General features: G+C 72.7%; 51 protein-coding genes and 2 riboswitches (1 of these 53 only partly in view). Of the genes, 23 read left to right on the top strand and 28 right to left on the bottom strand.

Translation table 11 applies throughout. The features are described 5' to 3' along the window. The 3 genes from ACTEI_RS01825 to ACTEI_RS01835 all read left to right on the top strand — a co-directional run. Nucleotides 1-181, top strand: the end of a protein-coding gene (locus ACTEI_RS01825) for an ATP-binding protein (RefSeq protein WP_122976042.1). Its footprint begins 305 nt before the window's first position; the window shows 181 of its 486 coding nt (coding positions 306-486); the start codon falls outside the window, past its left edge; the stop codon is at nt 179-181. A 114-nt stretch (nt 182-295) separates the two neighbouring features. Next, complete coding sequence (locus tag ACTEI_RS01830) at nt 296-1,036, top strand: beta-phosphoglucomutase family hydrolase (RefSeq protein ID WP_122976043.1); 741 nt, start codon at nt 296-298, stop codon at nt 1,034-1,036. A gap of 41 nt (nt 1,037-1,077) precedes the next feature. Further along, nucleotides 1,078-3,444: a glycoside hydrolase family 65 protein gene (locus ACTEI_RS01835; protein WP_122976044.1), complete on the top strand. Its 2,367-nt coding sequence runs from the start codon at nt 1,078-1,080 to the stop codon at nt 3,442-3,444. A gap of 66 nt (nt 3,445-3,510) precedes the next feature. Here the strand turns inward: ACTEI_RS01835 and ACTEI_RS01840 are convergent, their stop codons facing one another. After that, the gene (locus ACTEI_RS01840; protein WP_122976045.1) at nt 3,511-4,632 is read right to left on the bottom strand and encodes a glycoside hydrolase family 12 protein; all 1,122 of its coding nucleotides are present in this window, start codon (nt 4,630-4,632) and stop codon (nt 3,511-3,513) included. Nucleotides 4,633-4,777: 145 nt separating this feature from the next. Further along, nucleotides 4,778-5,812: a coiled-coil domain-containing protein gene (locus ACTEI_RS01845; protein WP_122976046.1), complete on the bottom strand. Its 1,035-nt coding sequence runs from the start codon at nt 5,810-5,812 to the stop codon at nt 4,778-4,780. A gap of 5 nt (nt 5,813-5,817) precedes the next feature. Then, nucleotides 5,818-5,949, bottom strand: a riboswitch (cyclic di-AMP (ydaO/yuaA leader). Nucleotides 5,950-6,157: 208 nt separating this feature from the next. After that, nucleotides 6,158-6,294, top strand: a riboswitch (cyclic di-AMP (ydaO/yuaA leader). Nucleotides 6,295-6,299: 5 nt separating this feature from the next. On the opposite strand from ACTEI_RS01845, the gene ACTEI_RS01850 reads away from it, so the two are divergent. Further along, the gene (locus ACTEI_RS01850; protein ID WP_122976047.1) at nt 6,300-7,343 is read left to right on the top strand and encodes a coiled-coil domain-containing protein; all 1,044 of its coding nucleotides are present in this window, start codon (nt 6,300-6,302) and stop codon (nt 7,341-7,343) included. Nucleotides 7,344-7,398: 55 nt separating this feature from the next. Here ACTEI_RS01850 and ACTEI_RS01855 read toward each other — a convergent pair whose 3' ends face one another. Both ACTEI_RS01855 and ACTEI_RS01860 read right to left on the bottom strand, forming a co-directional pair. Further along, nucleotides 7,399-8,172: an ABC transporter ATP-binding protein gene (locus ACTEI_RS01855; protein ID WP_122976048.1), complete on the bottom strand. Its 774-nt coding sequence runs from the start codon at nt 8,170-8,172 to the stop codon at nt 7,399-7,401. Then, nucleotides 8,165-9,061, bottom strand: a complete 897-nt coding sequence (locus tag ACTEI_RS01860) for an ABC transporter permease (protein WP_122981865.1) — start codon at nt 9,059-9,061, stop codon at nt 8,165-8,167. Before ACTEI_RS01860 ends, ACTEI_RS01855 begins: the two co-directional genes overlap by 8 nt. Nucleotides 9,062-9,248: 187 nt before the next feature. Between ACTEI_RS01860 and ACTEI_RS01865 the strand changes: the two genes are divergently transcribed. The 3 genes from ACTEI_RS01865 (at nt 9,249) to ACTEI_RS01875 (ending at nt 11,036) form a co-directional block, all read left to right on the top strand. Beyond that, nucleotides 9,249-9,857, top strand: coding sequence for a TetR/AcrR family transcriptional regulator (locus tag ACTEI_RS01865; protein ID WP_164465812.1), 609 nt, complete (start codon nt 9,249-9,251; stop codon nt 9,855-9,857). Nucleotides 9,858-9,978: 121 nt separating this feature from the next. Then, the gene (locus ACTEI_RS01870) at nt 9,979-10,338 is read left to right on the top strand and encodes an Atu4866 domain-containing protein (RefSeq protein WP_122976050.1); all 360 of its coding nucleotides are present in this window, start codon (nt 9,979-9,981) and stop codon (nt 10,336-10,338) included. A 149-nt stretch (nt 10,339-10,487) separates the two neighbouring features. Continuing rightward, nucleotides 10,488-11,036, top strand: coding sequence for a hypothetical protein (locus ACTEI_RS01875; RefSeq protein WP_122976051.1), 549 nt, complete (start codon nt 10,488-10,490; stop codon nt 11,034-11,036). A 3-nt stretch (nt 11,037-11,039) separates the two neighbouring features. On the opposite strand, the gene ACTEI_RS01880 is transcribed toward ACTEI_RS01875, so the two are convergent. Further along, nucleotides 11,040-12,710 (bottom strand): MFS transporter, encoded by a 1,671-nt coding sequence (locus ACTEI_RS01880; RefSeq protein WP_122981866.1) that lies wholly within the window; start codon nt 12,708-12,710, stop codon nt 11,040-11,042. A gap of 51 nt (nt 12,711-12,761) precedes the next feature. On the opposite strand from ACTEI_RS01880, the gene ACTEI_RS01885 reads away from it, so the two are divergent. Next, entirely contained in the window at nt 12,762-13,478 is a 717-nt protein-coding gene (locus ACTEI_RS01885) for a TetR/AcrR family transcriptional regulator (protein ID WP_122976052.1), read from the top strand. A gap of 74 nt (nt 13,479-13,552) precedes the next feature. Here ACTEI_RS01885 and ACTEI_RS01890 read toward each other — a convergent pair whose 3' ends face one another. Beyond that, the gene (locus tag ACTEI_RS01890; RefSeq protein WP_122981867.1) at nt 13,553-13,948 is read right to left on the bottom strand and encodes a rhodanese-like domain-containing protein; all 396 of its coding nucleotides are present in this window, start codon (nt 13,946-13,948) and stop codon (nt 13,553-13,555) included. Further along, nucleotides 13,945-14,418: a cysteine dioxygenase gene (locus ACTEI_RS01895; RefSeq protein ID WP_122976053.1), complete on the bottom strand. Its 474-nt coding sequence runs from the start codon at nt 14,416-14,418 to the stop codon at nt 13,945-13,947. Before ACTEI_RS01895 ends, ACTEI_RS01890 begins: the two co-directional genes overlap by 4 nt. Nucleotides 14,419-14,779: 361 nt before the next feature. Between ACTEI_RS01895 and ACTEI_RS01900 the strand changes: the two genes are divergently transcribed. The 3 genes from ACTEI_RS01900 to ACTEI_RS01910 all read left to right on the top strand — a co-directional run bounded on the left by ACTEI_RS01900 (nt 14,780) and on the right by ACTEI_RS01910 (nt 17,235). Beyond that, nucleotides 14,780-15,844 carry a neprosin family prolyl endopeptidase gene (locus ACTEI_RS01900; protein WP_239082548.1) on the top strand — a complete coding sequence of 355 codons (1,065 nt, stop codon included), beginning with the start codon at nt 14,780-14,782 and terminating at the stop codon, nt 15,842-15,844. 147 nt (nt 15,845-15,991) lie between these two features. After that, nucleotides 15,992-16,513 (top strand): sigma-70 family RNA polymerase sigma factor, encoded by a 522-nt coding sequence (locus ACTEI_RS01905; protein ID WP_122976055.1) that lies wholly within the window; start codon nt 15,992-15,994, stop codon nt 16,511-16,513. After that, on the top strand, nt 16,510-17,235 hold the full coding sequence (locus tag ACTEI_RS01910) for a zf-HC2 domain-containing protein (protein ID WP_122976056.1): 726 nt from the start codon (nt 16,510-16,512) through the stop codon (nt 17,233-17,235). Before ACTEI_RS01905 ends, ACTEI_RS01910 begins: the two co-directional genes overlap by 4 nt. A gap of 15 nt (nt 17,236-17,250) precedes the next feature. Here the strand turns inward: ACTEI_RS01910 and ACTEI_RS01915 are convergent, their stop codons facing one another. Both ACTEI_RS01915 and ACTEI_RS01920 read right to left on the bottom strand, forming a co-directional pair. After that, nucleotides 17,251-18,702 carry a DHA2 family efflux MFS transporter permease subunit gene (locus ACTEI_RS01915; RefSeq protein WP_122976057.1) on the bottom strand — a complete coding sequence of 484 codons (1,452 nt, stop codon included), beginning with the start codon at nt 18,700-18,702 and terminating at the stop codon, nt 17,251-17,253. A 35-nt stretch (nt 18,703-18,737) separates the two neighbouring features. Continuing rightward, entirely contained in the window at nt 18,738-19,226 is a 489-nt protein-coding gene (locus ACTEI_RS01920) for a response regulator (RefSeq protein ID WP_122981868.1), read from the bottom strand. Nucleotides 19,227-19,361: 135 nt separating this feature from the next. Between ACTEI_RS01920 and ACTEI_RS01925 the strand changes: the two genes are divergently transcribed. After that, nucleotides 19,362-20,378: an NADPH:quinone reductase gene (locus ACTEI_RS01925; RefSeq protein WP_122976058.1), complete on the top strand. Its 1,017-nt coding sequence runs from the start codon at nt 19,362-19,364 to the stop codon at nt 20,376-20,378. Here the strand turns inward: ACTEI_RS01925 and ACTEI_RS01930 are convergent. From ACTEI_RS01930 to pseB, 6 genes are read right to left on the bottom strand one after another with little or no spacing between them, the layout of a single operon-like run. Further along, on the bottom strand, nt 20,356-21,366 hold the full coding sequence (locus ACTEI_RS01930; protein WP_122976059.1) for a PseG/SpsG family protein: 1,011 nt from the start codon (nt 21,364-21,366) through the stop codon (nt 20,356-20,358). The genes ACTEI_RS01925 and ACTEI_RS01930 overlap by 23 nt on opposite strands. Continuing rightward, nucleotides 21,363-22,058, bottom strand: a complete 696-nt coding sequence (locus tag ACTEI_RS01935) for a cytidylyltransferase domain-containing protein (protein WP_239082554.1) — start codon at nt 22,056-22,058, stop codon at nt 21,363-21,365. The genes ACTEI_RS01930 and ACTEI_RS01935 overlap by 4 nt, the downstream gene beginning before the upstream one ends. 32 nt (nt 22,059-22,090) lie before the next feature. Then, nucleotides 22,091-23,599 carry a class I SAM-dependent methyltransferase gene (locus ACTEI_RS01940; protein WP_122976061.1) on the bottom strand — a complete coding sequence of 503 codons (1,509 nt, stop codon included), beginning with the start codon at nt 23,597-23,599 and terminating at the stop codon, nt 22,091-22,093. Then, a complete protein-coding gene (locus ACTEI_RS01945) occupies nt 23,596-24,435 on the bottom strand; it encodes a hypothetical protein (RefSeq protein ID WP_122976062.1) in 840 nt (279 codons plus the stop codon). Before ACTEI_RS01945 ends, ACTEI_RS01940 begins: the two co-directional genes overlap by 4 nt. Before the next feature lie 3 nt (nt 24,436-24,438). Beyond that, nucleotides 24,439-25,563 (bottom strand): DegT/DnrJ/EryC1/StrS family aminotransferase, encoded by a 1,125-nt coding sequence (locus ACTEI_RS01950; protein ID WP_122976063.1) that lies wholly within the window; start codon nt 25,561-25,563, stop codon nt 24,439-24,441. Next, entirely contained in the window at nt 25,563-26,543 is a 981-nt protein-coding gene (gene pseB, locus ACTEI_RS01955; protein WP_122976064.1) for a UDP-N-acetylglucosamine 4,6-dehydratase (inverting), read from the bottom strand. Before pseB ends, ACTEI_RS01950 begins: the two co-directional genes overlap by 1 nt. Before the next feature lie 189 nt (nt 26,544-26,732). On the opposite strand from pseB, the gene ACTEI_RS01960 reads away from it, so the two are divergent. From ACTEI_RS01960 to ACTEI_RS02000, 9 genes are all read left to right on the top strand, one after another. Next, entirely contained in the window at nt 26,733-26,975 is a 243-nt protein-coding gene (locus ACTEI_RS01960) for an acyl carrier protein (RefSeq protein ID WP_122976065.1), read from the top strand. Further along, on the top strand, nt 26,972-27,703 hold the full coding sequence (locus ACTEI_RS01965; RefSeq protein ID WP_122976066.1) for an SDR family NAD(P)-dependent oxidoreductase: 732 nt from the start codon (nt 26,972-26,974) through the stop codon (nt 27,701-27,703). Before ACTEI_RS01960 ends, ACTEI_RS01965 begins: the two co-directional genes overlap by 4 nt. Further along, nucleotides 27,700-28,923, top strand: a complete 1,224-nt coding sequence (locus ACTEI_RS01970) for an AMP-binding protein (RefSeq protein WP_122976067.1) — start codon at nt 27,700-27,702, stop codon at nt 28,921-28,923. Before ACTEI_RS01965 ends, ACTEI_RS01970 begins: the two co-directional genes overlap by 4 nt. Then, a complete protein-coding gene (locus tag ACTEI_RS01975; RefSeq protein ID WP_122976068.1) occupies nt 28,920-29,954 on the top strand; it encodes a LuxE/PaaK family acyltransferase in 1,035 nt (344 codons plus the stop codon). Before ACTEI_RS01970 ends, ACTEI_RS01975 begins: the two co-directional genes overlap by 4 nt. Continuing rightward, nucleotides 29,951-31,138: an acyl-CoA reductase gene (locus ACTEI_RS01980; RefSeq protein WP_122976069.1), complete on the top strand. Its 1,188-nt coding sequence runs from the start codon at nt 29,951-29,953 to the stop codon at nt 31,136-31,138. Before ACTEI_RS01975 ends, ACTEI_RS01980 begins: the two co-directional genes overlap by 4 nt. A gap of 11 nt (nt 31,139-31,149) precedes the next feature. Continuing rightward, on the top strand, nt 31,150-33,450 hold the full coding sequence (locus ACTEI_RS01985; RefSeq protein ID WP_122976070.1) for a hypothetical protein: 2,301 nt from the start codon (nt 31,150-31,152) through the stop codon (nt 33,448-33,450). A 73-nt stretch (nt 33,451-33,523) separates the two neighbouring features. Next, nucleotides 33,524-34,834, top strand: a complete 1,311-nt coding sequence (locus ACTEI_RS01990; protein ID WP_122976071.1) for a sensor histidine kinase — start codon at nt 33,524-33,526, stop codon at nt 34,832-34,834. Between the two features lie 48 nt (nt 34,835-34,882). Further along, the gene (locus tag ACTEI_RS01995; protein WP_122976072.1) at nt 34,883-35,527 is read left to right on the top strand and encodes a response regulator; all 645 of its coding nucleotides are present in this window, start codon (nt 34,883-34,885) and stop codon (nt 35,525-35,527) included. A 71-nt stretch (nt 35,528-35,598) separates the two neighbouring features. After that, nucleotides 35,599-37,797, top strand: coding sequence for an MMPL family transporter (locus ACTEI_RS02000; RefSeq protein ID WP_122976073.1), 2,199 nt, complete (start codon nt 35,599-35,601; stop codon nt 37,795-37,797). Nucleotides 37,798-37,900: 103 nt separating this feature from the next. Here ACTEI_RS02000 and crcB read toward each other — a convergent pair whose 3' ends face one another. The 9 genes from crcB to ACTEI_RS02045 all read right to left on the bottom strand — a co-directional run bounded on the left by crcB (nt 37,901) and on the right by ACTEI_RS02045 (nt 47,435). Beyond that, the gene (crcB, locus tag ACTEI_RS02005; RefSeq protein ID WP_122976074.1) at nt 37,901-38,257 is read right to left on the bottom strand and encodes a fluoride efflux transporter CrcB; all 357 of its coding nucleotides are present in this window, start codon (nt 38,255-38,257) and stop codon (nt 37,901-37,903) included. Beyond that, on the bottom strand, nt 38,254-38,772 hold the full coding sequence (locus ACTEI_RS02010; protein WP_122981869.1) for a fluoride efflux transporter FluC: 519 nt from the start codon (nt 38,770-38,772) through the stop codon (nt 38,254-38,256). The genes crcB and ACTEI_RS02010 overlap by 4 nt, the downstream gene beginning before the upstream one ends. Nucleotides 38,773-38,969: 197 nt before the next feature. Then, a complete protein-coding gene (locus tag ACTEI_RS02015) occupies nt 38,970-39,962 on the bottom strand; it encodes a hypothetical protein (RefSeq protein WP_122976075.1) in 993 nt (330 codons plus the stop codon). A gap of 22 nt (nt 39,963-39,984) precedes the next feature. Further along, a complete protein-coding gene (locus tag ACTEI_RS02020) occupies nt 39,985-40,986 on the bottom strand; it encodes a hypothetical protein (RefSeq protein WP_122976076.1) in 1,002 nt (333 codons plus the stop codon). Then, nucleotides 40,983-42,551: a hypothetical protein gene (locus ACTEI_RS02025; RefSeq protein ID WP_122976077.1), complete on the bottom strand. Its 1,569-nt coding sequence runs from the start codon at nt 42,549-42,551 to the stop codon at nt 40,983-40,985. The genes ACTEI_RS02020 and ACTEI_RS02025 overlap by 4 nt, the downstream gene beginning before the upstream one ends. 1 nt (nt 42,552) lies before the next feature. Continuing rightward, nucleotides 42,553-43,569 carry a pseudaminic acid synthase gene (pseI, locus tag ACTEI_RS02030; RefSeq protein ID WP_122976078.1) on the bottom strand — a complete coding sequence of 339 codons (1,017 nt, stop codon included), beginning with the start codon at nt 43,567-43,569 and terminating at the stop codon, nt 42,553-42,555. Then, complete coding sequence (locus tag ACTEI_RS02035) at nt 43,566-44,015, bottom strand: GNAT family N-acetyltransferase (RefSeq protein WP_122976079.1); 450 nt, start codon at nt 44,013-44,015, stop codon at nt 43,566-43,568. The genes pseI and ACTEI_RS02035 overlap by 4 nt, the downstream gene beginning before the upstream one ends. Before the next feature lie 4 nt (nt 44,016-44,019). Beyond that, nucleotides 44,020-45,081 carry a glycosyltransferase family 2 protein gene (locus tag ACTEI_RS02040; protein WP_122976080.1) on the bottom strand — a complete coding sequence of 354 codons (1,062 nt, stop codon included), beginning with the start codon at nt 45,079-45,081 and terminating at the stop codon, nt 44,020-44,022. Between the two features lie 95 nt (nt 45,082-45,176). Next, the gene (locus tag ACTEI_RS02045) at nt 45,177-47,435 is read right to left on the bottom strand and encodes a putative bifunctional diguanylate cyclase/phosphodiesterase (protein ID WP_239082549.1); all 2,259 of its coding nucleotides are present in this window, start codon (nt 47,433-47,435) and stop codon (nt 45,177-45,179) included. Between the two features lie 723 nt (nt 47,436-48,158). On the opposite strand from ACTEI_RS02045, the gene ACTEI_RS38855 reads away from it, so the two are divergent. Together ACTEI_RS38855 and ACTEI_RS02055 are read left to right on the top strand one after the other, a co-directional pair. Continuing rightward, nucleotides 48,159-49,964, top strand: a complete 1,806-nt coding sequence (locus ACTEI_RS38855; RefSeq protein ID WP_262384794.1) for an APC family permease — start codon at nt 48,159-48,161, stop codon at nt 49,962-49,964. A 651-nt stretch (nt 49,965-50,615) separates the two neighbouring features. After that, nucleotides 50,616-51,656, top strand: coding sequence for a lysylphosphatidylglycerol synthase transmembrane domain-containing protein (locus ACTEI_RS02055; protein ID WP_122976082.1), 1,041 nt, complete (start codon nt 50,616-50,618; stop codon nt 51,654-51,656). Between the two features lies 1 nt (nt 51,657). Here the strand turns inward: ACTEI_RS02055 and ACTEI_RS02060 are convergent, their stop codons facing one another. The 4 genes from ACTEI_RS02060 to ACTEI_RS02080 form a co-directional block, all read right to left on the bottom strand. Beyond that, complete coding sequence (locus tag ACTEI_RS02060; RefSeq protein ID WP_239082551.1) at nt 51,658-52,329, bottom strand: tetratricopeptide repeat protein; 672 nt, start codon at nt 52,327-52,329, stop codon at nt 51,658-51,660. A 558-nt stretch (nt 52,330-52,887) separates the two neighbouring features. Next, on the bottom strand, nt 52,888-53,913 hold the full coding sequence (locus ACTEI_RS02070) for a tetratricopeptide repeat protein (RefSeq protein ID WP_122976083.1): 1,026 nt from the start codon (nt 53,911-53,913) through the stop codon (nt 52,888-52,890). A 113-nt stretch (nt 53,914-54,026) separates the two neighbouring features. Further along, entirely contained in the window at nt 54,027-54,614 is a 588-nt protein-coding gene (locus ACTEI_RS02075; protein ID WP_122976084.1) for a TMEM165/GDT1 family protein, read from the bottom strand. A 242-nt stretch (nt 54,615-54,856) separates the two neighbouring features. Continuing rightward, complete coding sequence (locus ACTEI_RS02080) at nt 54,857-56,449, bottom strand: alpha/beta hydrolase (RefSeq protein ID WP_122976085.1); 1,593 nt, start codon at nt 56,447-56,449, stop codon at nt 54,857-54,859. Between the last annotated feature and the right edge of the window lie 191 nt (nt 56,450-56,640).

Here is a 56,640-nt window from a genome sequence, read left to right on the forward strand (position 1 = left end):
CGGCCCGGGCATCCCGGACGACTATCTGGACAGCCACCTCCTCCCCGGTACGGAGGAGATCGGTGGTCGCGGTCTGTGGCTGGCGCACCGGTTGTGCGACGAGGTGACCACCGCGACCGGGCCGATCGGCACCTCGATCGGCCTGCGGATGGACCTGGCGCCGTCGGCCGGACGGCGGTGAAATCGCAGCTCGATCGGGGTGAGAACAGCTACTTGAACAACCTGTGAAACGCGCAGGAAATGTGAAGCCGCCCTTCGCCTCTCGTCTTCCGCCGGGTGCGACTACATTGGGCGCGTGCTCGGACTTCCTTCTCAGGTGACCGCCTGCCTTTTTGATCTTGATGGCGTGCTCACGCAGACCGCCCTTGTGCACAGTGCCGCGTGGAAACAAACGTTCGACACGTTCCTGGAGACGTGGGCTGAGCGGCACGGCCACGAGTTCGTGCCGTTCGATTCCGCGGCCGACTATCACCGATATGTCGACGGCCGCCAGCGCGCCGACGGGGTCCGCACATTCCTCGCCTCCCGTGGCATCACCCTGCCCGAGGGCTCGCCCGACGACGGTCCCGACCAGGAGACCGTCAACGGCATCGGCAACCGGAAGAACCTCCTCGTGCTGCAGAAGATCAAGGAAGGCGCGGTCCAGGTCTACCCCGGATCGGTGGAGTACCTGAAGGCCGCGAAGGCGGCCGGCCTGCGCCGCGCCGTCGTGTCGGCGAGCGCCAACTGCAAGGACGTGCTGGAGGCGGCCGGCATCGCCGACCTCCTGGAGGCCCGGGTGGACGGGCTGGTCGCCCGCGAGCTCGGCCTGCCCGGCAAGCCCGCGCCGGACACCTTCCTGCACGGCGCGCACCTCCTCGGCCTCGACCCGGCCGCGTGTGCCGTGTTCGAGGACGCCCAGGCCGGTGTGGCCGCCGGCCGGGCCGGGGGCTTCGGCCTGGTGATCGGGGTGGACCGGGTCGGTCAGGCCGACGCGCTCCGCGAGCACGGCGCCGACGTCGTGGTCACCGACCTCGCCGAACTGCTCGACCAGTAGAACCAGACATAGTTAGACTTTTTGTCCCGAGAGGCACCACCGTGATCCGTGAACGGGCCTATCCCGTCGACCCCTGGCACATCCGGGAGACCCGGCTCGACCTGGACCTGCTGGCCCAGTCCGAGTCGGTGTTCGCGCTCTCGAACGGCCATATCGGGATACGCGGAAACCTGGACGAGGGCGAGCCGCACGGCCTGCCCGGCACGTACCTGAACTCGTTCTACGAGTTGCGGCCGCTGCCGCACGCCGAGGGCGGGTACGGCTTCCCCGAGTCCGGCCAGACCATGGTCAACGTCAGCAACGCCAAACTGATGCGGCTGCTGGTCGACGACGAGCCGTTCGACGTGCGATACGGCGAGCTGCGCTCCCACGAGCGCAGCCTCGACATGCGCGCCGGCACCCTGGAACGGGTGGTGGAGTGGGTCTCCCCGTCCGGTCAGGGAGTGCGGGTGCGCACCGTGCGCCTGGTCTCGTTCACCCAGCGGGCCGTCGTCGCGTTCCTCTACGAGGTGGAGCCGCTGGACGCCTCCGCCCGGCTGATCCTGCAATCCGAGCTGGTGGCCAACGAACAACTGCCGCCGACCAGCAAGGACCCGCGGGTGGCGGCGGTGCTGGACCACCCGCTGCAGGCCGAGGAGATGCTGGAACAGCGTTCCGGCGGCCTGCTGGTGCACCGCACCAAGGCCAGCAACCTGCGGATGGCCGCGGCCATGGAACACCTGGTGGAGACGCCGGGCCGGCACGCGATCACCACCGAGGGGCACGCCGACTGGCTGCGCACCACGGTGGCCTGCCGGCTGGAGCCGGGGCAGAAGCTGCGCGTGGTCAAGCTGGCCGCCTACGGCTGGTCCAGCATGCGCTCCCTGCCCGCCCTGCGCGACCAGGTCGGCGCCGCGCTGGCCAGCGCCCGGCTGGACGGCTGGGAGGGGCTGGTCCAGCAGCAGCGGGAGTTCCTGGACGCGTTCTGGGACCACTCGGACGTCCGGGTCGAGGGCGACCCGGAGGTGCAGCAGGCGGTCCGCTTCGGCCTCTTCCACACGCTGCAGGCCGGCGCCCGGGCGGAGAAGCGCCCGATCGGCTCCAAGGGTCTGACCGGTCCCGGCTACGACGGCCACACGTTCTGGGACGCCGAGACGTTCGTGCTGCCGGCGCTCACCTACACCCAGCCGTCGGCGGCCGCGGACGTGCTGCGCTGGCGGCACTCGACGCTGGATCTGGCCCGGGAGCGGGCGCAGACGCTGGGCCTGCAGGGCGCCGCGTTCCCGTGGCGGACCATCCGCGGCCAGGAGTGCTCCGGGTACTGGCCGGCCGGCACCGCGGGTTTCCACATCGGCGCGGACATCGCCGACGCGGTCCGGCGGTACGTGCAGGCCACCGGCGACTACGACTTCGAGCGCGAGGTCGGCCTGGAGCTGCTGGTGGAGACGGCGCGGCTGTGGCGCTCGCTGGGGCACCACGACCGGCACGGTCGCTTCCACATCGACGGGGTCACCGGGCCGGACGAGTACACCGCCGTGGTGAACGACAACATCTACACCAACCTGATGGCGCAGCAGAACCTGATGACCGCGGTGGAGGCCTGCAAGCGCCACCCGGACCTGGCCCGGCGCTTCGGGGTGGACGACGAGGAGGCGGCCTCCTGGCGGGACGCGGCGGCGGCCGTGCACATCCCGTACGACAAGGAGCTGGGTGTGCACCAGCAGTGCGAGGGCTTCACCCGGTTGCAGGAGTGGGACTTCGAGAACACTCCGCCGGAGGGCTACCCGCTGCTGCTGAACTACCCGTATTTCGACCTGTACCGCAAGCAGGTGGTCAAACAGGCCGACCTGGTGATGGCGATGTACATCCGGGGCGACGCGTTCACCCCGGAGGAGAAGGCGCGCAACTTCGCGTACTACGACGCGCGTACCGTCCGGGACTCCTCGCTGTCCGCCTGCATCCAGGCGGTCCTGGCGGCCGAGACCGGCCACCTCGAACTGGCCCACGACTACCTCGGCGAAGCCGCCCTGATGGACCTGCACGACCTGCACCAGAACGCCCGGGACGGCGTGCACGTGGCGTCCCTGGCCGGATCCTGGATCGCGCTGGTCGCCGGCCTCGGCGGGATGCGTGACTTCAACGGGCAGCTGTCGTTCGCGCCGCGGCTGCCCAGCCGGATCAACAACCTGGACTTCTCGCTGCTCTGGCGGGGTCTGCGGCTGCGGGTGAACGTCACCGCGGACGAGGTCACCTACTCGCTGCGCAACGGCGGCGGCTCGGCCCGGCTCACCCTGCTGCACCACGGCAAGGAGATCGAGGTCACCCAGGTGCGCCCGGTGACCATGCCGATCCCGTCGGCGGGACCGGTCGGCCCGGCGCCGACGCAGCCCGCCGGCCGCGCGCCGGTGCGGCGCGCCACCCCGCACTGATCCGCGCGTACGCGCGACGAGGCGCTCGGCCGGGCATCCCGGCCGAGCGCCTCGTCTGTCCAGGGGTCACGCCCGGGTGCAGGCGCTCCCGTTCAGGGTGAAGGCGCTCGGCGCGGTGAAGCTGCCGCTGTAGGCGCCCTGGAATCCGAACGTCGTGCTGCCGCCGGCCGGGATGCTGCCGTTGTAGCTCACGTTGCGGGCGGTGACGGCTCCGGACGTGCCGCTGAGGGTGGCTCCCCAGACACTGGTGACGGACTGGCCGGAGGGCAGGGCGAACCCGAGGGTCCAGCCGTCGATCGGCGCGGTGCCGGTGTTGGCGACGGTGATGTTGGCGGTGAAGCCGGAGCTCCACACGTTGGTCGCGTAGCTGACCCGGCAGCCGGTGCCGGGCGCCGGGGTGGACGGCGAGGTGGGCGGGGTGCCCGTCCCGCCGCCGTTGACCGCCGCGCTGAAGTTGTTGACGGCCAGCCCGGCGCCGCCGATCCACGGCTCGAAGCCGGCCTGGAGGCTGGTCAGGTACCACGAGTCGGTGATGGCGCCCCGGCTCTTCACGTCGTTGATGAAGTCCAGGACGCTGAAGCTCCAGCTGGTGATCGGGGACGGGGCCACGTAGGAGATCACCGCGTTCGACCCGTTGCTGCCGCGCCACACCTGCCACGTCCGGCCGCCGATCGTGGCGTTGCCCACGACCGAGCCGATCGGCTGGATGGAGCCCTGCCGGTTGAACCAGATCATGATCTCCTGCGCGTTCACGCCGTCGGTGCGCGGCGTGGGGTCGAGCCAGATGTCGTAGGCGGCGTCGTACGTGGCGCCGGAGACGTAGGTCCAGTTGATGCTGCTGGTGGCGCTGGTGATCGAACTGACCCGCAGCGGCAGGTTGGTGCCGGGTGAGCAGCGCGTGTAGTGGCAGCCGTAGTAGACCGCCGGGTACGACACCGGGGCGCCGCTGGTGTTGCCGACGCTCTGCTGGCTGGTGATGGCGAAGCCGGTGCCGGTGACGTTGATGCACTGCTCTGCGGTGCCGCCCCAGCGGTTGTTCATCACGACGTAGCGGCCGCCGATGGTGGTCGCGCCGTACTGCTCGCAGATCCGCGTGTCGGCCTGGGCGGGCTGGGTGACAACCAGCGTGGTCAGCGCCGTGAGGACGACGGCGGCGGCGACGGTGAGGGAACGGAGGGTGCGTCTCATTGGACAGCTCCTTGGGCCGGGAACCCAACGGGAAATGTGGGAGCGCTCCCAGCGGACGTTACAACACATTGACGTACATGAGAAGAAGGCCGGGCGGCGGGTGGTCTTCCCCCGTCGCCCGGCCTTCCCCGGTACGTCTCGTCGGCTACAGCAGCGACACGTGCACGTGGTCGGTGTGGTCGCTCGGACCGTGGTAGGCGTGCCAGTTGCCGGTGGCCGGGAACCAGATCTGCTTGTACCAGATCACGTAGTAGATACCGAGCCGGTCGGCGTTGCGCACCAGGAACGCCGTGAGGTCGTTGCCGTACCTCATCATCTTGTCGTTGTGCGCGGACGAGAACCCGGTCTTCTGCAGTGACCAGTCGCACGCCCGGCCCTTGGGGTGCTCGAACGGGCCGCCGTCGCGGTGACAGCCGACGAACAGGTTGAACCCGGCTTTGCGCACTTCCTTGTACATGTGCAGGGTGCGCTTGGTGATGCAACCGTTCGTGGTCGGGTCGGTTTGGTTGCAGCTCTCCGGGGAGAAGCCGCCGCTGGAGTTGCGCGGCGCCGGCAACGCCCGCGCCGATTTCGCGTCGACGAAACCGTTGGTGATGGTCTTGTTGATGCCGGTGCTGCCGCCGAGCAGCTCAAGCTGGTCCTGGGCCGAGTCGCGCAGCTTCTTCTGCACCGAGAGCTGCTGCTCCTCGTTCCTGACCTCGGCGTCCAGCCGGGCCTTGTCCGAGGTGATCTTCTTGAGCAGGGTGTTGAGCTCGTGCAGCTTCGCGTCGTGCAGCTTGTTGATCTCCTCCAGGGTGACCGCCTTGTCCAGGAAGTCACTGGAGGAGTCGGCCCGGAGCAGGAAGCTCAGCGAACTCAGGTTGCCGATCTGGTACTGCTGGCGGGCGATCTGGTTGACCTCCGGAACCAGTTGGTCCCGCCGCTGCTCCGCGGCCTTGATCTGGGTGGCGAGCGCCTTCTGGTTCTTCTTCGAGGCCGAGACCGCCGCCTTGGCGTTGACGAACCGGCGGTTGGTGGACTCGATCTGCTCGGAGAGGTCGTCGCTCTCGTCGCCCTCGGCGGGGGCCGACGAGCTGCCGCCCGGAGCGGCGTGTGCCGGCGTGACCGGCGCCACAAATATTGTGGTGGCCACGAGCGGCGCCAGGGCAAGCATCAGCCACCGGCGGGGACGTGCGGTCATCAACAATCCTTCCTAGTCACCGCCGACCGGGTTAGCTGACGGGTTCGGGACGGAAGCTATCCCTACCGCATAATGCGGATTCACCCCAACTACCTGGTTCCCCGGCTCGCCTTTCGGCGATTGAGCGGCGGCCTGCCGGCAACTCGGGGGCGGTGCCGTCCTGGCAGGACCGGCGGTCAGTTTACCCGAGATACGGCGCGGCATCAGGACCCCGAAATCCAGCAAATGCGTTACCTGGCAACGACTTTCTGTAATCGCATCACGACTCGTGACCGGCCCGTCGCAATGGGTACGAGAACTGTCGATTCCTCGATCGAGTGGGTATGGTCGGTTCCGGTTCCCACCCGGGGACCGCCGCCTAATCGCACGCATGAGCGAGCCGGGGATCCACATTTCTTCCGGGGTGAATCCGCGTCAGCGGTAGGGATTTCCTTCGTCCCGAACCCGTCAGCTAACCCGGCCGGCGGCCGACGGAAGGAAATTGCCAGTGCAGCATGAGACTGCGCGGCGACGATGGGCGGCCGTACTCGCGCTGCTGGTCGCCGCATGCGGGCTCGCGGGCGCCGCCTCGCCGGCCGCCGCGGTGCCCCGCCCCCTCGCCGCGCCCGGAGAATCCGGCGACGACGGTGAGGGCGGCACCAAGACCCTGCTCGACAAGCTCGACGACGCCTCCAAGGGCTATGTGACGGCCAAGGCCAAGCTGAAGACGTCCAAGGAGCAGCAGACCCGGCTCGCCGCCGAGCTGAAACGGCTCGACGCGGCCCTCGGCCCGCAGCAGCAGGCGCTGAACCAGTACGCCGAGCAGGCGTACACGATGGGCCGGCTGGGGCCGCTGAGCGCGCTGCTGACCGCGGAGAACTCGGCCGGCTTCCTGGACCGCGCGCAACTGCTGACCACCGTGGCGGAGCGGCAGAACCAGGCCGTCGAGGACCTGCGCGCCACCCGGGACAACCAGCGCAAGGCCAAGACCGCGATCGACGCCGCCATCATCGACCAGCAGCGGCAGGTCAACGTGATGGCCAAGCGCAAGGCGCAGGCCGAGCAGGCGCTGAAGGAGGCGAACCAGGGTGACGACGCCGAAGACTCGGCGGACTCCGGCGGCGGTGGTGGCAGCTCGGACGCCGACAAGCCGTCCGGCAGCCTCAGCGGTGGCTGCAGCGTGGACGACCCGACCACCACCGGCTGCATCACCCCGCGCCTGGCCTACGCCCTCAAGCAGGCCCAGAAGGACGGCTTCACCCGCTACGTCGCGTGTTTCCGGCACCAGAACAGCGGGGAGCACCCGAAGGGCCGGGCGTGTGACTTCGCCTCCGACAAGAACGGCTTCGGCGGGGTGGCCACCGGCAGCAGCAAGACGTACGGCACCGACCTGGCGAACTACTTCATCCACAACGCCGACACCCTCGGCGTGCTGTACGTGATCTGGTTCAAACGGATCTGGCTGCCCAGCAGCGGCTGGAAGTCGTACAGCGGAGCCGGCGGCACACCGTCGACGGACCATACGAACCACGTGCACCTGTCGGTGACCTGACGGACGAAAGCCCGGGCCGCTCGGCCCGGGCTTTCTCGTCGCTGCGACCGACGCCCTACTTGCGGACGAAGGACTCGTACTCCTTGAGCACGTCGGCGGTCGGGCCGTCCGCCCGGATCAGCCCGGACTCCAGCCAGATGGCCCGCTCACAGGTGTCCCGGATCGACTGCTCGCTGTGGCTGACCAGGAACACCGTGCCGGCCTGCTGGCGCAGCTCGCGCACCCGTGCCTCGCTGCGCCGGCGGAACTTCGCGTCGCCGGTGGCCAGCGCCTCGTCGATGAGCAGCACGTCGTGCTGCTTGGCCGCGGCGATGGAGAATCGCAGCCGGGCCGACATGCCGGAGGAGTAGGTCCGCATCGGCAGCGACGCGAAGTCGCCCCGGTCGTTGATCCCGGAGAAGTCGATGATGCCCTGCTTCTTCTCCTTGACCTCGGCCGGCGTCATGCCCATGGCCAGGCAGCCCAGCTCGACGTTGCGGTCGCCGGGCAGGTCGTTCATCAGGACCGCGTTCACGCCCAGCAGGGACGGCTGGCCGGACGCGTAGATGGCGCCCCGGGCCACCGGCAGCAGCCCGGCCACCGCGCGCAGCAGGGTCGACTTGCCGGAGCCGTTGGTGCCGATCAGGCCGATCGCCTCGCCGCGGTAGGCGACGAAGGACACCCCCTTGATCGCGTGCACCTCGCGGACGTTCGCGGCCTTGGTCCGGGTGACGATCCGCTTGAAGCTGGTCAGCGGGCTCTGCTGCTGGTTGCCGGCCGAGCCGTAGACCTTGTAGATCACGTGCGCGTCGTCCGCGATGACGGTGGGGATGCGCTCGTTGTCAGCCACGGCCGTAGCCCTTCTCTCCGCGCCAGAAGTAGACGAAACCGAAGAAGCCCACCACCAGCGACCAGACGACCGCCTCGATCCAGAGGAGGCCCGGCTCACCGGCCAGCGTGACGTTCTCCAGCAGTGCGTGCCGGTACAGCTCGATGAAGACCAGCAGCGGGTTGGACTCGACGAGGGCGAGCTTCCAGCCGTCCAGCTTCTCGGTGAACCGGGTGACCGGGTAGAGCACGGCCGAGCCGTACATCCAGAACCGCATGATGAACGGGATCAGCTGCTTGACGTCGCGCATCTTGGAGCCGAGCCGGGCGGCGGCCAGCGCCAGGCCGATGTTGAAGATCATCTGCAGCAGCATCACCGGCAGGACCAGCAGCCACTGCCACGTGATCGCCTCACCGGTGAAGAGCACGATGACCAGCAGCACGCCCATCGCGGTGAGGAAGTTGCGGATCTCCACCAGGGACACCGAGAGGGGCAGGCTGGCCCGGGGGAAGTGCAGCGCCCGGATCAGGCCCAGGTTGCCGGTGATCGCGTTGACGCCGTTCTGCACCACCGACTGGGTGAACTGGAAGACGAACACGCCGATGCAGAGATAGGCGATGAAGTTCGAGACGCTGCCGCTGGTCCCGATCACCACGCCGAAGATGATGTAGTACACCAGCGCGTTGATGGCCGGTGTCAGCACCGTCCAGAGCGAGCCGAGGTTGGTGTTGCCCAGCGAGGACGACGTCTTCGCCCGGGCGTGCGCGGCGATGAAGTGCCGGTAGGCCCACAGCTTGCGCGAGTACTCCAGGAGTCCGAGCCGTCGCCCGGACGAGGTCAGGCCGTGCCGTCGGGCGAGTTCCTTGAGGGGAACGCCGGTAGCGGCGTCGGCAACCGCTGTCTCTGGCATGGAGTGGTGCTCCGATCTCGTCGGCCGGTACGAGGCGGCGGACTCCGGTGGCTTGCCTTCGAACACAGGTAGCAGCATGACAGGCGTCCGCCGACGCCGATGGAACGGGTTCGTATCGACGTGGAAGGAACGGTAGCCGACCAAACGGCGGAACGCAACCGTTACGTCGTAGCGTTATAGTTACCGGGTGGCGACAGTCAAACGCGCACCGGCCGGAGCGGCGGTGCTCCGCAACGACATCACTGTGGCGATCCGGAACGCGGTCATGAGCGAACTGGCAGAGGTCGGTTACGGCCGCCTGTCGATCGAAGCCGTGGCCCGGCGTGCCGGGGTCGGCAAGACCGCGATCTACCGGCGGTGGAGCAACAAACTGGAGATGGTACTGGAGATCATCACGGAAGTCGCCGGGCGGAAGGTGCCACTTCCGGACACCGGCAGCTTCGCGGGCGATCTCGACCTGTTGATGATGATCGTCAGCAAGGCGTTGCAGCATCGGGTCGCTTCGCAGATCATCCCCGACCTGATGGCCGAAGCCGCCCGGAACCCGCAGATCGCCGAGACGCTGCAACGGGTGCTGCGCACGCACCAGCAGGCGGTCGGGGAGAAGCTGGTCGGCCAGGCGGTCGCCCGCGGCGAGCTGCCCCAGGACACCGACGCGGAGGTGGCGGTCGACCTGATCCTCGGCCCGCTGTACTGGCGGCTGGCCGTGTCCCGCCAGCCGATCGGCGACGACTACCTGGAGAAGCTGGCCGCCGCGGTGCTCGGCTCGCTGCGGGGCGGCGCCGCGGCCCCCTGACCCACCGCACCCGAACGCGCACCGGTCCGCACCCGATCGCAACTCAGACTTTCCTGTGCGCGGCCGGGTCGCGGGCCGACTGAGGAGACTGTCCCCGACACCGACCCCTCCGGAGCCGGCCATGCAGTCCTCCACCACCCGCGTCGACACCACCGTCCTGGACGCCGCGGCGATGCTCGCGATCGCCATGGGCAGCACGCCCGGGCCGGCTCCGGGGCCGGTCCCGCAGCGACCCCGGGTGGTGGCCGACGCGGTGGTGGGGACCTGGCGCAGCCGGGACGGCGCGATCAAACTGCACCTGCGGACCGACGGCACGTACGCCGGCGAGGTGGCCGGCCGCCGCAAACGCCCCAGCGGCACCTACCGCATCGACGGCGACGCGGTGATGCTGCACGACGCCGCCTCCGGCCTGCACACCCCGGTCACCGTCCGACAGCACGGCGAGCTGGAGATGGCCGGGCACCGCCTGCTCCCCGCCTGAGCCGCCCGGCCCCGTTCCGCGCGCCGACGGCGCAGGACCGGCCGGTGAGCCGAGCGGATCCGCGGCGCGGACCACGGCTCCCGGCGGCCCTAAGCCAGGCTGCGGCCACGCCGAACGGAGGGTGGGGAAGCGAGCGGGAAGGAGCCGGGATGCGGCACGTCGGAACCGTTGCGGTGGTGGTGGCGTTCGCGCTGGCGGCCGGTGGCTGCGGTGGCGGCGACGAGCGCACCGGCGCCGCCGCGTCGCCCAGCCCCGGTGACACCTGGTCACTGCTGGTCACCGGCAGCGCCACGCCGAGCCCGACCCCGTCGCTGGGGGTCCGGCCGTCCGCCGCCGCCACCGCCGGGCTGCCGTCGGCGAACCCGAGCTGCACCCGGGTCTGGCCGCCGACCGAGCCGGTGCTGATCCCGGTCGCGGTGACCCCGGTCCCCGGCGGCTTCCGGGTGGAGTGGCCCCGGCAGTACGACTCGAACTACCGGGTCACCGCCGTGCCGCAGGAGCTGGTCGCCGGCGCGCAGCCGGAACCGGTCTGGAAGAACGTCCCGGCCGGCACCGGCTGCACGATCAGCACCACGCTGACCGGCCTGAACTCCGGCGACCCCTACATCGTCTGGTTGGACGCGCCGAACACCGGTCGCCAGCCCGACGGGACCCGCCACCCGTACAGCGGGCGCAGCTCGGTCGTGTACCCCGGGTGAGCCTCAGTGCCCCGCGTCGTCCGGCCGGGCCCGGCGGGGCAGCAGGAACGTCAGCCCGAGCGCGGACAGCAGGAGCAGCAGGGACACTCCGGTGGTACGGATGGTGGTGTCCTCGAACCCGGCACGGACCTGCTCCGCCGCGTACGCCGCGAGCGCCGGGTCGGCGGCCGGGCCGGCGTCCCGGCACGACGGCGGCGTGACGTCCGGATTCGTCTCGGCCACCCGGTCGGTCAGGCACTCGCGCAGGCCCGCGACGACCGCCGGGTGCGCGTCGGCGGGCACCCCGGCGGTCGCCAGCGTGGCCCGCAACGCCCCGGCCGAGTCGTCCACGTGCCGCCCGACCGCGCCCGGCAGCAGCGCGAAGAAGACGGTGCCCAGCACCGCGATGCCGAACGCCCCGCCGAGCTGCTGCACCGAGGTGATCGCCCCGGAGGCCGAGCCGCTCTCCTCGTCGTCCACGCCGGCCAGCACGATGCCGAAGAACGGCGCCATCGCCAGGCCCATCCCGATGCCGAGCACCAGCAGCGCCGGGGCCATGTGCCAGGGGGTGATGCCGGCCCCGGACAGGCGCACGGTGCCGGTGAAGACAACGGTGCCCAGGATCATCACCACCGTGCCGGCCTGGAGCAGCCGGCGCCCCAGCCGCTCGGCCAGGCCGGCGCCGGCCACGACGAAGCCGGCCACCATGCCGAGCGCCTGCGGCAGCGTGGTCAGACCCGCCTTGAGCGGCGAGTAGCCCAACCCGATCTGCAGGTAGAAGGTGAAGACCAGGCCGGTGCCGATCAGCGAGGCGAAGAACATCAGGCCCAGCGCCAGGCCGCCGGTGAACGCCCGCTTGCGGAACAGGCTCGGGGTGACCAGCGGATCGAGGCCGCGCCGGTCCCGGCCGCCCTCGTAGACCGCGAACAGCCCGAACGCGACCACGCCGAGCGCCAGCATGGCGAAGGTCCAGGCCGGCCAGTCCAGCTCGCGGCCCTGCACCAGCGGGAAGAGCAGCAGGAACGCGCCACCCGCGGCGAACAGCACGCCCAGCCAGTCCAGCCGCGGCGCGCGCTCCAGCCGGGACTCGGGAAGGTAACGGATCGCGCCGAGCACCGCGAAGACGCCCAGCGGCAGGTTGATGAAGAAGATCATCCGCCAGCCGGAGCCGAAGTAGTCGGCGTCGACCAGCCACCCGGCCAGGATCGGCCCGCCCACCGAGGACAGTCCCATCACCGGGCCGAACGTCCCGAACGCCTTGGCCCGCTCCTCCGGGCCGAACATCTCGCGCATCATGCCCAGCCCCTGCGGCAGCATCAGCGCGCCGAACAGCCCCTGCACCGCGCGGGCGCCGACCAGGAACCCGGGCAGCGGGGCCAGTGCGCAGGCCAGCGAGGCGAGGGTGAAGCCGGCCGCGCCGACCAGGAACATCCGGCGGCGGCCGTAGATGTCGCCCAGGCGGCCGCCGGTGAGCAGGCCGATGGCCATGGCCAGGGTGTACGCCGCGCCGAGCCACTGGATGAGGCTGTACGACCCGCCCAGCTCGGCCCGGATCACCGGTCCGGCGATCGTGGTGACCAGCGCGTCGAGCAGGTCCATCACCTCGACCGTGAGGATCACGAAGAGGGCGACCCAGCGATATCGGTACGGCCCGGTGTCGATGGTCGTCTGCGTTTGAACGCTGTTCGTCGTCACGAACACCGTTCTAGTGGCGAACAGTGTTCGTGTCAATTAAATTAGTCGCCGATGAACAGCTCCCCCTGGCGCCCGCTCCCCGAACGGCGACCCACCCGCGTGCTGCTCGACCGCGAGCAGATCATCGATGCCGCGCTGCGGATCTCCGACGCGGAAGGCATCGACGCGGTCAGCACGCGGCGGGTCGCCGCCCAGTTCGGCACCGGCCCGTCCAGCCTCTACGCCCACGTGTCCAACAAGGACGAGCTGCTCCGGTTGATGTTCGACCGGGTCTGCGGCGAGATCGAGCTGCCTGCGCAGGAGCCGGAGCGCTGGCAGCATCAGATCAAGGAGCTGATGCGGAACACGCACCGGATCCTGCTGGCACACAACGACCTGGCCCGGGTCGCCCTGGCCATGATCCCCAACGGGCCGAACGCGCTGCGCGCCTCGGAGTGGATGCTCAGTCTGGCGATCAGGGCCGGCCTGCCCCCGGACCTGTCCGCGTGGGCCAATGAGCGGATCTTCCTCTACGTCACCGCCGACGCCTACGAGGCCTCCATCTGGCGGGCCCAGCTGCGCCACCTGGGCCGGCCCAAGGCCGAGGTGGAGCGGCAGGTCAAGGGCGATCTGCGGGGCTATTTCAACGACCTTCCCGCGGACCGGTTCCCCTACCTGAGCAGGCACGCCGACGCGATGGTCTCGGGCACCACCGAGGAGCGCTTCGAGTTCGGGCTCGACCTGCTGATCGACGGGCTGCAGCGGTACGTCGGAAAAACCACCGGGTGAGACGTTGCTCACCGATGCCGGTGACGTGGGCGGCGGGCGGCGCGATGTGCCCGCCCCGGCCTCCCGCCGCCGCCTCAGACGGTCGGCAGACCGGCGGCCCGCCAGGCGGCGAACCCGCCGGCCAGGTCGGTGGCCCGATGCAGGCCGAGATCCTGCAGGGCGGCCGCGGCCAGGCTGCTGGTGTACCCCTCCTGACAGGTGATGATCACCTGGAGGTCGTAGCGGTCGGCGAACGGCAGCCGGGCGTCGCTGCGCGGGTCGAGGCGCCACTCCAGCACGTTGCGTTCGATGATCAGCGCGCCGGGGATCTCGCCGTGCTCGGCGCGCTGGGCGGCCGGCCGGATGTCGATCAGCACGGCGCCGTCGCGGACCGCGGCGTCGGTCTCGGCCGGGCTCAGCCGGACCAGCCGGGCGCGCGCCCGGTCGAGGATCTCGGCGATGCCGCGGGAGCCGGGCGGGGGTGTGCTCACCACTGGGCGCCGGCCCGGTCGACGGTCAGCGTCTCCAGGCCGGCCGGGCCCAGACGGTACCTGGTCATGCTGGTCAGCGCGGGGCCGTAGACGTGCACGCTGATCGCCGGGTCGGCGCCGCGGTTGACGATGCGGTGCAGGTGGTGGGTGCCGAACCGGCGGCCGGCGCCCTCGCCGAGGTCGCGGCTGACCACCCGTGGCGTGGTCGCCGGTCCGCTGACGGTGTCCTCGGTGAGCGTGCCGCTGAAGACGTGGAACGCTCCGGCCGAGCCGCCGTGGTCGTGCAACTCGGTCTGCTGCCCGGGCAGCCAGGTGAGCAGCCACACCTCGTAGTCGTCGGTGACCGCGAGGCGGTGGTACCACCGTCGGTCCGGGTCGAACCGTGGTGGCGTGACCCAGGTCTGCGGCGCCTCGGCGAATCGTCGCGCGACGGCGAGATGGTCCAGGCGGGTGGCGGCGGTGACGGGCATGCGGAACTCTCCTCGACTCAGATATACATTACCTATCGGCAAGATAGGTTTTATCACAGCGCCACGGCGGGTGAAGCACGTTCCCGGAACCGGCATGTCACCCGAAAGAGGCTTAACCGAGTTCACCTCTTTCGAGGGGATAGTGCGGAATGCTCAGCGCGACGACCTCGACACGCTCCGTGGGACACGGTCGAAATCGTGTCACCGGAACGGCCGACCCGCTCAGCCGTTACGGCAGAGTTCCTGGTCAGGACGTCCTTGTGCAATTGAGGAAGCTATATGGTGGGCGGCGCCGGCGGGAGCCGGTTGCCGGAGGAGGCCAGCCCGCCCCCGATGCCCTCCGATGAACGAGGACGGACACGTGTTGAAGTCACGCCGCGGTCTGCTCGCCGCCGGCCTCACCGTCGCGGTGATCGGTGCGATCGGAGTCGCCTCCACCCTCAACGCCGGCGCCGAGCAGATCCCCGGCGCACCCGTCGCGGCGCCGGCCTCCGCACCCGTCGCGGCGCCGGACGCGCAGCCGCCGGCCAGCCTCCCCTGGGGCACGAAACCGCAGCGGGTCAAACGCGGCCGGGACGGCGCCACCAGCCGGGCGCTCAAGGCCGCCGGGCTCAGCGCCGCCGCACCGGCGGGCGGCGACCGGACCACACCCGACGACGAGTACGCCCCGAAGGGCCGCAGCTCCCGTTCCACGTTCCTGAAGACGGCCCGGACCACGGTGGTGCCGCCGGAACCGCCCAGCACCGACCCGTCGCCCGCGCCCAGCAGCTCCGCGCCGACGGTCACCTTCCTCTACAACGTCGGCTCGCAGGCCGCCGTCTCGGAGGGCGCCTACGCCAACCTGACGATCAACAAGCCGGTGCTGGACAAGAGCGATTACCACACCCTGGCCGAGCTGGCCGTGCAGTCCGCCGACGGGGCGCAGATCGTCGAGGTGGGGTGGACGGTCGACCGGGTGGTCAACGGCGACGACGACCCGCACCTGTTCGTCTACCACTGGGTCGACCGGCAGGCCACCTGCTACAACGGCTGCGGCTTCGTGCGGTACAGCAAGACCGTCGCGCCCGGCGACACGCTCACCGTCGACACCCAGAAGAAGTTCGGCATCCAGTTCTACGGCGGCGCCTGGTGGGTGGCGTACGACACCGAGTGGGTCGGCTACTTCCCGGCGAAGATCTGGGACAACGAGTTCACCAGGACCGGCATGGTGCAGATCTTCGGTGAGGTCGCCGCGTCCTCGGACCGGCCGTGCACCCAGATGGGCAACGGCAGGCCGGCCATCGACGCCACCTCGGCCCGGATCGGCAGCGTGTCGTACCTCAACGGTCCCGCCCCCGACCTGGTGGTACGCAGCACCAGCGACTACTACCGGGTTTCCAGGCTGACCGCCCGCACGTTCCGCTACGGCGGACCCGGGGCCTGCTGAGCCGCCGCGCCCGCCCACCGGTGCCCGGTCCCTCGTACGGGGGTCGGGCATCGACGTTTCTCGGTTCCTCGCCCCCACCGTGAACCGGTCCGCGTGCCACGATGTACATCCGGGTGGCCGGGCGGAACCCGAGGGGAGCTGGCGCCGATGAAGCGACGGGTGAGCCCCGACGAGCAACTGATGACCGCGCTCTACACGGAGCACTACGCAATCCTGATCAATTTCGTCTCGCGATACGTCTCCGACCGGCACAAAGCCGAGGACCTGGTCCAGGAGACGCTGTTACGGGCCTGGAAGCACATCGACCACCTCGACCCGGAACCCGGGCGAACCCGGTCGTACCTGCTCACCATCGCTCGTAACGTGGTGACCAACGCGTGGCGGGCGGAACAGCGCCGGCCCCGCCTGGTCTCCGACGAGACCGCGGTCAACTCCGTGCCGTCGGCGGACAATGTAGATCAGATGGTGGAGGGCTGGCTGGTCGCGGAAGCGCTGGAGCGGCTGTCCCCGGAGCACCGGGCGGTGATACAGGCCATGTACTACGAGGGGCAGAGCGTGGCCGACGCGGCACGACGGCTGTCGGTGCCGGAGGGCACGGTCAAATCGCGCGCCTATTACGCGGTCCGCGCGCTGCGCACCGTCTTCGAGGAGATGGGGATGCTGCGATGAGCGACCTCGACGAGCACGACAGCCTGCACCGGCTGCTCGGCGGATACCTTCTCGGTGGCCTGGACGAGACGGACACCGACCGGCTGGACGCGCATCTGCACGACTGCGCCGACTGCCGGGCCGAGTTGGACCGGCTCGCGCCCGTACCGGAGATGCTCCAGCACCTGCCGGATGCCCGGCACGCCGGGGGTGGTCTCCCGCCGCTCACGGTCGCCCCGACCGCGCGGCCGAGCCCGCAGCACATCGAGAGCCTGCTCAGCCGGATGCGGGCGGAGAAGACCCGGGAGTCACGGATGAGCCGGGTACGGTGGCTGGTCGCCGCCTCGGTGGCGGTCATCGCGGCCGGCGCGATCGGGTACGGCGTCGTCGGCAACGACCGCACGGCACCGCGGCCGCCGGTCGCCCAGCAGACCGGCGCCGTGCAGATCACCGCGGACTTCCGGGCCGCCGCCGGCAGCGGGATGGGCGGTCAGGCGGTGCTCACCCCGAAGGCGTGGGGGGTGGAGATCGCGCTGAACATGAGCCGGATGGAGGGCACGGCGCCGTTCTTCTGCATGGTCAGACGCGCCGACGGCACCATGGAGCAGGCCGCCGCCTGGGGCGCCACCCCCGAGCACACGGCCAAGGTGAGCGGCGCCAGCTCGATCCCGGCGGCCGACGTGCGAGCCATCGTGATCACCGACAGCGGCGGGAAGGTGCTGGGCACCGCGGCCGTGGCGTGAGCCGGAGCGGGCGGCTCACCGCCGGGACCGGACCGGCGGCGACGCCGGATCGCAGAAGGAGTGGTGGGCCGCCGGCCGCGGCGCACGCCCGGGGATGGTCAGGAACGCCGCGGCCGCGCCGGCCACCATCAGCCCGGCGCAGATCAGCATGGCGTCGCGGTACACCGGGGCCAACAGGGCCGGCTCGGTCAGGGACCCGGCACCGAGCCCGGCGGCCAGCGGGAGCACCGCGACCGCGAGCAGGCCGGCGGCCCGGGCCACCGCGTTGTTGACGCCGGAGGCGATGCCGGCGTGCGCGTCGTCCAGGGCGCCCAGCGCGGTGGCGGTCAGCGGGGCCACCAGCAGGGCCAGCCCCAGGCCGAAAAGCACGACGGCGGGCAGCACCCGGGTGAGGTAATCCGCGTGCACGCCGATGGTGGACATCAGCAGCAGGGCCGCCGCGCAGAGCAGCGGGCCCGCGGTCATCGGCAGCCGCGGACCGATCCGTTCGCCCAGCGCGCCCCCGCGGGCCGAGAGCAGCAGCATGAGGACCGTGACCGGGAGCATGGCCAGTCCGGCCGCCAGCGCCGGGTACCCCGCCACCACCTGCAGATTCACCACGACCAGGAAGAACACGCCGCCGTTCGCGGCGTACACCAGGAAGGTCACCAGGTTGGCGCCGGCGAACGCCCGGTTGCGGAAGATCTCCGGCGGCACCAGGGGGTGCGCCGAGCGCAGCTCGGCGGCGGCGAAGGCGGCCATCCCCAGTACGCCCAGGGCCAGTGGGACCAGCACGGCCGGATGCCCCGCGCCGTGGGCCGGCCAGGCGGTGAACCCGTACGTCAGCCCGCCCAGCCCGGTCGCGCCGGTGACCAGCCCGAGCACGTCGAAGCGCCGGGCCGCCCCGGGATCGCGTGACTCCGGCACGTGCCGGACGGCCACCCACAGCACCAGCACGGCGACCGGCACATTGATCAGGAAGAGATACCGCCAGCTGCCGAGTTCCAGCAGCCAGCCGCCGAGGAACGGGCCGAGCGCGCCGCCGATCCCGCCCAGCCCGGACCAGGCGCCGATCGCCCGGGCCCGGTCCCCGGGTGCGAACGACGCCTCCAGGATGGCGAGCGCGCCCGGGGTGAGCAGCGCGCCGCCGACGCCCTGCAGGATCCGCGCCGCGACCAGCAGCCCGACGTCCGGGGCGAGGCCGCACAGCAGCGACGACAGCGCGAACCAGGCGACGCCGGCCAGGAAGATCCGCTTGCGGCCGAACCGGTCGCCGAGCGAGCCGCCGACCAGGACCAGCGCGGCCAGCGACAGCGCGTAGCCGTTGACGGTCCACTGCAGACCCGCGGCCGACGCGTCCAGGTCCCGGCCCAGCTCGGGCAGCGCCAGGTTGACCACGGTCGCGTCGACGAAGGCCAGGCTGGAGCCGAGCACGGTGGCCAGCAGCACCCGGCGGCCGGCTGCGGTGCCGTACCGGACCGGTTCCATGCGGCGACGATACGCCGGGCCCGGCCGGCCGATCGTCATGCCGTGCGCCGCAGGTCGCTCTCCTCGTGGCGGGCCCGCGGCGCGGGTTGCGCGACGGCGTGCCGGGCGGCGGCCAGGGCGGCCCGGCAGGCGCCGGCCGAGCGGGCCGCTCCGGCGCCCGGCCGGTGCAGCAGGTCACCGAGCCGGGCCAGCAGCTCGTTCCGCGCGAACGGCTTGGTCAGGTAGTCGTCGGCCCCGGCGTGCAGCGCGGCGGTGACCTGGCCGCGGTGCGGGTCCGCGCTGATCACCAGGATCGGCAGGGATTCCAGGGCCGGGTCGTCGCGGATCCGGCGGCACAGGTCGATGCCCGAGACGCCGGGCATACGCACGTCGATCAGGGCCGCGTCGATGCCGCCGTGGGCCAGCTCGTTAAGCGCGCCGGACGCGTCGGCGGCAGTGACGACCTGGTAGCCGGTGCGGCGCAGCGCGAAGGCGAGCAGATCGCGATGATCCACCTCGTCGTCGGCTATCAGCACTGTGAACACGCGGACCTCCAAGGCCGGGCAGCGACGTGCCCACTCCTGTTCGGCAACCGGGTGGCACCGCTGAGGGGTTGCGGGTTTCGACTCGGCGCACGATCGCCGAACGCCCGGCCCGCCGGACGGTCATAGGGTGGAGGGATGCGCGCTGCCGTCTTCCACCAGCCCGGTCCGGCCTCCGATGTCCTGCGGATCGTCGAGCGTGCGCTGCCGCCGGCCGGGGCCGGGCAGGTGCGGGTCCGGATCGTGCTGTCGGCGGTGAACCCGACCGACACCGGCACGCGCGCCGGCCGCGGCGTGCCGGACGGGGTGCGGCCGCCGCGCGTGCCGAACCAGGACGGCGCCGGTGTGGTCGACGCGCTCGGCGAGGGCGTCACCGGCCTGGAGGCGGGGGACCGGGTCTGGGTCTGGGACGCCGGTTACGGCCGGGTGGACGGCACCGCCCAGGAGTACGTGGTGCTGCCCCGCCGGCAGGTGGTCCGGATGAACGACGACGTCCCGTTCGAGACCGGCGCCGCGCTGGGCATCCCGGCGCTGACCGCGCACCGCTGCCTCACGGCCGCCGCGGCCGGCCCGGCGCGGCTCGCCCCGGGTGCGCTGGCCGGGCGGACGGTGCTGGTCGCGGGCGGCGCGGGCGCGGTCGGCAACGCCGCGATCCAGCTCGCCAAGTGGGCCGGCGCGACCGTGCTGACCACGGTGAGCAGCACGGCGAAGGCCGAGCTGGCGGCTGCCGCCGGAGCGGACGCGGTGATCGACTACCGGGCGGAGGACGTGGCCGCCCGGGTGCGCGAGCTGAGCCCCACCGGCCCGCACCTGATCGTCGAGGTGAGCACCGGCAACCTCGACCTCGACCTGGACGTGCTCGCCCCCGGCGGGGACATCGCGATCTACGTCGCCGGCCGGTTCGGCATGCCGAGCTTCAAGGCGATGCTGAAGAACGCCGGCCTGCACTTCGTGCTGACCTACACGACCACCCGGGAGCAGAAGGACGACGCGGTGGCCGCGGTCGCCGAGGCGGTGAACGCGGGCGCGTTCCGGGCCGGCGCCCGGCACGGCCTGCCGATCATCCGGTTCCCCTTCGACCGGGTGGCCGAGGCCCACGAGGCGGTCGAGAGCCACGCCGTGGGCAAGGTCGTCATCGAGGTGACCCGGCCCTGACCAGCAGGGCGTCCGCGACGCGCTCGACACCGCGGCCGTCCACCGCGGCCCACCCGGCGGCGGCCAGCGCGGTGCGCTGCGCCGGATCGGTGAGCAGCGTGCGCAGCACCCCGGCGGCGGAGTCGTCGAACGCGCCGAGGCGGCCCAGCCCGGCGGCGTACCCGCGCGCGACGGTCCGGTGGTATCCGAGGATCTGGTTGTCCACCACCCACACCAGGGCGGCCGCCCGGCCCAGGCAGAGCAGCTCCCAGGTCGACGTGCCGCTCGCGCTGACCACCAGGTCGGCGTCGGCGAGCAGCTTCGGCAGGTGATCGGTGGGCCCGATGATCTCGAACCGCTGCCCCGGCCCGGCCGGCACCGCGAGCAGCTCCGAGCGCAGCGACTCGTCGGCCGCCACCACGGTCGCGTCGAAAGGCACGCCGGCGTCCGTGAGCAGCCGCGCGACCTGCGGCGCGGCCCGGTAGGCGTCGGTCCCGCCGAAGAACGCGACCACCTTCGGGGTACGGACGTCGGAGTGCGCCGGTGCGGCCACCGGGCGCAGCTGGCGTATCGCGGAGCGCAGCAGCGCGTAGTCGAGCCCGGTCAGCCGTACCCCGTCGGCGTCCAGCTCGGTGTCCAGGTTCTGGTCGACGTAGATGTCCGCGCTCTGCCCGCGCGTCGTGCCGTCCACGATGGCCAGCACCGGTGTCCCGGCGGCGCGCACCGCCACGGTGTGCTGCGGCGGCAGCGTGTACGAGTCCACCACCAGCGCGGCCAGCCCCAGCCGCCGGACCGCGGCGACCAGCCCCACCTCGTCGTAGGGGGCCGGGTGCCACGGCAGGCCGCGCTGCTCCAGCTGGGCCTGCGCCCAGGTCACGCCGCCCAGGTCGCTGAGGAAGTGCACGTCCACGCCACGCCCGGTGAGCTCCTCGGCCAGCGCGACGCAGCGGACGAGATGCCCGACGCCGGTCCGCGGCCCGGCATCGCACCTGATTCCGATCGCGGTCATGCCTGGGAGAGCTCCTTCTGCGGCACGTGCGCGTTCAGCTCGACCAGCTCGGGGTGCCCGGCGAGCCAGTCGCTGAGCGTCTCCACGCTGACCGGCCGGTCGCCGAACCGGTCGACGATCGCCTCGATCAGCTTCCAGTCGTCCTCGGTGTCCAGGGTCAGCCGCAGGTGCGAGCGGTCCGGCAGCACGGTCACCCCGATCACGTCGAACTCCGCCGGGTGCGAGTAGATGTACGACGTCACGTGCGTCCGGTGGTGCTCGGTGGCCCGCTCGTCGATCGCCCGCAGCACCCGGGCGCGGACCACCTCGACGTCCAGCCCGCGCGGCAGCGTCCGGGTGATCGACGTGGTCAGGTAGTCCACCCCGGACGCCTCGAAGATCCGGGCCACCCGCCGTACCAGCGCCGGGTCGAGCAGCGGGCAGTCCGCGGTGAACCGCAGCACGGTGTCCGCCGCACGGCCGTCGAGCACGCCGAGGAACCGGGTCAGCACGTCATCGACCGGGCCGCGGTGACACGCCACCCCGATCCGGGCGCACTCCGCCTCGACCGCGTCGTCGGCGGCCTCGGTGGTGGTCGCGACGACCAGGTCGTCGAGGACGCCGCTGTCCCGGGCGGCGCGGACCACCCGGTGCAGGACGGTCCGGCCGCCGAGCCGGCGCAGGACCTTGCCGGGGAGCCGGGTGGAGCCCATCCGGGCCTGGATGATGCCGAGGGTGGTCACAGTCAGTCCTTCGGTCCGTCGGTCAGTCGGTTGCGAGCCTTGCGGGCGATGGCCAGACCGGCCTTGACGGCGCGGTAGCCCAGGGTGCCGCTGAACGCGGCGATCTGTATCCGGGCGCGGCCCAGCTCGGCGTCGCGCTTGGCCAGCTCGTGCTCGAAGAACCCGGCCCGGGCCTCGGCGTCGGCGAGGCGCCGGCGCAGGGCGCGGAGCTGCTCCTCGTGCTCGCGGCGGTGCTCCGGCAGCGGCTCCGGCGCGACCTGCGGCGCGCCGTCCACGCCGGCCGCGCCGGCCAGCACCTCGGTGAGCCGGTCCACCTCGGTGATCGCCGGCCACGGGTGGGCGTAGCCGCCGGTGGTCAGGGTGCGCGCGAACCGGGCCAGCGCGTCCGGCTGGTCCGGGGCGTCCGGGTCGAGCAGCGCGTACCGGTCGCCGTCCACCAGCACGTTGCCGGCCGCCGCCGTGGGCAGCGCGGCCATCCAGCCGCTCAGCAGCCGGCGCAGCACCGGCAGCTCGTGCCGCAGCGCCGCGGTGAGCAGCAGTTCCTCCAGCAGCCGGCCGGGCGGCAGCGGCGCGTCCGGGACCGCCGGGCGGCCGTCGAGGGCGCGGACCGTCCGGCGCAGCCAGCCGCCGTCCGGCCCGCTGACCAGCTCGGCGACCGCCCGGTCGGAGGCCAGCAGCACCGGTGGCAGCGTCACCGCGGGCGTGGTGACCGGCGCCCGGTGCGCGACCGCCAGCCAGGCGGGCGCGAGTTCGGCGCCGAGGCCGCGGCGCACGGCCGCGCCGGCGAGCCGGCGCGGATCGCTCAGGACCGGGCTGCCCGCGTACGCCGTGGCCACCGCCCCGGCGGCCAGCGCGCCGAGCGCGTCCACCGGTCCGTACCGCAGGGTCTCCGGGGTGACCAGCATCGCCGGCCGGCCCGGCAGCGGCCAGGCGGCGGCGAGTCCGGCCACCGGCAGGCCCTCGGCGCCCAGTGCGGCGGCCAGCCGGTCCGGGCGTCCCGGCGCGGCGCCGAACTCACCGAGCGGTCGCCAGGCGTCGCCGGTCTGCGCCGCGGTCGGCGTGCCCGGGTCGACCAGGCGGTGCACGCCCAGCTCGTTCTCCACGGTGAGCAGCAGCAGCCCGCCGGGGCGCAGGGTGCGCCGCAGCGCGCGCAGCGCATCCGGCCAGTCCAGCTGCGGGCCCTCCGGCGAGCAGAGCCGGGTGGTGCCGTCGAGGGCGAGGACCGCGTCGTACCGCTCGGGGTCGTCGAGCTTGGGCAGCGTGCCGCAGAGCACCCGGACGCCGGGGACGGCCCGCCGGTCCTGCGCCAGCGCGTCCGGGTGCGAGCGGAGCAGGCAGGTCACCTCGCGGCCCGGGGCCAGTGCGGCGACCAGGTCCGCCTCGTGCGGGCCGGCGAGCAGGATCCGGCTGCCGGTGGGCACGCGGGCGGCCAGGTGGCGCAGCAGCGGGCCGCCGGCCGGGGGCAGCTCCTCGGCGTACTCGGGCATCTCGCCCCCGATGAGCTGGATCATGCCGCCTCCCGGTGCGTGTTCGCGGCCCGGTGGGCCGTGGTCCAGCCGAGCAGCGCGCGCAGCTCGGCCGGCGAGGCCAGGTAGCCGTCGCCGAGCTCGGCCAGCGCGGTGGCCCGGGCGGTCGCCGGGTCGGGCGCGGCGCCGTGCAGCTCCGGCCACTCCCGGCGGATCCGCTCGGCGGTCGCGGCGTCCTCGGCGGCCAGGCGCATGGGGTCGCCGTAGACGGCCGGCTCGCAGCCGGCCGCCGCGCCGTAGAGCACCGCGCTGCTCAGCCGGTTGGACGCGACCCGGCGGTGCCGGCGCAGCTCGGCCAGCTGGTTGTGAAGGAATCGGGCGTCCGTCTGCATCCGCAGGTAACCGCGGTAGCCGTGACAGATGACCCGTCCGGCCCGCTCGTAGAACGCCCGCACCCGGTCGTCGCGGTACTCCTGCCAGTACAGGCAGAAGGTGACCGGCCCCGGCTCGGTGGCGATGATCTCGTCCACCAGCCGCTGGTGGTCGCCGGTGACGTGCTGGCCCTCCCACCCGTGGAACGGGTACCAGATGGTGCCCTCCCGCGGGCCGTCCGCGGCGGGCGCCGACCGCAGCAGGTAGAGGAACGGCGCGCCGATCACCGTGGCCCGCGGCCGGCCCATCGACCACGCGCGCCGCCGGGTCCGCTCCGACCACACGAAGATCGGCGAGCCGGGCGCGTACGGCGTGCCGGCGCCCAGCCCGTCCAGCACGTTCCAGCCGTGCTGCAGGTAGCCCTCGACCCGGGGCGGGTGCGCCGGGTCGAGACCGCAGTACTCCGCGAGCACGTGGGCGTGGCCGTAGAAGTGGTTGCCGTGGTGCACCCGCTAGCTCCCGAGAATGCCGCGCAGGGTGTCGATGACGCGATCCTGGTCGGTGTCGCTGAGGTCGACGAAGAGCGGAAGGGAGAGTTCCTCGGCGTAGAAGGCCTCGGCGACCGGGCACATGCCACGCCGGTAGCCGAGATCGGCGAAGACCGGGTGCCAGTACACCGGGATGTAGTTGACCTGGACGCCGATCCCGGCCGCCTGCATCCGGTCGTACACCTCCCGGCGCCGGCCGTCCAGGACGCGCACCGGGTAGAGGTGCCGCATCGGGTCCACGCCGTCCGGGGTGACCGGCAGCCGCAGCCCGGGCACGTCGGCGAGCAGCTCGTCGTACCGGGCGGCGAGCTGCTGCCGGCGGGCCTTGAACGCGGCCAGCCGGCGCAACTGGGCGCTGCCCAGCGCGCAGAGCACGTCCGGCAGGCGGTAGTTGAGCCCGAACTCGTGCACCTCGTAGAACCAGCGGCCCTCGTCCCGGCGGCGCAGCAGCTCCGGTTTCTTGACCATCCCGACGGTGCGGAAGGTACGGGCGCGCTCCAGCAGGTCGGGGCGGATCGAGGCGACCGCGCCACCCTCGGCGGTGGTGAGGTTCTTGGTCGGGAAGAAGGAGAAGGTGGTCAGGTCCGCGATCGACCCGACCGGCCGGCCCCGGTAGACCGAGCCGATGGCGTGCGCGGCGTCCGCGACCAGCACCGCCCCGGCGCTGTCGCTGATCTTGCGGAGCCGCTCGTAGTCGGCCGGCACGCCGGCGTAGTCGACCGCGGCGACCGCGCGGGTGCGCCCGGTGACCGCGGCCTCGGCGGCGGCCGGGTCCAGGTTCGCGGTGTCCTCCTCGACGTCGGCGAACACCACGGTCGCGCCGAGCATCGCCGCCGCCGACGCGGTGGCCACGAAGGTCATCGGCGTGGTGACCACCTCGTCGCCGGCCCCGATGCCGGCCGCGGCGTACGCGGCGTGCAGCGCGGTGGTGCCGTTGGTGACGGTCACGCACGGCGCCCCGGCGACCCGTTCCAGGTCCGCCTCGAACTCGGTGACCCGTGGCCCGGTGGTCAGCCAGTCACTGTCCAGTGCGGCCACCACCGCCGCCACGTCGGACGGCTCGATGGACTGGCGTCCGTAGGGCAGCATCACTTCTCCGTGAGCAGCGAGCGCATCTCGTCGACCGACAGCCAGAGGTCGTTGTTGTCCGAGCGGTAGTTGAAACCGTCCGCGACCTCCTCGCCGCCCTCCGGCGACTCGTAACCCCAGCTCGCCGCGACCGGCTGGACCACGTAGCGGTCCTTGAAGCGCAGCGTCCGGCGGCTGTCGTCGGCGGCGATCATCTCCTCGTGCAGCTTCTCGCCCGGGCGCATGCCGATCTCGTGGCTCGGCGAGCCGGGCGCCACCGCCTCGACCAGGTCCATGATCCGCATACTGGGGATCCGTGGGACGTACAGCTCGCCGCCGCGCATCACGTCGAACGAGTTGACGACGAACTCGACCGCCTGGTCCAGGGTGATCCAGAAGCGGGTCATCCGCTTGTCGGTGATCGGCAGGCTCCGGCCCTCGGCGGCCAGCCGGCGGAAGAACGGCACCACCGAGCCACGGCTGCCCATCACGTTGCCGTAGCGGACCACGGCCAGGCGGGTGGGGTGGGTGGCGGCGTAGTGGTTGCCGGCGATCACGATCTTGTCGGCGGCCAGCTTGGTCGCGCCGTACAGGTTGATCGGGCTGGACGCCTTGTCGGTGGAGAGCGCCACGACCTTCTTGACCTCGGCGTGGATCGCGGCGTCGATGACGTTCTGGGTGCCGTTGATGTTCGTCGCGACGAACTCCGACGGGTTGTACTCGGCGGTGTCCACCTGCTTGAGCGCGGCGGCGTGCACCACGTGGTCGATCCCGTGCATGGCCCGGTCCAGGCGCGCGCGGTCGCGGATGTCGCCGAGGAAGAACCGCAGCCGCGGGTCGCCGGAGAACATCTGCCGGACCTCGTACTGCTTCAGCTCGTCACGGGAGAACACCACGATGCGATGCGGGTCGAGGTGGGTGAGCGCGTACTTGAGGAACGCCTTGCCGAACGACCCGGTGGCACCGGTGACAAGGATCGAGGATCCGCTGATTTCAGACACGTGTTTTCTCCGGGGGACTGGGCGGTGAGCCGCTACGGGCCGGAAGCATAACCACCGGTGCACGCAATTCTGCCAGTCGTGGAGAACAGCCAGTGGCAATTCATTTTCAGTTCAACCGGTATTGGTCGAAGCGACCGCGCGCCTGCGGGATGGTGGTCTCCTCCATTCATCACCCCTGGGAGCAACACCGTGACTGAGCTGCAGAGACTGCGCGCCGCGTTCCGTACCGCGCTGGACCTTCCGGCGGACGCGCCCGTGGACGACCTGCGCTACCAGGACAACGAGAAGTGGGACTCCCTCGCGCACATGTCCCTCGTCGCGACTATCGAAGATGAATTCTCGGTAATGATCGACACCGATGATGTCATCAATATGTCCAGCTTCGCCGAGGCTGTGCGAATCCTCGGTAAATACGGCGTGGACGTCAAGTGAGCGTCGCCCTGATCACCGGTGCGTCGCGCGGCATCGGGCGAGCCACCGCGCACCGCCTCGCCGAGCAGGGCCACGATCTGATCCTGCACGGGCACGGTCCGGCCGCGGTGGCCGAGACCGCCGAACTCCTCGCCGGCAAGTTCGGCGTGACCGTCGTGTCCGGCGCCGGCGACATCGCCGACCCGCAGACCAGCAAGGCGCTGGTCCGGCTGGCGTTCGAGAACTTCAAGCGGCTGGACGCGCTGGTGGTCAACGCCGGCACGCACGCGGCCGGGATGCTCGGGATGACCGGTGACGACACCATCGAGCGGCTATTCGCGGTGAACGCGGCCGGCGCGGCGCACACCCTGCAGAACGCGGTGCGCCTGCTGGCCCGCGGGGAGAACCCGGCGGTGGTGCTGACCGCCTCGATCACCGGCACGCACGGCGCCGCCGGCCAGGCCGTCTACGCCGCGTCCAAGGCCGCGGTGGTGGGCCTGACCCGGTCGGCGGCCAAGGAACTCGGCCCGCGCGGGATCCGGGTCAACGCGGTCGCCCCCGGCTTCATCGCCACCGACATGCTGGACACCCTGGACGAGGCCGGCCGCGCCGAGCGGATCGCGAGCACCGCCCTGGGCCGGCTCGGCACCGCCGAGGAGGTCGCCGACGTGATCGCCTTCCTGCTCTCCGCCCAGGCCCGGTTCGTGACCGGCCAGATCGTCGGGGTCGACGGGGGACTGACGCTGTGAACCTGCTCCACCCGGACGCCCGCGTCGTCGACGCCGCGACCGGCGAAGAACTCACCCCGGCGCTGATCGACGCGGCCGCCGCCGAGCTGGCCGGTGAGCGGCTGGTCTTCCTGCCGATGCCGAGCACGGTCCCGGCGGTCGCCCGGTACCTCGCCGCGCTGCGGCTGGGCGTGCCGGTCGTGCTGCTCGACCCGGACACCGACCACACCGGCCTGATCGAGCGGTACGCCACCGATCAGGTCCACCCGGAGCTGGCGCTGCTGCTGACCACCAGTGGCTCGACCGGCAACCCCAAGCTGGTCCGGCTGTCCCGATCGGCGGTGCTGGCCAACGCCGAACAGGTCGCCGAGAGCCTCGGCATCACCGGCGACGACGTCGCGATCACCACGCTGCCGCTGTTCTACTCGTACGGCCTGTCGGTGCTGCACTCGCACCTGCTGCGCGGGGCGACGGTGGTGCTCGAGCGCACCGGGATCATGCAGCGCGACTTCTGGGCGGCGGCGCACGAGCACCGGGTCACGTCGATGGCGTTCGTGCCCTACCAGTACGAGATGCTGCGCCGGCTGCGCTTCGACCCGGCGAAGTACCCGTCCCTGCGTACGATCACGCAGGCCGGCGGCCGGTTGCGGACCGAGCTCGTGACCGAGTTCGCCGCCCGGATGACCGCCGTGGGCGGCCGGATGTTCGTCATGTACGGCCAGACCGAGGCCGCGCCCCGGATGGCCACCCTGCCCCCGGAGCGAATCGCCGACAAGCTCGGCTCGGTCGGCCTGCCGATGCCCGGCGCCGCCTTCGCGATCGAGGACGGCGAGGTGGTCTACCGCGGCCCGAACGTGATGATGGGCTACGCCGAGTCCGCCGCCGACCTGATCCGGGGCGACGAGATGGGCGGCGTGCTGCGCACCGGCGACCTGGGGCGGCTCGACGAGGAGGGTTTTCTCTTCATCACCGGCCGGCTCAAGCGGATGGGCAAGGTGTTCGGCGTCCGGATCAACCTGGACGACGTGGAGCGCAACTTCCCGGTGACCGCGGTGGCCGGTGACGACCGGCTGCACGTCTTCGCCGAGGGGATCGGCGACGACGAGGCCCGGGCGCTGCGTACCAAGATCGCCGAGTGGCTCGGCAGCCACTTCACCGGGATCGACGTGCGTGTCGTCGAAGCCCTGCCGCTGCTGCCCAACGGCAAGACCGACTATCGGGCGCTGGAGGCGTCGCTGTGAGTGTCTTCACCCTCTCCCAGAAGGAGAAGGAAGCGGCCCTGCTGCCGCAGCTGGCCGAGTTGACCGCGCACCACCGGGCGCGCTGCGCGCCCTACGATCGCATCCTCGCCGCGTCCGGCTTCTCCTCCGCCGGAAGCCTCGCCGAGCTGCCGTGGCTGCCGGTCCGGCTGTTCAAGACGCTGGAGCTGAAGAGCATCCCGGACGACGAGGTGTTCAAGGTGCTCACGTCCAGCGGCACCACCGGCGACGTCAGCAGGATCTACCTGGACAAGGCGGCCGCCGCGCAGCAGCAGCGGCGGCTGGCCGCCACGGTGCAGACCGTGCTCGGCGGCAAGCGGCTGCCGATGCTGCTGGTCGACACGAAGGCGATGCTCAAGGACCGCCGATCGTTCAGCGCCCGGGGCGCCGGTGTGCTCGGCATGTCCACCTTCGGGCGCGACCACGTGTGGGCGCTGGACATGGACGGCCGCGTCGACCTCGCGGCGATCCGCGGCTTCCTGGACAAGCACGGCGGCGAGCCGTTCCTGATCTTCGGGTTCACCTTCCTGGTGTGGCTGCACCTCTACGAGGTGGCCCGGGACCACGGCCTCGACCTGAGCAACGGCATCCTGATCCACTCCGGCGGCTGGAAGAAGCTGGTCGACCAGGCGGTCTCGCCCGAGGAGTTCCGGTCGCGCCTGGCCGGGGTCGGCCTGACCCGGGTGCACAACTACTACGGCATGGTCGAGCAGATCGGCACGATCTTCCTGGAGGGGCCGGACGGTGGCTCGCTGTACTGCCCGGACTTCGCGGACGTGGTGGTCCGCGACCCGCAGACCTGGGCGGAGCTGCCGCCCGGCGAACCGGGCCTGCTGGAGGTGGTGAGCACGCTGCCCACGTCGTACCCGGGCCACGTGCTGCTCACCGAGGACCTCGGGGTGGTGCACGGGATCGACGACGGGGCCTGGCCGGGCAAGCGGTTCTCGGTGCTCGGGCGGCTGCCGCGCGCCGAGGCCCGGGGCTGCTCCGACACCTACCGGGAGGCGGCATGACCGTCCAGTTCCGCTTCGGCGCGCCGGGTGACCTGACCGCGCCGAGTGACGACCGGCTCACCGTCGGCGATCCGCGGGTCGTCGACTTCCTCGCCCGGCTGGCCCGCAGGCTGCTCACCCCGGCGCTCGCCCGGCGGCACCCCGAGCTCGGCTCGCTCGGCTACTTCCTGCGGCCCGCCGAGCTCAACCGCGCGGTGGAGCGGATGCGGCGCGCGGACGCGCTGGTCTTCCCGCGGGGCAACGTCTTCCACCTGCCCCCGGCCAACGTGGACACCATCTTCGTGTACTCGTGGGCGCTGTCCGCGCTGGCCGGCAACCACAACGTGGTGCGCATCTCGACCCGGGCGGCCGGCGCGGCGGAGACCATCTTCGAGGCGCTGAACGAGGTGGACGCCGATCCGGTGATCGCCCGTACCCAGCGGATGGTCACCTACGGCCGGGACGACGCGATCACCTCGGCGCTGAGCCGGTGGTGCGATCTGCGGGTGATCTGGGGCGGCGACGCCGCGGTGGACGCGATCCGCGCGCACCCGCTGCGGCCGTCCGCCCGCGACCTGACCTTCCCGGACCGGACCTCCTGGGCGGTGCTGTCGGTGCCCGGATGGCGGGCCGCCGACCCGGCCACCCGCCGGGCCGCCGTGACCGGCTTCGCCAACGACGCGTACTGGTTCGACCAGGCCGCGTGCTCGTCCCCGCGGACCGTCTTCCTGGTCGGCGCGGGCGACCCGGCCGACGTCCGGGACGAGTTCCTGCAACTCCTGCTGCAGGTCGTCGACCAGCGCGGCTGGACCGTGGACGCGGCCATGGCGGTGGAGAAGCGGGTCAACGCGTACGGGCTGGCGGCGACCGGCGCGGCGGATGCGCTGCAGTTCCCGGACAACCGCATCACCGCGCTCACCCTGACCGGAAGCGATCAGGTTCCGCGGCGCTGGATCGGGGCCGGAGCCTTCCCGTTCGCGCAGGTCGGCTCGCTGGTCGACCTGGTGCCGGCGATGACCCGGCAGGACCAGACCGTCAGCCACTTCGGCTTCACCCCGGCCGAGTTGAACGAGTTCGCCACCGCGCTGGGCGGGCGCGGCGTCGACCGGATCGTGCCGTTCGGCTCGGCGCTCACCTTCGGCGCCGTCTGGGACGGCTACGACCTGCCGGCCGAGTTCACCCGACTGACCACCCTGCAGATCTGACAGCCGAGGCGATGACCACCACGGGGGAGATCGACACGTCGCGGGTCACCGAGGCGCCGGCGGACATGTCGCCGCCGGCGCGCCGGGATCCGCGGGCCCTGCGGGCCCTGCTGCCGTGGGTGTTCCCGGCCGTCGCGGCCCTCGCGGCGCTGCTGGGCAGCGACACCCCGGCCCGCGAGGTCGCGCTCTACGCGGCCTACCTGCTGCTGGCCGTCGTGACCCCGGGCACGCTGGTGTTCCGGGGGCTGTTCGGCAGCCGCGGCAACTGGCCGGAGGACCTCGGCCTGGGCGCGGCCACCGGCCTGGTGGTGATGCTGGCCGGCTGGGCCCTGGGCGCCGCCACCGGGCTGCAGCACCTCCTGATCCTCTGGCCGGTCCTGGTCGTGCTGCCGTTCCTGGCCGTGCCGCGGCTGCGGCGGCACTGGCGGCGCGGCCCCGGGGATCCGCTGCCGCTGCGCTGGTCGTGGGCGATGGCGGCGACGCTCGTCGCGATCACCGGCTGGGCGGCCACGGTCTTCGCGACCCCGCTGCCCCCGGTCACCCACGAGTACTACCCGGACCTGTACTACCACCTGGCGCTGGTGCACGAGATGATGCGCTCGATGCCGTTCCAGGTGCCCCAGCTGGCCGGCGACACGCTGCGGTACCACTACCTCTCCGACGCGGACATCGCCACCGCCAGCATGGTCACCGGCATCGCGCCGACCACGGTGCTGCTGCGGCTCTGGCTGATCCCGATCGTCTCGATCGCCGCGGTCGTGTACGCGGTGCTGGCCCGCGCCCTGACCGGCCGGTGGTGGGCCGGCCCGCTGGCGGCCACGGTCGCCTTCGCCGGCCAGGCCCTCTCGCTGGGCTCGGCCGTGCCGACCTTCTCCGCCCCCGTGCCGGTCACCGTGAACAGCCCCTCGCAGACCTTCGCGGTACCGCTGATCGGCCTGTTCGTGGTGCTCGCCGTGGACCGGCTGCGGGGCCGCCCGCTGGGCTGGGGCTGGGCGTTCCTGCCGGTGCTGGCGGTGGCGTGCGCCGGGTCCAAGGCGAGCGTGCTCCCGCCGGTGGCGGCCGGGCTGGCGCTCACCGGTGCGGTGACGCTGTGCCGGCGCAGACCGCCGTGGGCGGCGGCCGGCCTGCTCGCCGTCACCGGGTTCGGGATGGCGGCCGGACTCCGGCTCTTCGCCGGCGGCGGGGCCGGCACCCTGCAGCCGCAGGCGCTGAGCCTGCTCGGGTGGATCGAGCCGTACCGGGACACGCTCGGGGCCGGCGACGGCGTGGTCCGCAACGGGCTGGTGCCGCTCGGTGTGGAGCAGGCCGGCACGGCGGGCCGCTGGTTCGTCGCCTGGGTGGTGCTCTGGGCGTTGCTGCTGCAGGCCCCGCGGCTGGGCGGGCTGCTGCGGCCGCGCGGCGCCACCCGTACCGATCCGGCGTTCCCGCTGCTGGCCGGCATCGTGGTGGCCGGGACCGGGGCGGCCTGGGCGCTCTGGCATCCGTCGGCGAGCCAGCTGTACTTCTTCGCCGCGGCCGCCCCCTTCGGCGCGGTGCTGCTGGCCTGGTCGCTGGCCGACCGGGTACGCGGGTGGCGCGCGCCGGTCGCCGGGCTGATCGCCGGGGCGCTCGGCGAGCTGCTGCTGCCGGCGGTGCACGTGCCGGCCCGGGAGACGATCGGGAACTGGGCGTGGACGCTGGCCGTACCGGTGCTGCGGGTCGCCGCGCTGACCGTGGCCGCGATCCTGGTCGTGGTCCTTCTCTGGCGTCGGCGCGGCGCCCGTGCCGTGCCGGTCGCCCTGCTCGCGGCGGTGGCCGGCGCCTCGATCGCCGGTGGCGTCCGGTGGACCACCGAGACCCTCGCCGACCCGCCGGTGAAGACGAGCAACAAGGGGGTGGCGGTGCGCGCCCCGGAGATGGCGGCGGCGCTCTGGCTGGACGCGAACGCCGGCCGGGACGACGTGGTGGCCACCAACGTGCACTGCATGCCGATGCGGGTCAAGGTCTGCAACGCCCGGGCGTTCTGGGTCGCCGGGCTGGGCGGGCGGCGCACCCTGGTGGAGAGCTGGGCCTACAGCGACGAGACGGTGGCGGCCAACGGCCGCGACGGGCTCAAGTACTTCTACCAGCCGGCCCCTGAACCCGGCGTGTACCAGCTCAACGAGCGGGTGTTCAGCCGGGCCGACCCGGCCGACGTGGCGCGGCTGCGCGACGATTACCGGGTCCGCTGGCTGTTCGCCGACACCCGGGCCGGTGCGGTGTCGCCACGCCTGGCGGACGTCGCACGGTTGCGTTACCAGCGGGGGACGGTGACCGTGTACGAGGTGCGGTAGGGGGTTAACCCTACTGTCCAGACGGCGGTCCGCAGGATCGGATGGGAGGGCCGCGGTGCCTAGCGTCGAGGGCATGACAACGACGTACGCTCCAGTCCCGGCCGCCCCCGCCGGGGTCCCGGCCCGGCGCCACCTGCGTCAGCTGGGCATCGACACCCAATACGTGCTGTTCGGCTTCCCGATCGGCCTGGTCACCGTGGTGCTCTGCCTGACCGGGTTCGCGCTCGGCGTCGGCATGGTGATCATCTGGGTCGGCCTGCCGCTGCTGGCCGGCACGCTGGCCATGTCCCGGGGTCTCGCCCACCTGGAACGGCTGCGGATCGGCCCGGTGCTGCGGCGCCGGATCGCGCACCCGCGTTACCGCACCGCGCGGTCCGGCGGCTGGGTCGGCAGGCTGCTCAGCCCGCTCGCCGACGCCCAGTCCTGGCTGGACCTGGTGCACGGCGTCTTCCGGTTCATCCCGAGCACCATCGCGTTCGGCGTCGTCCTCACCTGGTGGGCGGCGGCGCTGATCGGGCTCAGCTACCCGGCCTGGGACTGGGTGGTGCCCCACCCGCCGGAGAACCTGGAGCTGCCGGAGCTGCTCGGCCTCCCGGACAGCGCCGTCACCAGGATCGCCGTCAACCTGATCATCGGCGCCTTCTTCGCGCTCACGCTCTTCCCGGTGGTCCGGGGCGCCGCCCTGCTGGAGGCCCAGTTCGCCCGGGGTCTGCTCAGTGGCGTCGCCGAGCTCCGCCGCCAGGTCGCCGACGCGAACGCGGCCCGGGACACCGCGCAGGAGCAGAGGGCGGCGGCCGTCTCGGCCGAGGCGACCGCGCTGCGCAAGCTGGAGCGCGACATCCACGACGGCCCGCAGCAGCGGCTGGTCCGGCTGGCCATGGACCTGGGCCGGGCCGAACAGCAGTTCGGCACCGATCCGGAGGCGGCCCGGGCCACCGTGGCGGAGGCGCTCCACCAGACCCGGGAGACGCTGGACGAGCTGCGCGCGCTGTCCCGCGGCATCGCCCCGCCGATCCTGGTGGACCGCGGTCTGCAGGCCGCGCTGACCGCGCTGGCGGGGCGCTGCACCGTCCCGGTGGATCTGGACGCCCCGGCGCTCGACCGGCTGGCGCCGGAGGTCGAGTCGACGGCGTACTTCGTGGTCGCCGAGGCGCTCACCAACGTCGCGAAGCACAGCCACGCCAGCGAGGTGCAGGTCAGCGTGCAGCGGCTGGCCACCGGGCTGCTGGTGACCGTCGCCGACGACGGGGTGGGCGGCGCCAGCCTGGCCAAGGGCCACGGACTGGCCGGTCTGGACGATCGGGTGAAGGCGGCCGGCGGCGTGCTGTCGGTGGAGAGCCCGGACGGCGCGGGGACCCGGCTGACCGCCGCGCTGCCGCTCTGAGCGCGGTGCGGGTCACCGGCGGGTCCGGCGTTCTGACAGCATGGCGGCATGCGCGTGGTGATAGCCGACGACGCCGTGCTGTTGCGCGAGGGTCTGGTCCGGCTCGTCGAGGAGAACGGTCACACCGTGGTGGCGGCCGTCGGCGACGGGCCGTCCCTCGTCGCGGCGATCAAACAACACCGTCCGGACGTCTCCATCGTGGACGTCCGGATGCCGCCGTCGCACACCGACGAGGGCCTGCGGGCCGCCGTGGAGGCCCGGGCCGCGGTGCAGGGCACCCCGATCCTGGTGCTCTCCCAGTACGTCGAGGTGTCGTACGCGGATGATCTGCTGGCCGACCGCCGTGGGGCGGTCGGCTATCTGCTCAAGGACCGGGTGTCGCTGGTCGCCGAGTTCCTGGACGGCCTGCGCCGGGTGGCCGAGGGCGGCACCGTGCTCGACCCGGAGGTGGTCGGCCAGCTGCTGGTGCGGCGCCGGCGCGACGACCCGCTGCGCAGCCTCACCCCGCGCGAGCGGGAGGTGCTGGGGTTGATGGCCGAGGGCATGTCGAACGCCGCGATCGCCCGCAAGATGGTGGTCACCGACGGCGCGGTGGAGAAGCACGTCCGGAACATCTTCACCAAGCTCGACCTGCACCAGGACGAGGAGCAGCACCGGCGGGTCCTGGCGGTGCTGGCCTACCTGCAGACGTAGGGCTAACCCTACCCCGCTCCGGGTGCTCGCCGGATCGATCCGGGTCGCCGCGGTCCCTAGCGTCTCCAGGCATGGAACACAGGGGGAAAGTCAAGGGAATCGCGGCCCGGGCCGCGCTCTGGAGCGCCCGGCACCGGATGCTCGCGATCCTCGGCTGGATCGCGTTCGTCGCCGGGACCGTCGTTCTCAGCGGACAGCTGGGCACCCGTGAGGCGAGCTTCGCCGACCAGGGCAGCGGGGACTCCGGCCGGGCCGAGAAGATCGTCGAGGGGGCGGGCTTCCCGGAGCGGCCGGCCGGCGAGATGGTGCTGATCCAGAGCCGGGCCGGTAGCGACCGGGGGCCGGCCACCGCCGAGGTCAGCCGGACGCTGAGCGGGCTGAGCGACGTCACCGACGTGCAGCCGCCCATCCAGTCACCGGACGGCCGGTCCACGCTGATCGCCTTCAGCATCTCCGGTGACCCGGCGACCGCGAAGGACCGGGTCGGCCCCGCCCTGGACGCCGTCGCGCGGGTGCAGTCCGGGCATCCGGACCTGTTCATCGCCGAGGCCGGCGACGCCAGCGGCGACAAGCTGATCGGCGACGAGCTGGAGGCGGGCCTGTCCCGGCTGTCCATGCTCTCCATCCCGGTGACCCTCGGCATCCTGCTGGTGGCGTTCGGCGCGGTGGTGGCCGCGCTGCTGCCGGTGGGGCTGGCGGTGACCGCGGTGGTCGCGGCGATCGGGCTGATGGCCGCCGGTAGCCGGCTCGCGCCCACGGTCGACGCCACCTCGCACGTGATGCTGCTGGTCGGGCTCGCCGTCGGGGTCGACTACTGCCTGTTCTACATCCGCCGGGAACGCGACGAGCGCCGCGCCGGGGCCGGCCCGGACCGGGCGTTGATGATCGCCGCGCAGACCTCGGGACGGTCGATCTGGATCTCCGGCCTGACCGTGATCGTGGCGATGGCCGGGATGTTCCTCACCCGGGACACCACGTTCGTCAGTTTCGGCCTCGGCACCATCCTGGTGGTCGCGACCGCCGTGCTCGGCTCGCTGACCGTGCTGCCGGCGCTGCTGTCGGCGCTCGGCGACCGGGTCGACGCGATCAAGATCCCCGGTCTGTACCGCCGCCGCAGCGACGGCCGGCTGTGGAACGGCCTGCTGCGCGCCGTGCTGGCCCGCCCGCTGATCTCGGTCGTGGTCGCGCTGGGCGTCCTGGGCGCGCTGGCCGCGCCGGTGCTCGACCTGCGGACCCGGGGTGAGGTCATCGAGGATCTGTCGCCGAGGATGCCGGTGGTGCAGGCGTACCGGGCGATCGGCGACGCGTTCCCCAGCAAGACCACCCCGGCCGAGGTGGTGGTGCGGGCGCCGACCGTGCGCGGGGAGCGGTTCGAGCGGGCGCTGGCCGACTTCCGGGCGGCGGTCGGCGGCAGCGGCGGCCGGCTGGTCGAGCCGGTCGACGTGCGGATCAACCCGGCCGGTACGGTCGCCGTCGTCTCGGTGGGGCTGACCGGGCACGGTGACGACCGGGCCGCCGTGGACGCCCTGAAGCTGCTGCGGGGCGAGGTCGTGCCGGCCGCGTTCGGCCGGCTGCCCGGCGCGACCGCGCTGGTCAGCGGGGAGACCGCGGGCAGCGTCGACTTCAACGGGCAGCTGGAGAGGAGCCTGCCCTGGGTCTTCGGGTTCGTGCTCGGCCTGGCCTTCCTGCTCCTGCTCGTGTCGTTCCGCTCGGTGACCGTCGCGATCACCGGGGTGGTGCTCAACCTGATCTCGGTGGCCGCCGCCTACGGGATGCTGGTCTACGTCTTCCAGTACGGTCACTTCGAGAAGCAGCTGGACTTCACCGCCTCCGCCGGGATCACCAACTGGATCCCGCTGTTCCTCTTCGTGATCCTGTTCGGCCTGTCGATGGACTACCACGTGTTCGTGCTGAGCCGGATCCGTGAGGGCCACGACCGGGGCCTGCCCACCCGGCAGGCGGTGCGGGAGGGGATCGGCCGCACGGCCGGCGTGATCACCAGCGCGGCCGTGGTGATGGTGGCGGTCTTCGCCCTGTTCGCCACGCTGCCGCTGACCTCCACCAAGGAGCTGGGCGTCGGGCTGGCGGCCGCGGTGCTGCTGGACGCCACGATCATCCGGGCGGTGCTGCTGCCGGCCGTGATGGCCCTGCTCGGGCGGGCGAACTGGTGGCTCCCGGGCTGGCTGAACTGGCTCCCGCAGGTGGCGCACGAGCTGCCCGCCGAGGTTGCGGCCACGCCGGCTCGGCGGCCGCTCACCCCGGTCGGCTGAGGCCGCCGGTCCGGTCCGGGCGCGTCTCGCGCCCGGACCGCTCGCCTTTCCGGTACGAACGGCGCCCGGCCCGCCGTGCCACCAGCCCCGCCGCGGCGGCGCCTCAGAACGCGCGCGCCGTGATCGCGCCCAGCGTCGCGGCGCCCAGCCCCGCCAGGACGCTGATGAGCACATATGCCAGGGCGGTCGCCTGCCTCCCGCGCCGGGCGAGGGTCAGCGCCTCCCAGGAGAACGTCGAGTACGTGGTGAGCGCCCCGCAGAACCCGGTCCCGACCAGCGCGGCGAGCCGGGGCGAGAGCGGCATCCCGAGTACCAGCCCGAGGATCAGCGAGCCGGTCACGTTCACGGCGAGGGTGCCCCACGGGAACCCGGCGCCGTAGCGGGCCTGGACGTACCGGTCGGTGAGGTAGCGCAGGGGCGCCCCGACCGCCGCGCCGAGCGCGACGAGCAGCGCCGTCATCGGGGCGCTCCGCCGCCCGCCGGGCCGCTCGGAAGCCGTTCGCCCGTGGGCGCGCCGCTTACCGGTTTGCCGTCCGCCGGGCCGCTCGGAAGCCGTTCGCCCGTGGGCGCGCCGCTTACCGGTTTGCCGTCCGCCGGGCCGCCGAGGGACGCCAGCGAGCTGCCGGCCCACACCGCGAGCAGCGCCCCGGCGACGGTCGCGGCCAGGTACGCCAGGCCGGTCGGTGCGGGCGCCCGCAGCACGTCGTTCGCGGCGGTGGAGAAGGTGGTGTAGCCGCCGAGCACCCCGGTGCCGAGGAACAGCCGGGTCAGCCGGTGGCCGGGGCGGAACCGGCCGAGCAGGGTGAGCAGCGCCCCGATCAGGAAGCACCCGGAGACGTTGACCGACCAGGTGGACCACGGGAACCCGCCCGCGGCGTGCGGCCAGGCGACGCCGGCGGCGTACCGGGTGAGCGCGCCGAGCACGCCACCGGCCGACACCACGGCCAGGGCCCGGCCGTCCACGTCGAGATCCATCACCGGCACGTTAGCGCGCGGGCGGCCGGGGGGACGTGGCGGCGTCCTCCCCGGCCGGTTCCGGGCGCTCCGGGCAGATCCACCGATCGCATGAAACGACCTGAAACAGGCGCTGTAAAAGCCCGTTGACCTGTACCGCAGCGGTTTCAGCGTCCACTGTAGGCGACGATCTTGCAGGGGCGAAACCCGGCCCGGAGTCAGTCCGGCGTGCCGAGCCGGCAGCAGTCACCGGCCCCGGTCGTCACGGTGACGTCGCGCAACTCGACCCCGCAGGCCCGCTCGAAGCGCACCGGCGACCAGTCGTGGCCGGTCCCGCTGCCGGCCAGCCGGCAGTCCCGGACCACGCTGTCCCGGTAGGCCAGCACGCTCACCACCCCGTCCACCTCGCTGCGGCCCCAACCGGCGATCCGGACCGCGTAGCGCGGGCCGGTCCAGCGCACGCAGACGTCGTCGACCTCGATCCGGGCGCCGACGTCCTCCGACGACGACACGAACCGGTCGGCGTTGTCGCCGGGCAGCAGCCGGAAGCCCATCTCCACGTCGCGCAGGCAGGCGCCGGACACCCGGACGTCATGCACCGAGCTCAGGTAGAAGCCCTCGATCGCGCCACGGACCCGCAGGTCGGAGACGGTCAGCCGGTGCGGGTGGTAGGTCGGGCCGGTGATCGACGAGACATCCGACCCGGCCGCGCCCCAGTGCACCGCGACCCCGGTCCAGCCGCCGGTGACCTGGACGTCGTGCAGCACGGTCCGGCGCACCGCGCCCATCACGCCGATCGCGTTCGCGGTGCGCAGCGCGCCGTGGTCGACGTGCACCCGGTGGACGTCCACGTCACTGATCCACTCCGGGGCGCCCGGATAGAGGTACTCGCCGATGGTCAGGCCGGTGCCGCGGTCGCCGCCGTGCTCGCCCGGGTCGGACGGGGCCGGCCGCAGGCCCAGGTCGCTGATCGACACTCCGGAGCCGAGCACGTGCAGCACCGGATGGCCGGTGGTGGACTCCGAGACCAGCCAGGTCTGTGTGGCCGACGAGCCGCGTACCGTCCAGCCGCCGGGCACCCGCAGGCCCTCGGCGAGCGGGTGGGCGCCGGGCGGCAGCTCCAGCTGACCGGGCGGCCGGGTGTCCAGCAGATCCTGCAGGAGCCGGTGGTTGGCCAGCGGGTCGCCGCCGAGGCTCGGGCGGTACGTCATGACCGCCCCGGCTTCCCGCCGGTCACGCCAGCCCCGCCTGCTGCGCGGCCCGGCCGGGCGCCGGCTCGGCCGGTGTCCCCTCGGGGGCCAGCCGCCAGGACAGGGTGGGCTGCGACTGCGCCGAGCCGAGCAGCACCGGGTTCGGCACCGGGGCGGCGAACCGTACCGTCATGGCCCCGTCGGCGAGGTGGGCCACCTCCACCGGCACCGGCTCGCCGGTGATCAGGTCGGTCGCCAGCACCCCGGCCAGCTCGCCGGGCCGGTGCGGAACCGCCCGTACGGCCACCCGCCGCGCCGCCCGGGACAGCTTGAACACCGCCCGGGCCGGTTTCTGCCGGGTCCACCGGTTGCGTGGGCTGACCGGCAGCGGCGGGGCGGCCGGCACCCCGGCCACCTCCAGCCGGTACGCCCCGTGCCGACCCGGCTGCGCCACCGCGAAGTCGCACCCGGTGTGCCCGGCCGGGCCGCTCACCGGGGCGGGCGTGGCCTGCTCCCGTACCGAAACGCTGTTGATCCGCAGTCCGATCGCGGCCCTCGCGCTGAGCCGCGGCGCCGCCCACGACGGGAGCGAGGGCTCGGCGAGCTCCACGATCAGCATGCCCTCGTCCTGCAGCTCGCCGGCCGGCAGGTCGAAGCCGAGCGTGGCGGTGGCCGGGGCGGCGCCACGCCAGCCCTGCCGCCGGGCCAGCACCAGCGCGCCGCGGATCCGGCCCTGCACCCGCACCATGACCAGGCGGGGCAGCTCGGGGGCCAGCCGGGACGGCCGCACCCGGTCGGACCACCAGCGGGTACCCATCTCGTCCAGCCCGACCGAGACGGTCACCCGGACCGGGGCGCCGGTGCCGTTCACCTTGATCGCCACCGCGCCGAACTCGCCGTTGACCCGCCCGACGATCCCGGTGCCGCGGATCATCTGGTCCAGGATCACGATCGCCGAGCTGGACCCGCTGGTCAGTTCCAGCGGGAGCGGGGCGGCCACCGACGGCTCGTCGAAGTCGGTGCGAAACCACGAACCGATGCTCATGACAGGTCGGTCCGGGTCAGCAGCGGCTCCCGCCGGGTCCACATCCGCTCCACCGTCTCGAACAGCGGGTCGGCGTCGCTCTCGATGTGCCGGAACGTCGCCCGCATCGTCTTGAGCAGGGTGTTCACCGGCCAGACCTCCCACTGCGGGACCTGTGGGGTGACCACGTCCGAGCCGCTGCGGTACAGCCACAGCCAGAGCCGGGCGCGCTGCACCTGCTCCTCGGTGACCAGGGTGGCGCCGTCGCGGATGGCGGTGATGCTCTCGTCCAGCGTCTTGAAGTACGCGTCGGTGGAGTCCACCACCGTGGAGAGCCCGCACGAGCTCCACTCCGACCAGCCGGCCTGGATCACCGGGATGCCGTACGCCGGCAGTTCGTTGCTCACGCTGCCGCGCACCGTGACGCCCAGGTCGGTGAGGCTCCACAGGGCGTTCTTGCTGAGCGTGGCGCTGGGCCGGAAGACCAGGTGCCTGGCCTTGCGGTGCTGCTCGGCCAGCGCGTCGAAGAAGCCGGTGGAGTCGTAGAGCCTCTGGCTGGGGTGGTCCAGGAACAACCACTGCGCGTCGGTGCGGCCGGCCGCCCACTCGGCGGTCTGCGTGAACCACTCGGACAGGCTGGGGAACAGCTCGCGGTTGGTGCCCAGCGCGTCCGAGACGGCGTGGTTGAACACCGCGACGATCGGCCGGTCGGGGTCGAGGCCGAACCGGGCGGCCGCGTGGCTGCGCAGCAGGGCACGCTCGGCCGGGTTGTTCAGGTCGACCGAGGCGCTCGTGCCGCCCCGCCACCAGCTCGGCCGGCCCAGGTTGACCTTGGCCCGCCAGGCGATCAGCTCGGTCACCGGGCGCAGCTTCTCCCGGCGCGGCCAGACCTGGCGGTCGAAGACCTCGCCGATCTGCCGGGTCAGCTCGCCGCGGAAGGTCTCGGTGTGCGTGTCGTGCTCGGGGAACAACGCGTACGCCTTGAGGCAGCCGGTCTGCTGGGTGTGGATCACCGGGACGCCGGCCCGCCGGGCGACGTCCACCGCCAGGCCCCACTGGTCGTAGTCGACGTGGCTGGTGACCAGCGCCACCACGTTTGCCCGGAACTGCTGCTCGTAGTACGCGGCCAGGGCGTTGCCGTAGCGCACCCGCTCGGCCGGCGGGTTCTCCCGCATCCGGGGCAGCTTGGCGAGCCGGGCGTCGGTGGCCCGGATGTTCGCCGCCACGGTCGCCGCCAGCTCGGGCGACGGCGTGGCGTCCGACCGGCGGATGACGTCCCAGACGTCGATGGTCTCGGACGCGCCGTACGCGGCCGCGAACTCGCGCACCAGCGACACGTCGAAGCCCTGCCAGAGCGTCTTGGCCCAGGACTCCTCGACCCCGGTGAAGACGATCATGCGGGCCGGTCGGATCCGGCGGATCGCGTTGGCGACCGCGAGGTTGCGCAGGGTCACCCGCAGATCCTGGTGGAAGGCCTCCACCAGGATCACGCCGTCGTCGGCGGGCGGCGGCAGGTTCTTCTGCCAGAACACCTCGGCGGCGTTGAGGAAGTGCTTCCACTCCTGCTTGTTGGCGTTCAGCAGCACGTCAGATCAGGTCCCAGCTCAGCGGCGTGCCCTTGGCGGCGTCGGCGGTGAAGACGCGGCCCAGCACGGTGCCCATCATGTCCGGCTCCAGGCCGCCGGTGGGGCGGATCGAGCGGACGTTCTCCTCGGTCACCGGATCGCCGGCCCGCACGTCGGCCACCACGTAGAGCGAGCGGCGGAAACGCAGGCTCTCCCGCTCCGCCTCGGTGGGTCCGATGGCCGTGGTGCCCAGCGCCTGCCAGGCGCGCTCGGACTCGGTCACCAGGGCGGCGAGTTCGCTCGGCTCCAGGGAGAAGGCCGAGTCCACGCCGCCGTCGGTACGGCTGAGCGTCACGTGTTTCTCGATGAGCACCGCGCCCAACGCGACCGCGGCGACCGGCACACCGATGCCCAGCGTGTGGTCGCTCAGGCCGATCGGCAGCCGCAGCGCCTCGGCCAGCACCGGGATGCGCCGCAGGTTGGTCTGCTCGGGCGGGGCGGGGTATGACGCGGTGCAGCTGAGCACGGTGATGTCGGTGGCGCCGGCGCCCCGTGCCGCCTCCACCGCCGCGGTGATCTCGTGGAGCGTGGCCATGCCGGTCGAGATGATCACCGGCTTGCCGGTCGAGGCGCAGAGCCGGATCAGCGGCAGGTCGGTGATCTCCGACGAGGCGATCTTGTACATCGGCGCGTCCAGCTTCTCCAGCAGCTCGACCGCGGTCCGGTCGAACGGGCTGGAGAACGGCGTGATGCCCCGCTCGCGCGCCCGCTCGAAGATCGGCGCGTGCCAGTCCCACGGGGTGTGGGCGCGCTCGAAGAGCTGGTAGAGGTAGTCACCACCCCACAGGTCGTGGCCGGCGGAGATCTGGAAACGCGGGTGCTTGACGTCCACGGTCATGGTGTCCGCGGTGTACGTCTGGATCTTGATGGCGTCCGCGCCCGCGTCCGCGGCGGCGTCCACCAGCCGCAGCGCCCGGTCCAGCGAACCGTTGTGGTTCCCGGACATCTCCGCGACGATGTAGGGCTTCGTTCTGCTCATTTCGCTCTCTCTGTCCAGACGACCGTCTTGGGGACCCCGTCGACCAGCCGTTCATATCTGCGCGTCTCGCGGAAGCCGAACCGCCTGTGCAGCGCGAGCACCTGCGTGTTCTCCTCGAGCGTCTCGCCGCCGAGGGTGTCCAGGCCCAGCGTGCCGAAGGCGTACTCGACGGCCTCCTTCTCCAGCCGCATCCAGGCCGGCAGCAGGCGCGGGCCGAGCCCTTCGACGTCGAGGTAGAACGACCAGGTGTTGCCGCTGAAGATCACCACCCCGGCCGGTACGCCGTCCTCCTCGTAGATCAGGACGTCGCCGCTGCGGGCCGCCCACCAGGCCGCGTGCTCGGCGGGCTGGATCTCATGGGTGGTGAGGCTGACGGCTCGTACCGACGGGTGGTTGCGCCAGCGCAGCACCTGGTCACGGTCGGAGTCGGTGGCGGGTCGAAGCACGCGGTCAACGTAGAGAGGTGGTTTGGACCGGTTGTGGCATCGAGGGGATGCTCCGGGAAACCGCAGGTGGCCGTTGGGTGGACCGGCTCCGGAGGCCGGCGAGCCGGTAACCGGCGCGCAGCGCGGCGTACAGCGGGTAGCTGTTCATCGCGACCAGCCGGTGCTTCATGCCGGCGGCGCCGGGCGGCATCCGGTGGCCGGCGGGCAGATGCCGGCGGTACAGCTCGGCGATGCGCCGGAAGAACGGGCGGCGGCAGCTCGGATGCATCCGCGAGTCGTTCCCGGCGACCACCATCAGGTGGTTGATCATCAAGGTGAACACCCGGGAACGTACGGCCGGCGCGGCGCCGACCCGGTCGAGCCAGTGGTGCAGCGCGTCGTACTGGTCGAACGCCTCGAAATGGCGGGAGCTGCGGGTCGCGGTGATCGCGCCGGGGCGGCCGATCCGGTAGTGGTAGCAGACCCGGTTCAGCACGTCGATGCGGTCCGCGGCGATCAGGACCGGATTGCTGAACGGCACGTCCTCGTACCACCCGGCGGGGAACCGCAGCTGGTTCTCCAGCAGCAGGCCGCGGCGGACGATCCGGTTCCACGCGGTGTGCTGCACGCCCAGCAGGCGGTCCAGGCTCGGCGGCCCGGCCAGCAGCGGGGAGCTGGCGTCGGTCTCCAGCCGGCCGTCCTCGTGCTCGCGCAGATGGTCGACGAGCAGCACGTCCGGTTCCGACCGGCGCAGGCGGTCCAGCACGGCGCGCACCGAGCCGGGTGGCAGCCGGTCGTCGCTGTCGACGAACCAGACGTAGCGGCCGGTGGCCTCGGCCAGGCCGGCGTTGCGGGCCGGCCCGAGGCCGACGTTGCTGGGCAGGTGCAGCACCCGGAGGCCGCCGTGGCGTTCCGCGTACGTGTCCAGCAGCGCGCCGCAGCGGTCCGGCGAGGCGTCGTCGACGGCGATCACCTCGACGTCCGCGTTCTCCTGCGGACTCAGTCCGGCCCGGATCGAGTCGAGACAGGCCAGGAGGAATCCCTCGACCGCGTAGACCGGCACCACGACGGTCAGCAGAGCACCCATGGCTCCACCGTCGGTGGTCGACGTGATCCTCAGGTGAACAGCAGCTTAATGAGATCTGCGCCACAGGAGAATTCGGTCGATCCGGTCACTCCGCGTCACTCCTGGGAGGGTGGTGACGGATCCGCGAACAGCAGGTTGTCCATTGCGACGCTGGTCAGAGGCTCCGCGAAGTAGTATCCCTGCCCCAGCTCGCAGTTGCCGTCGGTGAGCTCACTGAGCTGGCCGGCGTCCTCGATCCCCTCGGCGACGGTGGACAGCTGCAGCGCCTGGCCGAGCTGGATGATCCCCAGGGTCAGGGCGGCCGCGGCCGGCAGGTCCCCGATGTCGTCGACGAACGACTTGTCGATCTTGATGATGTCCACCGGGAAGTTCCGCAGGTACGCCAGCGACGAGTACCCGGTGCCGAAGTCGTCGATCGCCAGCCGGACCCCGAGCGCCTTGATCTCCTCCAGCCGGCGCAGCGTCTCCGGCCGGTGGTCCACCAGCAGCGACTCGGTCAGCTCGATGATCAGACACTCGGCCGGCAGCCCGCTGTCCGCCAGCGCCGACCCGACCAGCCGGGGCAGATCGGCGCGCTCCAGCTGGACCGCGGAGAGGTTCACGCTCACCGTGAGGGGCGCCTGCCCGGCGCGCCGGCTGTTCCACCGGGCCGCCTGCCGGCACGCCTCACGCAGCACCCACTCGCCGATCGGCACGATCAGCCCGGTCTCCTCGGCGAGCGGGATGAACTCCATCGGCGGGATCATCCCCCGGTCCGGATGCTGCCAGCGGACCAGCGCCTCCAGGCCGGAGATCTCTTCGGTACGCAGCCGCACGATCGGCTGGAACCGCAGCTCGAACTCGTGCCGCAGCACCGCCCGGCGCAGGTCGGCCTCCATCTGCAGGTGCTTCTGGAACGACTCCCGCATGGCCGGCTCGAAGACCGCGAACTGGTCCTTGCCCAGCTTCTTCGCCTCGAACATCGCCAGGTCGGCGCGGACCAGCAGGTCCTCCGGCTCGACATCGCCGGCCTCGGCGTACGCCACCCCGACGCTGCAGCTCGCGTAGATCTCCCGCCCGTCCAGGTCGAACGGGTCGCGCAGCGCCTGCACGATGCGCCGGGCCACCGGCACCGCCGCGTCCACGCCGGAGATCTCCGGGAGCAGCACGGCGAACTCGTCCCCGCCCAGCCGGGCCGCGGTGTCCCCGGTGCGCAGGCACTCCCGCAGCCGCTCGGCCACCGCCGCCAGCAGCCGGTCACCGACCGCGTGTCCCAGCGAGTCGTTCACCACCTTGAACCGGTCCAGGTCGACCAGCAGCGCGGCCACCCCGCCGGTCCGGGCGGTGGCGAACGCGTTCTCCAGCCGGGTGGTGAACAGCGAGCGGTTGGCCAGCCCGGTCAGCGAGTCGTGGAACGCGTGGTTCATCTCGCGCAGCGTGCGGGCATCGGTGATGGCCAGGCTGACGTGCTCGGCGAAGGCCTGCAGGATCTCCCGCGACGCCTGGTCCCATTCCCGGATCTCCCGGTAGCAGCCGACGAACAGGGCGCCGACCACGGCGCCGTCCTCGTGGACCGGCACCGCCATCACACTCTTCAGCTTCGCCCGGACGATCTCCGGCACCGCGATCGGTGAGCTCGCGTAGTCGTCGACCGCGACCAGCTCGTCGCCCATGATCGCGAGCCCGGCGGCGCCCAGCGCGGCCACCGGCACCGCCTGCATCCGCAGCACGGCCTCCTCGGGCACGCCCCGGCTGGCGAAGAGGCTGGTCCGGCTGGGGTCGTCCACGTCCAGCACGGTCAGCCCGGACATCTGCACGTCCAGCAGCTCGGCGGCGCTCGCGGTGATCTGGTCGAGGATCCGGCGCAGCGGTTCCCGGCGGGCGATCGCCCGCTGCACCGAGCTCAGCTCGTCGAAGAGCCGCTGCCGCCGCTGCAGGGAGCTGATCAGCCGGTCGTTCTCGGCGGCGTGCCGGCGTTCGGCCTCGATCAGGTACAGCGCCTGCAGGCTCAGTTCGAGCACGCGGGCCATCCCGCGGAGCAGGCACACCTCCTCGACGCTGAACCCGGCCTCCCGGCCCAGCACCAGCACCCCCGGTCGCAGGCCGCCGAGGTGCGCCAGGGCGACCGCGTAGCGGCGGCCGTCGGCCTCGAAGGTGGCGCGCAGACCGGCGGCGATCTCGGCCAGGGTGCGGGCCGGGATCCGTTCGGCCGGCAGGCCGACCGCGGCGACCACACCCCCGTCGACCATCAGCACCGCGAGGTCGGCGCCGAGCGCGCGGACCGCACACTCGACGGCGGCGTGTTGCGCTGCGGCCTCATCGGGCCGGTCGGCGACGACGGCGAGGAACTCCGTCAGTTGCTGGGTGGCGAGCACGTGGTTGCAGTCGGCGCGAGAGCAACCCAGTTGAGGAATTGCAACCGGCCCCGTTGATTGCACCGGCCCCGTTGCAGCCCGCCCGTCACGGCCCGCACCGGGCGCCGCCCCGGCCGCCGCGCCGCTGGCCGCTGCGGGAGTGCCGCCCTCGCGCCGCTGCCCGCCCGCCCTCGCCCTGCTGCCGGCCCGTCCCGGTCCCCTGCCGTCCGTCCTCGTCCCGTTGCTCGCCCGTCCTCGCCGTGCTGCTCGCCCGTCCTCGCCCTGCTGCCGGCCCGTCCCGGTCCCCTGCCGTCGGTCCTCGTCCCGTTGCTCGCCCGTCCTCGCCGTGCTGCTTGCCCGTCCTCGCCGTGCTGCTTGCCCGTCCTCGCCGTGCTGCTCGCCCGTCCTCGTCTCCCCGCTCGCTCGTCCTCGCCGTGCTGCTCGCCCGTCCTCGTCTCCCCGCCCGCCCGTCCTCGTCCCGCTGCCCGCCGCGCCGTCCGGCCCGCCGCTGTGCCGCCCCGCCGGGAGTGCTGCAGCCCCCGGTGCCCGACGCGCGCTGCGGCGCGCTGCGCCCGGCGGGCAGCCGTAGCGTGGCATCGGCGGGTCCGCGCCGGATCGAGGCTCATGCCCGATCCGTTCCTTCGACGGCCGGTCGCCGCCCGGTTGTGCCAATCTGCTCACTAGTGGTCATTGTGTCGTCACTTGTGGTTGTCAAAGTCGGTCCGGTAGACCTGAATGGAGTCCGTGGCCAGCCCTGACGAACCCGTGCACCCGGCGCCCGCCGGGCTCGCCGGGGCCCGTGTCGGCGCCGGCTTCGCCGCCTTCTTCGGTGCCTCCGCGACCGCCCCGATCGCCACGATGGTCACGGTGACCCCGCCGGTCCTGGCCACCGGCGCCGGCCCGCTGGCCGCCCTGTCCATCCTCGCCGTCACGGTCCTGCTGTTGCTCTTCAGCACCCCGTATGCCGCGATGATCCGCCGCCACCCCGGCGCCGGCGCGGCGTACCCGCAGATCGCCCGCGGCCTGGGCCGCCCCGCCGCGCTGATCGCCGCGTGGCTGGCCCTGGCCGGCTACCACGCGATCCAGTTCGGTCTCTACGCCATGCTCGGCCAGGCCGCCGCGCCGCTGCTGGACAACTGGTTCGCGGTGAGCGCGCCCTGGTGGGCGGTGGCTGCCGGCTGCTGGGCCCTGGTGGCGTGCTGCGGCACGCTGCGCGTGGAGTTCGCCGCCGGGGTGATCGCCCTGCTGAGCGTCGCCCAGGCCGCCGTGCTGACCGGTCTGGCCGCGGCCAACGTGCTGCGTCCGGCCGGCGACCGGATCGAGATCGGCTCCGTCCTGCCGACCGATCCGGCCCGGGTCGACCGTCCGCTGCTCGGCCTGCTGCTCGTTGTCGCGGTGCTGGCCTTCGTCGGCATCGAGACCGCCGGGGCGTACGCGGAGGAGTCCCACGACCCGCGCCGCACCACCGGCCGGGCCGCCCGGGTGGCGACGCTGCTCGTCGCGCTGCTGCTGGCCGGCGTCACCTGGAGCGTGGTCGTCGCGGCCGGCCCGCGCGAGGTGGCCGGTCGGGCCGCCGCCCGAGGACCGGAGCTGCTGTTCGCGCTGGCCGACGAGCGGCTCGCCCCGTGGGCCGTCACCCTGAGCCGGTTGACGCTGCTGACCGGCCTGCTCGCCGCGATCCTCGCACTGCACCACGCGATCACCCGCCAGCTGTATGCGCTCGGCCGTGAACGGGTCCTGCCCGGCGTACTGGGGCAGGTATCGCACCACACCGGCGCCCCCCGCGCCGCCTCACTGACCCAATCGCTGATCGTGGGCGCCGCGCTGACCGGCGCCCATCTGGCCGGCGCCGAGGCCTCGGCCCGCACCGCGCGCCGTCTCGTCGTCGGCGGCGGGCTCGCCGTCCTGGTGTTGTTGCTGCTCACCGCACTCGGCGCGCTCCTGCACCTGAATCGTGCCCCGGGCCGGGAGAACCTCTGGACGCGGTTCCTCACGCCCGTCGTGTCCACCGTGTTCCTGGGCCTGCTGCTCCACATCGCCGGCCGACACCTCCCGTCCCTGCTCGGGGTCCGCTCCGGATCCATCTGGGTGACCGTGGTGCTGGGCGGCCTGGCGGCCTGCCTGGTCACCGGGCTCGCGCACGCCCTCGTGCTGCGCACGATGCACCCGGTCCGCTACGCCGGCATCGGCCTGGGCGGCGTCGCGCTGGTCGTCACCCCGCAGCCCGACCCGGACGAGTCGGCCGCGGTGACCCCGGACAGCCCGGCCGACCCCTGGTCGTGGAGCACGTCGACCGGTTCCCGCACGGCCGGTCCCGCCTCGCCCCGCCCTTCCGCCCCCGACCCGGTGCCCGGGCCGCCTCCCGACCCGGTGCCCGGGCCGCCTCCCGACCCGGTGCCCGGGCGGCCCCCCGGCTCGGCGGCCGATGCGCCCGCCTCGGAGGCAACCAGGCCGGCCGGCGACCCCTCGGGAACACCCGCCAAGCTGCCCCGGCAGCGCACGCCCGGCGCGCACCGGCCCGAACGGGTCCGCCGCGAGGTCAACGGCTGACCCCGGCCGCCGCCTGCCTACAGGTAACGCATCGCATCCTCCTCGCCCGCGAAATGGAACGCCCGGACTCTGCCACCCCGGGCGGAATCCGGCCGCGCAGCCTGTGGACAGCGGCGCAGTGTGGAAAACCCAACGAGGAACGGATGGGCAGGCACCATCACCAAGGCCGGTCACGGTCCGCCGCGGCTTCCCGGCGCCGCTCACCCGCTCGGGGTGTGGGGAGCGGCTGGGAAGCCGGCAGCGACGGAGGACAACGGGAGGAGAAGACGGCAGCCGGCAGGGAAGCGGTGGCAGCGAGCGCAACCGGCAGGGAGGTAATAGCGGCAGGCAGGCGGTGGCGGAAGACGGCAGGAAGTGAGGGCAGCAGAACGGGAGGTGAGCACCGCCAGGCGGCGAGTCCAGCGCGGGAAGCAGCAGAGGGAGCGGGTGACAGCGTGGTGAGCAGGTGGGCAGCGTCCGGAAGTGACGGAGCGAAGGAGTGGCACGGGCGGCCGGAAATACCGGCGCCGACGCGAAACGGCCGAAGGCGGCCCCGGTCCGCCGGTCACCACCCGCTCCGCGCCATACGCAACACCCCGGCCCGGAGCAGCGCCGCGATTGATCCCGTTGAAGCGAGGAAAGTTCCCGGGCGAGGTGGCACGATCGACGGTGATGACCGCGACCGGCACTCCGGCGGCGGCCACGTCGGCGACCGGCCGGCCACGACGGTTCGGCCGGGGGTCGCTGCTGGCCGTCGTGATGGTCGCTGTCCTGGGCACGGAGCTGGTCATCGGCTGGCCCGCGCTGACCGAGGCGTTCGCCCAGCTGCGCGCGCCGCAGTGGGGCTGGGTCGGCGGGGCGCTGGCCGCGGAGATCGTCTCGATGGGGACGTATGCGCGGATGCAGCGGGCGCTGCTGCGTGGCGCGGGCACCAAGGTCAGCGTACGGCGGCATGTGGCGATGGCCTACGCGGCGCACTCGCTGAGCGTGACCCTGCCCGGCGGGCCGGTGTTCTCCACCAGCTTCAACTTCCGGCAGATGCGGCGGTACGGCGTCTCCCCCGCGGAGGCCTCCTGGTGCATCGCGCTGAGCGGGGTGCTCTCCACGGGCGCGCTGATCCTGGTCGGCTCGGTCGGCGGGCTCCTGGCCCGCAACACCGGCAGCTGGCGCACCCTGGTCGGGTACGCGGTCGCGGCGGTCGCGGTGACCGCGGCGGTCCGGCTGCTCGCCAGCCACCCGTTGTGGCTGGACCGTCCGGTGCGGGCGCTGCTGGGCGGGGTGAACCGGGTGCGCCGTCGGCCGCCGGAGCACGGCGCGGACCGGCTGTTCGGCTTCGTCACTCAGTTGCAGGCGATCCGGGTGCATCCGGTGCACTTCCTCGTGGCGGCGCTGCTGGCCTGCGCGAACTGGCTGTTCGACGCGTTGTGCCTGTGGATGTGCTGCATCGCGGTGGGCGCGGACCGGATCACGCCGGTGCACCTGCTGATCGCGTACTGCGCGGGGATGGCTGCGGCGAGCGTGCCGGTGGTTCCCGGCGGCCTCGGCATCGTCGACGCCGCGCTGGTGCTGGGCCTGGTGGCCGGTGGCCTGACCAGCGCCAACGCGGTCGCCGCGGTGGTTCTCTACCGTCTGATCAGTTTCGGTTTCATCATCGGCGCCGGCTGGCTGGTGTGGCTCCTGCTGCGCCACCGGGCCAAGCGCGCCCGTCCCTAGCTCAGGTGCGCTCCTCCGGCCGCACCGGGACGTTCCCCGATCGGCGTCCGAACAGCTTCCAGCCCCGCTTCTTCTTCTCCACGGCCGGGGGCGCGGCGCCGTTGAGGACGTCGAGCCGCTGCCGGGCGACCGGATTGCCCGGTTCCAGCCGTAGCGACGTGGTCAGCGCCTGCCGCGCCTGGTCGACGTGCCCGAGCGCGGCCAGCGCCACCCCGTGGGTGAAGTAGTAGTGTGCCTCGTTCGGGTCCAGCCCGATGGCGGTGCGTGCGGCCTGCTCGGCGTCGGCAAGCTGCCGGTCGGCGGCCAGCAGCGCCCAGGCCACCCGGTCGTGCCAGAGCGGGTTCTTCGGCTCGACGATGACCGCCCGGTACGCCATCGACATCGCCTCGTCGTGTTTGCCCTGCAGGGTGAGCGCCCGGCTGGCGATGGCGAGCGGCCGCGGGTCGTCGGGCGCCAGTTCGGTGGCTTTCTGCGCGGCGGCCAGCGCCGGGTCGACCTGGTCGAGGGCGAGCCGGACCCGGGCCATCAGGATCCAGCCGGCCGCCGCGTCCGGATGCCCGGCGAGCACCGGTTCGAGCATCGCGGCGGCCTCGGCCGGCTGCATGTTCTCGAAGAGGGCGGCGGCCCGGGCGATGGCCATGTCGGTCGGATCGGCGAAGGCCCGCTCGGCCACATCCGGAAACGCCCCCGCTCCGAGCGGCGCCGCGCCGGGCAACGCTCCCGCGCCGGGCAGCGGCGCCGCGCCGGGCAATGCTCCCGCGCCGGGCAATGCTCCCGCGCCGGGCAATGCTCCCGCGCCGGGCAATGCTCCCGCGCCGGGCAATGCTCCCGCGCCGGGCAATGCTCCCGCGCCGGGCAATGCTCCCGCGCCGGGCAATGCTCCCGCGCCGGGCAATGCTCCCGCGCCGGGCAACGCTCCCGCTCCCGGCAATGCTCCCGCGCCGGGCACCGGCGCGGGCAGCGCCCCGGCGCCGGGAGCCGGCGCCGGGGCGGCTGCCCGGCCGGCCCCGGGCAGCCCGGGAACACTGGCGGGCGGGGGCACGGCAGCGCCGGCGGAGGCGGCACCGGGATCGGCGGTTCGGGCCAGGTCGGTCATCGGGCCGCTCCGGGTAGCCAGGGGACGGGGCTCACAGGCCCTACTTCGGCAGCCCAGTGCGGATTCTTAGGACACCGCGCGCGAAAGGGCCGCCGATCGGCCGGCGCGGAGGCCCCGGGGCCGCACCGGGTGCCGTCAACGCGGAACCATCGAGGTGAGCAGGCGGACCGCCAGGCCGGCCAGGCTGGCCACGCCGAGCAGGCTCGGCAGCCAGCCGGCGGGCGCCACCGTCGCGGTGAGCAGGAGGGCGAGGGTCAGGACCGCCGCGATGCCGGCGGCCCGCTGCCGGATCAGCACCACCCTGAGGTACGACCGCAGCACCCCGTCGACGCGCGCCAGGAAGTATCCGGCGTATCCGGCCGGAGCCAGCGCGGCCACCGCGGCCAGCAGCCGGGCCCACCCGGTCGAGTCACTCGCCGTGCGCCAGCCCAGATAGGCGAAGACCACCATGATGATCGCGGCGTAGACCAGGAACTGCCGCAACGCCGCGTCCAGCAGGTGCCGGCTGGCGTCCTGCCGGGGATCCGCCCGCAGCGCGGCGACCAGCCCGCTCATGCCGCGGGCCAGCCGGCTCAACGCGAACGGGTTGCGCTGCACCACGTCGAACGCGGCCAGCTCGTGCCGGGCGATGGCGTGCTCCGGCTGCAACCGCAGCGCGTCCCGCAGGGCGTTCCGGGCCCGCTCCGGCCGGTGCAGCTGCTTCATCACCATGGCGTACGTGATCCGGAAATCCGCCTCGTCGGGGTCCAGCCGGATCGCCTCGCGGGCCGCGTGTTCCGCCTCCACAGGCCGTCTGCCCTGCTCCAGCAGGGCCCAGGCGAGCCGGTTGTGCCGGTACGGGTTGTCCGCCTGCCGGGCCACCGCGGCCTGCGCCGTGGTGATCGCCTCGTCGTGCCGCCCGAGCGCGGTCAGTGCCCGGCTGAGCGCGGTGAGCGCCTCCGCCGACCCGGGCGCCTGCCGCACCGCCCGGGTGGCCACCTCGTACGCGAGGTCCGGCTTCTCCAGCGCCAGCTGTGCGTGTGTCATCAGCACCAGCGCGGTCACGTGGTCGGGTTCGGCGGCGAGCACCGGGCCGAGCAGATCGGCGGCCGCGCCCGGCTCGCCGCGCTGCAGTTGCAGCCGGGCCAGTGCCACCGGCTGCCCGGTGCCCGGCCCGGTCATGCCGCGCCGCCCGGCCCGCGTCCGGCGGACCGCTCGTGACCGGGTGGCAGACCCACCCGGTCGGGTTCCGCGCGGTACCGCTGCACGGCGCGCCTCCCTGTCGCACGGCCGGATCAGGACAGGCCGATCACGCCCTCGACGATCAGCCAGATGCCGAAGATAGCGAACAGCGCCGCGGCGCCCCACTTGATGATGTGCTCCGGAAGGTGCCGGCCGAGCATCCGGCCGACCAGGATGGCCAGCGCGTCGGCGGCGACCATGCCGACGGTGGAGCCGATCCAGGTGCCGAACCAGCCGTGCTGGGTGGCCAGCGTGATGGTCGCCAGCATGGTCTTGTCGCCCAGTTCGGCCAGGAAGAACGCGCCGCCGACGGCGAGGATCGCGGAGCCGGTGGAGCGTTCCGCCTTGGTCTTCTCGTCCTCGGTGAGGGTGTCGCCGCGCAGGGTCCAGGCGCCGAAGGCGAGGAACGCGAGACCGGCGACCAGCGAGATCCAGTCAGTGGGGATGGCGCTGCCCAGGCCGTACCCGATGCCGACCGAGACGAGGTGGACCAGCGCGGTGGCGGCGGTGATGCCGATCAGTACCGGAAGCGGCCGGAAACGGGTGGCGAACGTCATCGCCATGAGTTGCGATTTGTCACCGAGCTCGGCGACGAAGATGACCGCGAAGCTGACCGCCAGCGCGGTGATGAATCCTTCCACAGAAGTCTCCCGGTTCAGCACGACCGGGTTTCGGGCGCGGAACGACCTCGACCCGGCCGTTGGTTGGAACAGCCTGGTCGAAGGTCTCGCTCGCCTTGAGTGAAAGGCCGCGCGGCCGGACGCCGGTGACGGCGTCAGTATGTCGACCGCGACATTGGGAGCTACTCCCCTTCGCGCGCCGAGCATAGCCGACCTGGTCGCGGGCCCGGTGGCGACCTGTGTCACCCCGGGCCCGCGCCCGGTCACCGGCCGGTGATCAGCCGTTGCAGGCGCAGCCGGTCGAGCGGCTCGGCGGAGCGGGTCAGGCCGGGCTGGCCGGGCTCCGGCGGGGAGATCGGCTTGCACTGCTTGTCGGAGCGGTCGGCGGCGACGCGCTTCGGCAGCGCGCCGGTGGCCAGGTAGTCCGCGATCGTCTCGTCGACGCAGGGGTTGCCGAACAGCGAGCCGGCGTGCGTGGTGCCGTTCACGCCCTCGACCAGCGCGGCGCGCGGGAAGAGGCGCCGGACCAGCAGGGTTCCGCTGTACGGCGTGGCCGCGTCGAGCGTCTCGCTGATCAACAGGATCGGCGGGGCCTTGGCGCCGTTCACCTCGACGGGCGCTTTCGCCGGGGCGGCCCAGTGCCGGCAGGGCGCGTTGTACCAGGCGTTGCCCCACGTCTCGAACGGCGCCTTGCGGTAGACCCGCCAGTTGTCCTCCGCCCAGGTCTCCCACTTCGCCGGCCAGGGCGCGTCGGTGCACTGCACGGCCAGGTAGACGGCGTAGTTGTTGTCGCTGCCCGGGGTCTGCGGGTTGTTGTCGTCGTAGAGCTTCTTCAGCCCGGCCGGGTCCTTCTTGGTGATCCAGTCGGAGAACGCCTGCCCGACCTGTTGCCAGCCGAAGACGTAGTAGCCGGGCTGCAGGAAGATGTCGGTCAGCTCGGCCGGTCCGATCACCCCGCCGGCGGGTTTGCCGGCCAGCTCGTCGAGCTGCTGGTAGTAGAGCCGCTCCACCGCCTTGCCGGTGGCGCCCAGGTGGAACGTGGCGTCGTGGTCCGCCAGCCAGCGGAAGTAGATCTTGATGTTCCGGTCGAACGCGATGTCCTGGTCGAGGTTCGACCGGTACCAGACCCGCCGCGGGTTGACGTTGCCGTCCAGCACCATCCGGCGGACCCGCTCGGGGAACCGGGTGGCGTAGACCTGGCCGAGGTACGTCCCGTAGGAGAACCCGTAGAAGCTGATCTTCTCCTGACCCAGGGCCTGCCGGATGCTGTCGATGTCACGGACCGAGTCCTCGGTGCGCATGTGGCGCAGCAGCGCCCCGCCGGCCCGGGCGCAGTCCTCGGCGTACTTCTTGGTCCGGGCGTGCCAGGCCTTCTCCAGCTCCGGGGTGACCGGCACGTATGCCGGGCGGTTGTACCCGGTGTAGTCGCTGTCGCAGGTCAGCTTCGGCTGGCTGGCCCCGACCCCGCGCGGGTCGAACCCGATCCAGTCGTAGGCGTTGCCGGCCTGCTTAGGCACGTGCGAGCCGAGCGTGGCCATGACGCGCCCGGCCCCGCCCGGCCCGCCCGGGTTGACCAGGATGGCGCCCTGGTACCGGTCGTCCGGGGTGCTGTGCCGGACCCGGGCGAGCGCCAGTTCGATCTTGGTGCCGTCCGGGTTCGCGTAGTCCATCGGTACGGTCACGGTGCCGCACTCCGCGCCCTGTGCCTTGAGCGACATCTCGGTGCAGGGCCGCCATGCGACCGGCGCCGGCACGTAACGCGGCGTGTCGCGTGGTGGAGCGGCCTGCGCCGAGGTGACCGCGGTACCCACCGCACCCAGCGCGACCACGGTCGCAGCCGCCCAGATTCTCTTCATCGCACGCCCCTTGATGTCCGTTTCGCACCATATGCTGAGCGTTTCCGGGGTGGATGCCACCCGTCCACGCCGAGACGGACACGAAAGGGTGGGTCGACCGCGGGCGCGCAGCCACTCCGGCGCGGCCCGATCCGGCCGGCGGCGGTGTCCACCCGACGCGCGGCCCGCGATGGCGGCGACCGGCGGTCGGC

This window comes from Actinoplanes teichomyceticus ATCC 31121, from assembly GCF_003711105.1.
GTDB lineage: Bacteria > Actinomycetota > Actinomycetes > Mycobacteriales > Micromonosporaceae > Actinoplanes > Actinoplanes teichomyceticus.

Excerpts from the sequence above, each read along its gene's own strand:
- ACTEI_RS01990 (WP_122976071.1), top strand. The coding sequence starts at position 33,524 with ATGACAACGACGTACGCTCCAGTCCCGGCCGCCCCCGCCGGGGTCCCG.
- ACTEI_RS01925 (WP_122976058.1), top strand. The coding sequence starts at position 19,362 with ATGCGCGCTGCCGTCTTCCACCAGCCCGGTCCGGCCTCCGATGTCCTG.
- ACTEI_RS01915 (WP_122976057.1), bottom strand. The coding sequence starts at position 18,702 with ATGGAACCGGTCCGGTACGGCACCGCAGCCGGCCGCCGGGTGCTGCTG.
- ACTEI_RS01875 (WP_122976051.1), top strand. The coding sequence starts at position 10,488 with ATGCGGCACGTCGGAACCGTTGCGGTGGTGGTGGCGTTCGCGCTGGCG.
- ACTEI_RS01980 (WP_122976069.1), top strand. The coding sequence starts at position 29,951 with ATGACCGTCCAGTTCCGCTTCGGCGCGCCGGGTGACCTGACCGCGCCG.
- ACTEI_RS01870 (WP_122976050.1), top strand. The coding sequence starts at position 9,979 with ATGCAGTCCTCCACCACCCGCGTCGACACCACCGTCCTGGACGCCGCG.
- ACTEI_RS01840 (WP_122976045.1), bottom strand. The coding sequence starts at position 4,632 with ATGAGACGCACCCTCCGTTCCCTCACCGTCGCCGCCGCCGTCGTCCTC.
- ACTEI_RS02080 (WP_122976085.1), bottom strand. The coding sequence starts at position 56,449 with ATGAAGAGAATCTGGGCGGCTGCGACCGTGGTCGCGCTGGGTGCGGTG.
- ACTEI_RS02020 (WP_122976076.1), bottom strand. The coding sequence starts at position 40,986 with ATGAGCATCGGTTCGTGGTTTCGCACCGACTTCGACGAGCCGTCGGTG.
- ACTEI_RS01930 (WP_122976059.1), bottom strand. The coding sequence starts at position 21,366 with ATGACCGCGATCGGAATCAGGTGCGATGCCGGGCCGCGGACCGGCGTC.
- ACTEI_RS02040 (WP_122976080.1), bottom strand. The coding sequence starts at position 45,081 with ATGGGTGCTCTGCTGACCGTCGTGGTGCCGGTCTACGCGGTCGAGGGA.
- ACTEI_RS01885 (WP_122976052.1), top strand. The coding sequence starts at position 12,762 with ATGAACAGCTCCCCCTGGCGCCCGCTCCCCGAACGGCGACCCACCCGC.
- ACTEI_RS01935 (WP_239082554.1), bottom strand. The coding sequence starts at position 22,058 with ATGGGCTCCACCCGGCTCCCCGGCAAGGTCCTGCGCCGGCTCGGCGGC.
- ACTEI_RS01950 (WP_122976063.1), bottom strand. The coding sequence starts at position 25,563 with ATGCTGCCCTACGGACGCCAGTCCATCGAGCCGTCCGACGTGGCGGCG.
- ACTEI_RS01895 (WP_122976053.1), bottom strand. The coding sequence starts at position 14,418 with ATGCCCGTCACCGCCGCCACCCGCCTGGACCATCTCGCCGTCGCGCGA.
- ACTEI_RS01905 (WP_122976055.1), top strand. The coding sequence starts at position 15,992 with ATGAAGCGACGGGTGAGCCCCGACGAGCAACTGATGACCGCGCTCTAC.
- ACTEI_RS01940 (WP_122976061.1), bottom strand. The coding sequence starts at position 23,599 with ATGATCCAGCTCATCGGGGGCGAGATGCCCGAGTACGCCGAGGAGCTG.
- ACTEI_RS01995 (WP_122976072.1), top strand. The coding sequence starts at position 34,883 with ATGCGCGTGGTGATAGCCGACGACGCCGTGCTGTTGCGCGAGGGTCTG.
- ACTEI_RS01845 (WP_122976046.1), bottom strand. The coding sequence starts at position 5,812 with ATGACCGCACGTCCCCGCCGGTGGCTGATGCTTGCCCTGGCGCCGCTC.
- ACTEI_RS02000 (WP_122976073.1), top strand. The coding sequence starts at position 35,599 with ATGGAACACAGGGGGAAAGTCAAGGGAATCGCGGCCCGGGCCGCGCTC.
- ACTEI_RS01910 (WP_122976056.1), top strand. The coding sequence starts at position 16,510 with ATGAGCGACCTCGACGAGCACGACAGCCTGCACCGGCTGCTCGGCGGA.
- ACTEI_RS02010 (WP_122981869.1), bottom strand. The coding sequence starts at position 38,772 with ATGGATCTCGACGTGGACGGCCGGGCCCTGGCCGTGGTGTCGGCCGGT.
- pseI (WP_122976078.1), bottom strand. The coding sequence starts at position 43,569 with ATGAGCAGAACGAAGCCCTACATCGTCGCGGAGATGTCCGGGAACCAC.
- ACTEI_RS01985 (WP_122976070.1), top strand. The coding sequence starts at position 31,150 with ATGACCACCACGGGGGAGATCGACACGTCGCGGGTCACCGAGGCGCCG.
- ACTEI_RS02015 (WP_122976075.1), bottom strand. The coding sequence starts at position 39,962 with ATGACGTACCGCCCGAGCCTCGGCGGCGACCCGCTGGCCAACCACCGG.
- ACTEI_RS02055 (WP_122976082.1), top strand. The coding sequence starts at position 50,616 with ATGACCGCGACCGGCACTCCGGCGGCGGCCACGTCGGCGACCGGCCGG.
- crcB (WP_122976074.1), bottom strand. The coding sequence starts at position 38,257 with ATGACGGCGCTGCTCGTCGCGCTCGGCGCGGCGGTCGGGGCGCCCCTG.
- ACTEI_RS02070 (WP_122976083.1), bottom strand. The coding sequence starts at position 53,913 with ATGACCGGGCCGGGCACCGGGCAGCCGGTGGCACTGGCCCGGCTGCAA.
- ACTEI_RS01860 (WP_122981865.1), bottom strand. The coding sequence starts at position 9,061 with ATGCCAGAGACAGCGGTTGCCGACGCCGCTACCGGCGTTCCCCTCAAG.